Annotated in this window: 51 protein-coding genes, 1 tRNA gene, 1 other RNA gene and 1 pseudogene (1 of these 54 cut by a window edge); 22 read left to right on the top strand and 32 right to left on the bottom strand. The window is 68.1% G+C overall.

The features are described from left to right. The first annotated feature begins 49 nt into the window (after positions 1-49). From ligD to ACZK4S_RS08185, 4 genes are all read left to right on the top strand, one after another. The gene (ligD, locus tag ACZK4S_RS08200) at positions 50-991 is read left to right on the top strand and encodes a non-homologous end-joining DNA ligase (RefSeq protein WP_076058726.1); all 942 of its coding nucleotides are present in this window, start codon (positions 50-52) and stop codon (positions 989-991) included. A gap of 13 nt (positions 992-1,004) precedes the next feature. Then, positions 1,005-1,805, top strand: coding sequence for a PP2C family protein-serine/threonine phosphatase (locus tag ACZK4S_RS08195; protein WP_076058724.1), 801 nt, complete (start codon positions 1,005-1,007; stop codon positions 1,803-1,805). 36 nt (positions 1,806-1,841) lie between these two features. Further along, on the top strand, positions 1,842-2,066 hold the full coding sequence (locus tag ACZK4S_RS08190) for a DUF3107 domain-containing protein (protein ID WP_076058722.1): 225 nt from the start codon (positions 1,842-1,844) through the stop codon (positions 2,064-2,066). Between the two features lie 69 nt (positions 2,067-2,135). Continuing rightward, on the top strand, positions 2,136-3,614 hold the full coding sequence (locus ACZK4S_RS08185) for a DEAD/DEAH box helicase (RefSeq protein WP_463643945.1): 1,479 nt from the start codon (positions 2,136-2,138) through the stop codon (positions 3,612-3,614). 8 nt (positions 3,615-3,622) lie between these two features. On the opposite strand, the gene trpS is transcribed toward ACZK4S_RS08185, so the two are convergent. Both trpS and ACZK4S_RS08175 read right to left on the bottom strand, forming a co-directional pair. Beyond that, on the bottom strand, positions 3,623-4,714 hold the full coding sequence (gene trpS / locus ACZK4S_RS08180; protein ID WP_463643944.1) for a tryptophan--tRNA ligase: 1,092 nt from the start codon (positions 4,712-4,714) through the stop codon (positions 3,623-3,625). Between the two features lie 57 nt (positions 4,715-4,771). Further along, positions 4,772-5,626 (bottom strand): PHP domain-containing protein, encoded by an 855-nt coding sequence (locus ACZK4S_RS08175; RefSeq protein ID WP_076058717.1) that lies wholly within the window; start codon positions 5,624-5,626, stop codon positions 4,772-4,774. Between the two features lie 76 nt (positions 5,627-5,702). Here ACZK4S_RS08175 and ACZK4S_RS08170 point away from each other — a divergent pair, with 76 nt between their 5' ends. After that, positions 5,703-6,176 (top strand): DUF2505 domain-containing protein, encoded by a 474-nt coding sequence (locus ACZK4S_RS08170; protein WP_076058715.1) that lies wholly within the window; start codon positions 5,703-5,705, stop codon positions 6,174-6,176. Positions 6,177-6,191: 15 nt separating this feature from the next. On the opposite strand, the gene ku is transcribed toward ACZK4S_RS08170, so the two are convergent. Continuing rightward, positions 6,192-7,001: a non-homologous end joining protein Ku gene (ku, locus tag ACZK4S_RS08165; protein WP_076058713.1), complete on the bottom strand. Its 810-nt coding sequence runs from the start codon at positions 6,999-7,001 to the stop codon at positions 6,192-6,194. 1 nt (position 7,002) lies between these two features. After that, positions 7,003-7,473 (bottom strand): DUF6912 family protein, encoded by a 471-nt coding sequence (locus tag ACZK4S_RS08160; RefSeq protein ID WP_463643943.1) that lies wholly within the window; start codon positions 7,471-7,473, stop codon positions 7,003-7,005. A gap of 82 nt (positions 7,474-7,555) precedes the next feature. Between ACZK4S_RS08160 and ACZK4S_RS08155 the strand changes: the two genes are divergently transcribed. The 3 genes from ACZK4S_RS08155 to ACZK4S_RS08145 all read left to right on the top strand — a co-directional run bounded on the left by ACZK4S_RS08155 (position 7,556) and on the right by ACZK4S_RS08145 (position 9,653). Next, a complete protein-coding gene (locus ACZK4S_RS08155) occupies positions 7,556-7,888 on the top strand; it encodes a cupredoxin domain-containing protein (protein ID WP_463643942.1) in 333 nt (110 codons plus the stop codon). Then, entirely contained in the window at positions 7,885-9,147 is a 1,263-nt protein-coding gene (locus ACZK4S_RS08150) for a hypothetical protein (protein ID WP_083665321.1), read from the top strand. The genes ACZK4S_RS08155 and ACZK4S_RS08150 overlap by 4 nt, the downstream gene beginning before the upstream one ends. Before the next feature lie 134 nt (positions 9,148-9,281). Next, a complete protein-coding gene (locus ACZK4S_RS08145; protein WP_076058709.1) occupies positions 9,282-9,653 on the top strand; it encodes an Rv3235 family protein in 372 nt (123 codons plus the stop codon). A 7-nt stretch (positions 9,654-9,660) separates the two neighbouring features. Here the strand turns inward: ACZK4S_RS08145 and secA are convergent, their stop codons facing one another. From secA to prfB, 17 genes are all read right to left on the bottom strand, one after another. Next, positions 9,661-12,492: a preprotein translocase subunit SecA gene (secA, locus tag ACZK4S_RS08140; RefSeq protein ID WP_463643941.1), complete on the bottom strand. Its 2,832-nt coding sequence runs from the start codon at positions 12,490-12,492 to the stop codon at positions 9,661-9,663. A gap of 139 nt (positions 12,493-12,631) precedes the next feature. Beyond that, positions 12,632-13,234: a ribosome hibernation-promoting factor, HPF/YfiA family gene (gene hpf / locus ACZK4S_RS08135; protein ID WP_182763447.1), complete on the bottom strand. Its 603-nt coding sequence runs from the start codon at positions 13,232-13,234 to the stop codon at positions 12,632-12,634. A gap of 142 nt (positions 13,235-13,376) precedes the next feature. Next, the gene (locus ACZK4S_RS08130; RefSeq protein WP_463643940.1) at positions 13,377-14,036 is read right to left on the bottom strand and encodes a ComF family protein; all 660 of its coding nucleotides are present in this window, start codon (positions 14,034-14,036) and stop codon (positions 13,377-13,379) included. Positions 14,037-14,083: 47 nt separating this feature from the next. Further along, positions 14,084-15,778 (bottom strand): LpqB family beta-propeller domain-containing protein, encoded by a 1,695-nt coding sequence (locus ACZK4S_RS08125; protein ID WP_463643939.1) that lies wholly within the window; start codon positions 15,776-15,778, stop codon positions 14,084-14,086. Further along, positions 15,775-17,274: an MtrAB system histidine kinase MtrB gene (mtrB, locus tag ACZK4S_RS08120; protein ID WP_463644136.1), complete on the bottom strand. Its 1,500-nt coding sequence runs from the start codon at positions 17,272-17,274 to the stop codon at positions 15,775-15,777. The genes ACZK4S_RS08125 and mtrB overlap by 4 nt, the downstream gene beginning before the upstream one ends. A gap of 52 nt (positions 17,275-17,326) precedes the next feature. Continuing rightward, positions 17,327-18,028: an MtrAB system response regulator MtrA gene (mtrA, locus tag ACZK4S_RS08115; RefSeq protein ID WP_463643938.1), complete on the bottom strand. Its 702-nt coding sequence runs from the start codon at positions 18,026-18,028 to the stop codon at positions 17,327-17,329. A 47-nt stretch (positions 18,029-18,075) separates the two neighbouring features. Beyond that, positions 18,076-18,834, bottom strand: a complete 759-nt coding sequence (locus tag ACZK4S_RS08110; RefSeq protein ID WP_463643937.1) for a hypothetical protein — start codon at positions 18,832-18,834, stop codon at positions 18,076-18,078. Then, positions 18,831-20,264, bottom strand: a complete 1,434-nt coding sequence (locus ACZK4S_RS08105; protein ID WP_463643936.1) for a hypothetical protein — start codon at positions 20,262-20,264, stop codon at positions 18,831-18,833. The genes ACZK4S_RS08110 and ACZK4S_RS08105 overlap by 4 nt, the downstream gene beginning before the upstream one ends. Beyond that, positions 20,261-20,968, bottom strand: a complete 708-nt coding sequence (locus tag ACZK4S_RS08100; RefSeq protein WP_463643935.1) for a hypothetical protein — start codon at positions 20,966-20,968, stop codon at positions 20,261-20,263. The genes ACZK4S_RS08105 and ACZK4S_RS08100 overlap by 4 nt, the downstream gene beginning before the upstream one ends. Positions 20,969-21,042: 74 nt before the next feature. Further along, positions 21,043-21,603: a YqgE/AlgH family protein gene (locus ACZK4S_RS08095; protein WP_463643934.1), complete on the bottom strand. Its 561-nt coding sequence runs from the start codon at positions 21,601-21,603 to the stop codon at positions 21,043-21,045. 86 nt (positions 21,604-21,689) lie between these two features. Further along, positions 21,690-22,058: a transfer-messenger RNA gene (gene ssrA / locus ACZK4S_RS08090) on the bottom strand. A 31-nt stretch (positions 22,059-22,089) separates the two neighbouring features. Then, on the bottom strand, positions 22,090-22,659 hold the full coding sequence (locus ACZK4S_RS08085; RefSeq protein WP_463643933.1) for a DUF1707 domain-containing protein: 570 nt from the start codon (positions 22,657-22,659) through the stop codon (positions 22,090-22,092). A gap of 82 nt (positions 22,660-22,741) precedes the next feature. Further along, on the bottom strand, positions 22,742-23,224 hold the full coding sequence (gene smpB, locus ACZK4S_RS08080; protein WP_076058688.1) for an SsrA-binding protein SmpB: 483 nt from the start codon (positions 23,222-23,224) through the stop codon (positions 22,742-22,744). 19 nt (positions 23,225-23,243) lie between these two features. Beyond that, positions 23,244-24,698 carry a M23 family metallopeptidase gene (locus tag ACZK4S_RS08075; protein ID WP_463643932.1) on the bottom strand — a complete coding sequence of 485 codons (1,455 nt, stop codon included), beginning with the start codon at positions 24,696-24,698 and terminating at the stop codon, positions 23,244-23,246. An 88-nt stretch (positions 24,699-24,786) separates the two neighbouring features. Continuing rightward, on the bottom strand, positions 24,787-25,689 hold the full coding sequence (gene ftsX, locus ACZK4S_RS08070) for a permease-like cell division protein FtsX (protein WP_233120664.1): 903 nt from the start codon (positions 25,687-25,689) through the stop codon (positions 24,787-24,789). Between the two features lie 17 nt (positions 25,690-25,706). Continuing rightward, positions 25,707-26,393 (bottom strand): cell division ATP-binding protein FtsE, encoded by a 687-nt coding sequence (gene ftsE, locus ACZK4S_RS08065; RefSeq protein WP_076058684.1) that lies wholly within the window; start codon positions 26,391-26,393, stop codon positions 25,707-25,709. A 97-nt stretch (positions 26,394-26,490) separates the two neighbouring features. Then, positions 26,491-27,603 (bottom strand): peptide chain release factor 2, encoded by a 1,113-nt coding sequence (gene prfB, locus ACZK4S_RS08060; RefSeq protein WP_463643931.1) that lies wholly within the window; start codon positions 27,601-27,603, stop codon positions 26,491-26,493. 169 nt (positions 27,604-27,772) lie between these two features. Between prfB and ACZK4S_RS08055 the strand changes: the two genes are divergently transcribed. The 5 genes and pseudogenes from ACZK4S_RS08055 to lnt form a co-directional block, all read left to right on the top strand. Next, on the top strand, positions 27,773-30,136 hold the full coding sequence (locus tag ACZK4S_RS08055) for a D-glucuronyl C5-epimerase family protein (RefSeq protein WP_463643930.1): 2,364 nt from the start codon (positions 27,773-27,775) through the stop codon (positions 30,134-30,136). Beyond that, positions 30,133-30,909 carry a hypothetical protein gene (locus tag ACZK4S_RS08050; RefSeq protein WP_463643929.1) on the top strand — a complete coding sequence of 259 codons (777 nt, stop codon included), beginning with the start codon at positions 30,133-30,135 and terminating at the stop codon, positions 30,907-30,909. Before ACZK4S_RS08055 ends, ACZK4S_RS08050 begins: the two co-directional genes overlap by 4 nt. A 58-nt stretch (positions 30,910-30,967) precedes the next feature. Next, positions 30,968-31,044 (top strand) — tRNA-Val (locus ACZK4S_RS08045). 210 nt (positions 31,045-31,254) lie between these two features. Continuing rightward, entirely contained in the window at positions 31,255-32,592 is a 1,338-nt protein-coding gene (gene nhaA / locus ACZK4S_RS08040) for a Na+/H+ antiporter NhaA (protein ID WP_076058675.1), read from the top strand. Further along, a pseudogene (gene lnt / locus ACZK4S_RS08035) lies at positions 32,592-33,935 on the top strand (apolipoprotein N-acyltransferase); the annotation flags it as partial. The gene nhaA and the pseudogene lnt, both read left to right, overlap by 1 nt. 35 nt (positions 33,936-33,970) lie before the next feature. On the opposite strand, the gene pdxT reads toward lnt, so the two are convergent. The 3 genes from pdxT to ACZK4S_RS08020 form a co-directional block, all read right to left on the bottom strand. Then, a complete protein-coding gene (pdxT, locus tag ACZK4S_RS08030) occupies positions 33,971-34,651 on the bottom strand; it encodes a pyridoxal 5'-phosphate synthase glutaminase subunit PdxT (protein WP_076058672.1) in 681 nt (226 codons plus the stop codon). After that, entirely contained in the window at positions 34,648-35,544 is an 897-nt protein-coding gene (gene pdxS, locus ACZK4S_RS08025) for a pyridoxal 5'-phosphate synthase lyase subunit PdxS (RefSeq protein WP_463643928.1), read from the bottom strand. Before pdxS ends, pdxT begins: the two co-directional genes overlap by 4 nt. Positions 35,545-35,646: 102 nt before the next feature. Then, positions 35,647-36,708: a hypothetical protein gene (locus tag ACZK4S_RS08020; RefSeq protein ID WP_463643927.1), complete on the bottom strand. Its 1,062-nt coding sequence runs from the start codon at positions 36,706-36,708 to the stop codon at positions 35,647-35,649. Positions 36,709-36,985: 277 nt separating this feature from the next. Between ACZK4S_RS08020 and ACZK4S_RS08015 the strand changes: the two genes are divergently transcribed. Next, on the top strand, positions 36,986-37,972 hold the full coding sequence (locus ACZK4S_RS08015; protein WP_463643926.1) for a hypothetical protein: 987 nt from the start codon (positions 36,986-36,988) through the stop codon (positions 37,970-37,972). Here ACZK4S_RS08015 and ACZK4S_RS08010 read toward each other — a convergent pair. From ACZK4S_RS08010 to cobF, 7 genes are all read right to left on the bottom strand, one after another. Next, entirely contained in the window at positions 37,947-40,157 is a 2,211-nt protein-coding gene (locus ACZK4S_RS08010; RefSeq protein ID WP_463643925.1) for a 6-phosphofructokinase, read from the bottom strand. The genes ACZK4S_RS08015 and ACZK4S_RS08010 overlap by 26 nt on opposite strands. After that, positions 40,154-40,549 (bottom strand): DUF3052 domain-containing protein, encoded by a 396-nt coding sequence (locus ACZK4S_RS08005; protein ID WP_076058662.1) that lies wholly within the window; start codon positions 40,547-40,549, stop codon positions 40,154-40,156. Before ACZK4S_RS08005 ends, ACZK4S_RS08010 begins: the two co-directional genes overlap by 4 nt. A 151-nt stretch (positions 40,550-40,700) precedes the next feature. Continuing rightward, positions 40,701-43,460: a pyruvate dehydrogenase (acetyl-transferring), homodimeric type gene (gene aceE, locus ACZK4S_RS08000; protein ID WP_463643924.1), complete on the bottom strand. Its 2,760-nt coding sequence runs from the start codon at positions 43,458-43,460 to the stop codon at positions 40,701-40,703. Positions 43,461-43,582: 122 nt separating this feature from the next. Next, positions 43,583-44,311, bottom strand: a complete 729-nt coding sequence (locus tag ACZK4S_RS07995; protein ID WP_076058658.1) for a PHP domain-containing protein — start codon at positions 44,309-44,311, stop codon at positions 43,583-43,585. A 5-nt stretch (positions 44,312-44,316) separates the two neighbouring features. Beyond that, a complete protein-coding gene (gene cobA, locus ACZK4S_RS07990) occupies positions 44,317-45,060 on the bottom strand; it encodes a uroporphyrinogen-III C-methyltransferase (protein ID WP_076058656.1) in 744 nt (247 codons plus the stop codon). 27 nt (positions 45,061-45,087) lie between these two features. After that, complete coding sequence (locus ACZK4S_RS07985) at positions 45,088-46,497, bottom strand: alanine/glycine:cation symporter family protein (protein ID WP_076058653.1); 1,410 nt, start codon at positions 46,495-46,497, stop codon at positions 45,088-45,090. Positions 46,498-46,596: 99 nt separating this feature from the next. After that, positions 46,597-47,325 (bottom strand): precorrin-6A synthase (deacetylating), encoded by a 729-nt coding sequence (gene cobF, locus ACZK4S_RS07980; RefSeq protein ID WP_463643923.1) that lies wholly within the window; start codon positions 47,323-47,325, stop codon positions 46,597-46,599. A 128-nt stretch (positions 47,326-47,453) separates the two neighbouring features. Here cobF and ACZK4S_RS07975 point away from each other — a divergent pair, with 128 nt between their 5' ends. The 5 genes from ACZK4S_RS07975 to ACZK4S_RS07955 all read left to right on the top strand — a co-directional run bounded on the left by ACZK4S_RS07975 (position 47,454) and on the right by ACZK4S_RS07955 (position 52,302). After that, complete coding sequence (locus tag ACZK4S_RS07975; RefSeq protein WP_233120681.1) at positions 47,454-48,542, top strand: PucR family transcriptional regulator; 1,089 nt, start codon at positions 47,454-47,456, stop codon at positions 48,540-48,542. 156 nt (positions 48,543-48,698) lie between these two features. Continuing rightward, the gene (locus ACZK4S_RS07970; RefSeq protein WP_463643922.1) at positions 48,699-49,625 is read left to right on the top strand and encodes an ACP S-malonyltransferase; all 927 of its coding nucleotides are present in this window, start codon (positions 48,699-48,701) and stop codon (positions 49,623-49,625) included. Between the two features lie 4 nt (positions 49,626-49,629). Continuing rightward, a complete protein-coding gene (locus ACZK4S_RS07965) occupies positions 49,630-50,616 on the top strand; it encodes a beta-ketoacyl-ACP synthase III (protein WP_463643921.1) in 987 nt (328 codons plus the stop codon). Positions 50,617-50,662: 46 nt separating this feature from the next. Continuing rightward, positions 50,663-50,908 carry an acyl carrier protein gene (locus ACZK4S_RS07960; RefSeq protein WP_143570849.1) on the top strand — a complete coding sequence of 82 codons (246 nt, stop codon included), beginning with the start codon at positions 50,663-50,665 and terminating at the stop codon, positions 50,906-50,908. 137 nt (positions 50,909-51,045) lie between these two features. Continuing rightward, the gene (locus tag ACZK4S_RS07955) at positions 51,046-52,302 is read left to right on the top strand and encodes a beta-ketoacyl-[acyl-carrier-protein] synthase family protein (protein ID WP_463643920.1); all 1,257 of its coding nucleotides are present in this window, start codon (positions 51,046-51,048) and stop codon (positions 52,300-52,302) included. Between the two features lie 69 nt (positions 52,303-52,371). Here the strand turns inward: ACZK4S_RS07955 and ACZK4S_RS07950 are convergent, their stop codons facing one another. Beyond that, positions 52,372-52,851: a DUF3145 domain-containing protein gene (locus ACZK4S_RS07950; RefSeq protein ID WP_463643919.1), complete on the bottom strand. Its 480-nt coding sequence runs from the start codon at positions 52,849-52,851 to the stop codon at positions 52,372-52,374. 154 nt (positions 52,852-53,005) lie between these two features. On the opposite strand from ACZK4S_RS07950, the gene ACZK4S_RS07945 reads away from it, so the two are divergent. The 3 genes from ACZK4S_RS07945 to ACZK4S_RS07935 all read left to right on the top strand — a co-directional run. Further along, positions 53,006-54,844, top strand: coding sequence for an alpha/beta hydrolase family protein (locus tag ACZK4S_RS07945; protein WP_463643918.1), 1,839 nt, complete (start codon positions 53,006-53,008; stop codon positions 54,842-54,844). Between the two features lie 288 nt (positions 54,845-55,132). Continuing rightward, a complete protein-coding gene (locus tag ACZK4S_RS07940; protein ID WP_463643917.1) occupies positions 55,133-56,914 on the top strand; it encodes an AAA family ATPase in 1,782 nt (593 codons plus the stop codon). After that, positions 56,911-57,671, top strand: partial view of an HNH endonuclease family protein gene (locus ACZK4S_RS07935; RefSeq protein ID WP_143570847.1) — the 5' portion only. It continues 85 nt past the right edge of the window; the window shows 761 of its 846 coding nt (coding positions 1-761); the start codon lies at positions 56,911-56,913; its stop codon lies beyond the right edge, outside the window. Before ACZK4S_RS07940 ends, ACZK4S_RS07935 begins: the two co-directional genes overlap by 4 nt.

Genomic DNA, 57,671 nt, shown 5'->3' with positions numbered 1-57,671 from the left:
GCGACAAATTCACACCGGCCCATGTCATGCTGGGATCAGGAGGCCGGGCATGAACGAGCGGATCACCACCGAGATCGACGGGTTGACGCTGAACCTGAGCAATCTGCACAAGCCGTTGTTCCCCAGCGGGTTCACCAAGGGCGAACTGATCAACTACTACGTCGAGATCTCCGAGGTGCTCCTCCCGCACCTGCGGGACCGGGCCCTGACCCGGGTGCGCTTCCCCGACGGCACCACCGGCGATTCGTTCTACGAGAAGAACGCACCCGCCGGCACCCCGGACTTCGTCCAGACCGTCGACGTGGCCACCAGCGCCGGCACGGTCAGCTACGTGACCGCCACCCAGCGGGCGGATCTGGCCTGGTTGGCGAACATCGCGTCGATCGAGCTGCACACCCCGCAGTGGCGCACCACGGAAGCCACTGCCCACGAGGACGGCATCGTCATCGACGGCGAGGACGAGCCGCGGGCGACCTCGCTGGTGGTCGATCTCGACCCCGGCCCCGGCGTCACGCCGGACGAGATCGCCAAGGGCGCCATCATCGCCGCCACGACGCTGGCTGAGGTCGGGCTGGAGTCGCACCCCAAGAGCTCCGGGAACAAGGGACTCCAGCTGACTGTGCCCATCGCGCCCACCCCCGCCTCAGAGGTGTACCAGTTCGCCCAGTCGTTGGCCCGGCACCTCGCCCAGCGACATCCGAAGCGCTTCGTGGCGACTATGGCCAAGAACGCCCGGGCCGGGTTGGTCTTCGTCGACTTCGCCCAGAACCTCGCGGCCCGCAACACGGTGGTCGCCTACTCCGTCCGCGGCCTGGAGGTCCCCTCGGTGGCGACCCCCCTCACGTGGGAAGAGGTGGCGGCCCTGGGCCCCGACACGCCGGTCCGGACACATCCCACCGCCATGCTGGAGCGGGTGCAGAATCTAGGCGACCTCTGGCACCCCACGCTGCCGACCGCCACGAGCCCGGCGCTGCCCGGCCCCCTCGCCTGACAGGATGGTGTCCATGACGGACCAGTCGACACCGCAGCCCCGCTCCGAGCGCGCACATTACGTGCGTGAGCCCGCCCCCTGGGTGGCCGGGTGCAGCGACACCGGCCGGCGGCACCGCTCCAACCAGGACGCCATGTGCCTGGCGGTCCGGACAGAACCCCGCTCGGAGGCGGTGCTCGCCATCGCCGACGGTGTCACCACCGCCCACGGTTCCGAACTGGCCTCGTTGGTGGCCACGGAGGCGACGGTCGAGACGCTGATCACCGCCCTGAACGCCGGGACGCCGGCCAACGTGGCCTTCGTCCAGGCCTTCGCGGTCGCCAACGACGAGGTGCTCGCCGCGGCTGAAGACCCTTCGGCGTGCACGCTCATCGCCGCCGCGATCCTGCCCGGCATGATCGCCGTCGGCAACATCGGCGACTCCCGTGCCTACTGGTTCAGCGACGACGGCTCAACAGACCTCCTCTCGGTCGACGACTCCATGGCGCAGGCGCGCATCATGCTGGGCATGTCGCGCGACGACGCCGAGCAGTCCAACCAGGCGCACGCCATCACCAAGTGGCTGGGTCGCCAAGCCACCAACGTCACGCCGTCGGTCGTCACCCTCCAGCCCCAGAGCAACGGCTGGCTCATGCTCTGTACCGACGGGCTGTGGAACTACGCGAGCTCCCCGGAGGACATGTCGGCGCTGTTCAGCGCCTGCGTCAGCCGCTACCCGAACCCTCCCGCGCTGGCCGAGTCCCTCGTCGCGTGGGCCAACGATCAGGGTGGCAAGGACAACATCACCGTGGTGGTCGCACGCATCGAGCAGTGACGCCTGGCCCTTGGCGGCGCCGCTAGAGTTGGCCGCATGGAGATCAAGATCGGCATCACCGACGTCGCCCGCGAAGTCAGCATCGACACCACTTCCTCGTCCGACGAGGTCATTGCGCAGTTGCGGGAAGCGATGGAGAACTCAGGGCTCCTGGAACTGACGGACGTGAAGGGCCGCCGGGTCGTCATCCCCGCCTCACGCGTCGGCTACATCGACATCGGCAGCGCCAGCACGCGAACCGTAGGCTTCGGAGCGGTCTGAGACACCGGCTGCGGTAGAGTGGGCCCTCGCGGGCGCACTCTGCCCGTCTCCGGTCGCGGCTCCCGCGCCGTGAGCTCACTCGAAAAGGTCAGTACCCTGAGCGACAACGAGATTGCAGGCAGCGACACATTCGCTGACCTCGGCATCCACGAATCCATTACCTCGGCGTTGGCAGAGACGGGCATCGTCCATCCCTTCGCCATCCAGACGCTCGCCATCCCGCTCGCCCTGCAGGGCGCCGACGTGATCGGCCAGGCCCGCACCGGCACCGGCAAGACCCTCGCCTTCGGCGTCAGCCTGCTGCACCGCATGGTGACCCTGTCGGACGGCGAGAAACCCGCGCACGGCAAGCCCCGCGCCCTCGTCGTGTGCCCCACCCGTGAACTCGCGCTGCAGGTCGGCCGTGACATGGACATGGCGGGCAAGCATCTCAAGATGCGCGTCCTCACCATCTACGGCGGCACCAGCTACGACGAGCAACTCGGCACGCTCGCCACGGGCATCGACATCGCCGTCGGCACCCCTGGCCGCCTCCTGGACCTCGCAGACCGCGGGGCCCTCGACCTGAGCCACGTGCAGGTACTCGTCCTCGACGAGGCCGACGAGATGCTCGACCTGGGCTTCCTGCCCGACATCGAGCGGCTCCTGCGCAAGACGCCCAAGAACCGCCAGACCCTGCTGTTCTCCGCGACCATGCCGGCGCCCATCCTGGCGCTGGCCCGCGCCACGCTGAACAAGCCCATCAACATCCGCGCCGAGGGCCACGACGCAAAGATGACCGTCCCGGACATCGAGCAGTTCGTGTACCAGGCCCACGACCTCGACAAGCCGGAAATGGTCGCCCGCCTGCTCCAGGGCCGCGAGACCACGAAGGTGATGGTCTTCTGCCGCACCAAGCGTGCCGCGCAGCGACTCACCGATGAGCTTGTCGATCGCGGCTTCGCCGCCGCTTCCATCCACGGCGACCTCAACCAACAGGCCCGCGAGCGCGCGTTGAAGAAGTTCCGCTCCGGCACCATCCAGGTGCTGGTGGCCACCGACGTCGCGGCCCGCGGTATCGACATCCCGGACGTGAGCCACGTCGTGAACTACGAATGCCCCGACACGGACGCCACCTACGTGCACCGCATCGGGCGTACCGGCCGCGCGGGCAACAACGGCGTGTCCGTGACCCTCGTGGACTGGCAGGATCTGCACCGCTGGAAGATGATCGCCCAGATGCTGGACCTCGAGCTCGCGGAGCCGGCAGAGACCTACTCGTCATCACCGCACTTCTACACGGACCTCGACATCCCCGAGGGCACCAAGGGCCGCGTGCCCGGCACCATCGCGGCCAAGGAGCGGGCTGAGACCAGCCTCCGCGGCACCGGCGAACGTCGGGCCAGCCAGCGCTCCGCCGCTACCGAGGCCGGAGCCCCGCGCCGTCGTCGCCACCGGGCGACGGAGGCGGAGGGCGACCAGCCGGCGGCCCAGCCCGCGGCGGAGCGCAAGCCTCGGCGTCGTCGCCGTCGCACCCGCGCCGGGGTTGAGGTCAAGCCCGAGAGCTGAGCCTCAGCTCAGTAGGACATCTGCATCGCCGACCGGACCTCATCGAGGGTCTGGTCGGCGATTGCGTTGGCCCTCTCATTGCCAGCGGCCAGCACTGATTCCAGGTGGCCGGAGTCTGCCTCGAGCTCGGCCCGACGGGCACGGATGGGGGCGAAATACTCGTTGACCGCCTCGGTGACGAGCTTCTTGAGCCCGCCGCCACCACCGTCGCCGACCTCGGCCGCAACGTCCTCCGGCTCCCTACCGAGGCACAGCGCCGCGAGGTTCACCAGGTTGGACACCTCAGGACGGTTCGCCGGATCATAGGTGATGTGGCGGTCCGAGTCCGTGACGGCGCGCTTCAGCAGCTTGGCGGTCTCGTCGGCGCTCATCCGCAGCTCGATCGTGTTGCCCTTGGACTTCGACATCTTCGTGCCGTCCAGGCCGAGCACCGTGCCGGACTTCGAGAGCAACGCCTCCGGCTCCGGGAACACCGGCCTAGACGCGTCCGCCCGGCCGTACCGCTCGTCGAAGCGACGGGCGATCACGCGCGCCTGCTCGATGTGCGGCAGTTGGTCCTTGCCCACGGGCACCAGGTTGGCCCGGCAGAAGAGGATGTCTGCCGCCTGGTGCACCGGGTACGTGAGCATGAGCCCGGACATGGGGCGCTCGCCCGTGTCGTCGAGTTCAGACTTCACGGTGGGATTGCGACGCAGTTCGGCGTCGGTCACGACGGAGAGGAAGGGCAGCATCAGCTGGTTGAGGGCGGGCACCGACGAGTGGGTGAAGATCGTCACGTCGGCCGGGTCGAGGCCGATGGCCAGGTAGTCAGTGAGCAACGAGTAGACCCGCTCACGTAGGGGGCCCACACCGTCGCGATCCGTGATCACCTGGTAGTCGGCGATGATGACAAAGGTCTCCACGCCCTGCTGCGCCAGCCGGACGCGGTTCTGCAGCGAACCGAAGAAGTGGCCGATGTGCAGGTGCCCGGTGGGGCGGTCGCCGGTGAGGATGCGGAACTGCGACGGATCCTTGGCGAGGGCCGCTTCGATCTCCTTGCTACGCGCGGTTGAACGTGCGAGCGACGCGTCGATGTCGAGGGAGATCTCTTCGGTGGACATAGGGTTAACCTGCCTGGGGTGAGTGGGTGTGGCCCAAGCTTAGCCAACCGTGCCGGGTCAGACGATCTGGCCGCCCCTGCGCCTGATCCTGGCGAGCAGGTCGCGGAAGCCGGACTTTCGCGTCAGGTTGGCGCCGAGCGGGTTGTTCTTCTTGCCCAGGCCGTGGTAATCGCTCGACCCCGTGCGCAGCAGCCCGAGGCGGCCACCCATCTCGAACAGGAGTGAGCGGGCGTCGTCGTCGTGGTCCGGGTGGTCCACCTCGATGCCCTCCAACCCGTAGTCCCGCACGAGCTGCTCCAGGTAGGGCGCGTCGATGACCTCGCGTCCCTTGCGCGCCCACGGATGGGCGATGACGGCGACACCCTTGGCGCCGTGGATCAGTTCGATCGCCCGCTCGAGCGACGCCGCATACCGCTTGACGTAGCCGGGCCGGTCCTCGTCGAGCCACACCTTGAAGGCCTCGTCGCGGTCCGCGATGTAGCCCTTGGCCACCATCGCATCCGCCACGTGGGGACGGCCGATGGCCGGCGCGCCCATCGCCACCCGGTTGACGTCGTCGATGGTCAGTTCCAGACCTGCGGCGTTCAGCTTCTCGATCATCATGGGCAGGCGGTGGCTGCGGCCGTGCCGGATCCGCGCCAGTTCCTCGCCCAGGTCACGGTCGTAGATGTCGCAGCCGTACCCCAGCAGGTGCACCGCGCGACCCTCCACCTCCGTGGACATCTCGATCCCGCACAGGACCTTCAAGCCGATGCGCTTGCCCGCCTCCTGCGCCTCGAGAACTCCGCCGAACGTGTCGTGGTCTGTCAGCGCGATGGCGTCGAGCCCCGCCTGGAACGCCTTCATCACCAGCGTTGTCGGCGTGTCGGTGCCGTCCGAGACGCGCGAATGAGTGTGCAGGTCGATTCTCATGGCCCTCATCCTAGGGACTGGCGAACCCGCTTTTGGCTGGCCGTGGATAAGTCTCACGGGCAAGTAGTCTGGGGTCATGGATCTGGACTACACCCACACTTATGCCGCAGACCCCGAGCGCGTCGTCGGTCTCCTCCGCAATGAGGACTTCATCGCCGATGTCGCTGTGCACGCCGGTGCCACCGAGCACAGCGTGGACATCACCCCGGACGCGACGACGCTGATCATGTCGCTGCCGGTCCCCGCCTCCATCGCCAAGTTCATCGGTTCCTCCATGAAGCTCAAGCAGGTGTTCCGCTTCGGCGACGTGGCTGCAGACGGCAGCGTCCGCGGCACCGTGGACGTGGACGTCCCCGGAATGCCCGTGGACGTGACGGCCGACGCCGAGATGCTCCCCCAGGGTGACGGCACCACGCAGGGCCGCTATACGGGTGACCTGAAGGTGAAGATCCCCCTGGTGGGCAAGAAGGTCGAGGCGCAGGTCGAGCCGTACATCCGTGACGCCTTCGCCGGTCTGGAGCGCCGCGCGGCTGATTGGCTCAGCCGCTGACGTGAGACGGCGGCCTCAGCCGGCCTTGCTGGCTGCAGCCTCCTCGCGCCGCTTCTTCGCAGCCTCGACTGAGGCCTTGAGCGCAGACATCAGGTCGATGACGTCGCCCGTCGGTGCAGACCGGTCCGTCTGCTCCGGCACCTCAGCGCCCGCAAGCTTCGCCTCGACGACCTCGAGAAGCGCGGCGCGATAGGAATCTGTGTACGCCTCCGGGTCGAACTCCCCCTCCAACTGCGCGATGAGGAGCTTGGCCATCTCGATCTCCGCATCCGAGATCTTGACCTCCTGCGACGGCGCGGCGAACTCGCCGTTGCGCAGTTCATCCGGCCAGTACATGGTGTGCATCAGCAGCAGGTCGCCCTGTGCGCGGATGAGCGCCAGCGATTCCCGGCTGCGCAACGCGACCTTGACCACGGCGACCTTGTTCTCCTTGGCGAGCGCCTCGCGCAGCAGCACGTAGGGTTTCTGCCCGGCTGCCTCAGCCTCGAGGAAGTACGTGCGCTGGAAGAACGTGGGATCAACCTCGTGCTCGTCCACGAACTGCACCACGTCGACGCTCCTGAGCGTGCTCAGCGGGAGGTTCTCGAAATCCTCATCCGTCAAGATGGCGAGGCGCCCGTCTGCGGCCTCATAGCCCTTGGCGATGTCCGCGAACTGGACCACCTCGCCGCACTTCTCACAGACGCGCTGGTAGCGGATGCGGCCCCCGTCGGTGGAATGCACCTGCCGGAAGCTGACATCCTTGTCCTCCGTGGCCCCGTAGAGCTTCACAGGGATGGAGACCAGCCCGAAAGACACCGAGCCTTTCCAGATTGAGCGTGGCATGTCAGCTACCTCCCTGGTATTCGACCTTGTCATTCCAGAGTAGTTCGTGGTTCTCGAGGAGTTCCTGCACCTGCGGCTGTCCCCATGCCTGATCGATGGTGAGCCCCTTGGAGATGGCTGCGGCGTCAGCCACGTCCACCCCCGGTTCCTCGGAGAACCAGGCGATCATGGCGCGTGCCGGGCACTGGGCAAGCATGACCTGGCCGTTGGCCGGGTCCTCGCCGGGCAGCACCGCCGCCTCATCGACCTCTGCAACGACGATGGTGCGCTCGCCGTGCTGCGCCAGCCCCGCCACCGACGCGAGAACCATGGCGGCGTGTTCGGCCGCTTCGGACTCATCATCACCGTACTCCAGCTCCGCCAACAGTTCGGGCGTGACGGTGTAGGCCGTCCGGTTCTCGACGGCGGGCTCGCCCAGGAGCATGCCGAGCTCGTCCGACGCGATGGGGATGAACACCAGTTGACGCTTCACGGACCCCACCCTAGTCCCGCACTGTGACACAGAGGAGGGGTCTGCTGCGCGGGCCCCGGAATTCGGGTAGGTTCGAGGTGCCATGAAGCTCTTGTCACGCCTCGTCGTCGCGTTCCTCACCGCCGTCACGCTGGTCGCCTGCGGCGCGCCCTCCGCTCCCCCGCAGACCATCAAGCTGGAGATCACGGACCCTCCCGCCGCCACCCGACGCATCGAGGTGGCGCTCGGCGCTGAGGTCACGATGCGCATCACGACGGCCATCGCGGACCACGCCCACCTGCACGGCTATGAACTGGAGGAGTTCACGGAGCCGGGACAGACCATCGAGTGGACGTTCACCGCCGACATGGCAGGCAGCTACGAACTGGAGTCGCACACCACCGACAGCATCTGGGCAGACGTGGTGGTGTCGTGATCCCGCTGCACGGGATCGCCTCACGCTCAGACCTGCCCCTCCCGTTCGGTCTGGTCGTGGCCGGCGGGGCCGTCGTGCTGATCATCACGTTCTGGGTCGCCATCTTTGCGTGGAAGCGGCCCCGGTTCCAGGAACAGCAGGGGCGCGAACTGCCCCGACTCACCCGACTCGTCGACTCCCCCGTCGTCTCCCGCACGCTCAGGGTGGTCGTCGCCCTCGTCTGGATGCTGATGGCCGCGGCCCTGTTCTTCGGCGTCGACCGCATCGACAACCCCGTGTTGGGCTTCGTCTACGTCATGGTGTGGGTGGGGTTGGTCCCGCTGGCGCTGCTGCTCGGCCAGGTCCACCGTCGCACGAACCCGCTGCGGCTCCTCCTCCGCTTCAGGGGTGCCACGGCCCCGGCGCCCTTCCAGTCCGCGGCATCGGTTCTTCCCGCGGCCCTCGCGCTGTTGGCCTTCCTCTACCTCGAACTGGTCCAGCCCGGTGGCGCGACGGTGCCCGTGCTCCGCTGGTTCGCCGTCGGATGGCTCGTCTGGGTCACTGCAGGCGTGCTGCTGCGGGGCCAGCGCTGGATCCAGCAGGCAGAACCCTTCGAGGCCTATGCGACGACGGTCGCCCACATGTCGCCGTGGGCCCGCAACGCGCGCGGCGTCATCCTCTGGACCAATCCGGTGCGGAATCTTGCGTCCTGGCGCGCCCCCCGGCACTTGGCGCTCTTGGCCTCCGTGCTGCTGGGCGGCACCCTTTTCGACGCACTCTCCAACACCGGCCTCTGGGTCCGCGGCACCCAGGAGCTGGACGGATGGCTCTGGCCTGTCAGCACGCTGGCGCTCCTGGCCGCCGTAACGCTCATCTACGGGCTGTTCTGGCTGGGTACCCGGCCGTACCGGGGGCTCTCGATGGATGCGCTCGCTCCCGGGCTCGTCCCGCTGGTGGTGGGCTATGCGCTCTCGCACTACGGCACCATGCTCTACCTCGAGGGCCAGCGCACCCTCATCCGGTTCAGTGACCCGTTGGGCCGTGGCTGGAACCTCTTCGGCACCATCGAAGCCGCACCGGACACTGCGTTGTTCATGTACCCGACGTTCATCGCCGTGGCGCAGGTGCTGCTCATCGTCGGCGGGCACGCGCTCGGCGTGCTGGTGACGCACGACATCGCGTTGCGGAGCGCCCCGGCCCAACTGAGGATCCACCTGCCCCTGCTCACCATGATGGTGGTCTTCACGGTGGGCGGACTGCTGCTGATGTTCGGCGGCTGAGCTTCACAGGGTGTTGTCCGACGGGCCCGAGGTGTTGTCCGGATCCAGCCGGGTGTTGTCCGTTGCCAGTGCGGTGTTGTCCGTTGCACTGAAAGGCGTGACCCGGGAGAGGGCCGCCATCTAGCGTCTCCGGCATGAACTCCTCCAGCATCACGCCCCTGCGTCCGTCCCCCGCCGCCCAGCAGACACCGCCCCAGGCCGTCCGCCTGATCCACGTGCTCCTCGAAGCGATGGCAGGCCGGAGAGCCCTCCATCAGGTGCGGCCGTTGCTGTCCGCCACGTCGTTCATCCGGCTGGCTTCCTACGCCGACGCGGGGCTCTTCCGCCGGATGGCCATCGGCCCGCTCAAGACCCAGATGCCCACGCCCCGCGCGGTGGAGGCGACGGTGTCACTCCTCTGTGCCTCGCGCGTCATCAGCTGCGCGATCCGCCTGGACGTGCACCGGGACCGGTGGGTCTGCACGGAACTCGCCGTGCTGCGCCCAGCCGCCATGATGGCGGCCTGAGGATGCCTCAGACCGCTCCGGCGGGCCTGCCGTGGCAGACCTTGTACTTCTTGCCGGAACCGCAGGGGCAGGGCTGGTTGCGGCCCACCTTCGGCTCCGACTTCGTCACGGTCACCCCGGTGCGCGTGGCCTCACCGGTCTCGTCCGGCGCAGAGTAGGAGAGGTTCCTGTCGCTCTTGCGCTCAAGGCCCCTGGCCAGTGCGGCCGGGAGTTCCTGCTGGGGTTCCTCAGCCGGGACCTGGATCTTCGGGGTCTTGACCTTGTGGGCCGTCTTGGAGGGCAGGCTCTCGGTGAGGGAATCGACACCGACCGCAGACCCGTCGCCGTCGGTGACCAGCCCCACGTTCAACTGGGGCTCGGCCGCCGGCGCAGCCACCTCCAGGTTGAACAGGTACCCCACGACCTCTTCCATGAAGGCGTCCATCATGGCGTTGAACATGTCGCCACCCTCGCGCTGGTACTCGACCAGCGGGTCGCGCTGTGCCATTGCACGCAGGCCGATGCCCTCGCGGAGGTAGTCCATCTCGTAGAGGTGCTCACGCCACTTGCGGTCGAGGACCGTCAGGAGGACCTGGCGCTCCAACTCGCGCATGGTGTCCTCACCCAACTGCTCCTCGCGCTTCTTGTAGGCGGCGTCCGCGTCCTCGAGGAACATCTCGACCAGTTCGCCCTGCTCGGGCAGGTCGTCGGCGATGTCGTCCATGTCGATGGTCACCGGGTACAGCGTCTTGAGTTCGGTGAACATCGTCTCGATGTCCCAGTCCTCCGGGATGCCGACGGTGTGCTGACGCACCACGTCGCTGACGACGCGCTCGGTGGCGGCCTTCAGCTGGGCTGAGACGTCGGCGCCGTCCAGCACCTGGCGGCGGTCGCCGTAGATGGCGTGGCGCTGGCGGTTCATCACGTCGTCGTATTTGAGGACGTTCTTGCGCATTTCGAAGTTCTGACCCTCGACCTGCTTCTGCGCGCCCTCGATCGACTTCGACACCGACTTCATGTCGATCGGCACGTCGTCGGGGACCTTCATCATGAGCAGCGCGCGCTCGAGCAGTTCGGGACGGAACAGGCGCATGAGGTCGTCACTGAGCGACAGGTAGAACCGCGATTCGCCCGGGTCGCCCTGGCGACCGGAACGGCCACGCAGCTGGTTGTCGATGCGCCGGGACTCGTGACGCTCTGAGCCGACGACGTACAGACCGCCGAGCTCAACGACCTCTTCGTGCTCCACCTTCACCTGGTCCTCGAGCGCCTTGAGCGTCTCGTTCCATCGGGCTTCGTACTCCTCGGGCGTCTCCTGGGGGTCCAGGCCCTCCTTGCGCAGCTGGAGGTCCGCGAGGAACTCGGGGTTGCCGCCCAGCATGATGTCGGTGCCTCGGCCGGCCATGTTCGTCGAGACCGTGACCGCACCCTTGCGGCCGGCCTCCGCGACGATGGCGGCTTCGCTCTCATGGTGCTTGGCGTTGAGGACCTTGTGCGGGACGTTGGCCTTCTTCAGCAGCGCCGAGAGCACCTCGGACTTCTCGACGGAGGCCGTACCGATGAGAACAGGCTGGCCCTTGGCGTGCCGCTCCGCGATGTCGCGGACGATGGCCTCGTACTTGGCCTCCTGCGTACGGTAGATCAGATCCGCCTGGTCGACGCGTACCATGGGCCGGTTGGTCGGGATGGGGATGACGCCCAGACCGTAGATCTTCTGGAACTCGCCCTCTTCCGTCTTCGCGGTACCGGTCATGCCGGCCAGCTTCTCGTACATGCGGAAGTAGTTCTGCAGCGTGATGGTGGCCAGCGTCTGGTACTCGTCCTTGATCTTGACGCCCTCCTTCGCCTCCAGCGCCTGGTGCAGACCCTCGTTGTAGCGACGGCCGGCCAGCGTGCGGCCGGTGTGCTCGTCGACGATGAGGACCTCGTCGCCCGCGAGGACGTAGTCCTTGTCGCGCTTGAACAGTTCCTTGGCCTTGATGGAGTTGTTCAGGTAGGAGATCAGCGGGGTGTTGGCCGACTCGTAGAGGTTCTCGATACCGAGACGGTCCTCGACCTTCTCGATGCCCGGGGCCAGCACGGCGATGGTGCGCTTCTTCTCGTCCACCTCGTAGTCCACGTCGCGGCGCAGCGTCAGGGCCATCTTGGCGAAGACCGGGTACCACTCGTGGTTGTCCTCCGCGGGGCCGGAGATGATCAGCGGCGTGCGGGCCTCGTCGATCAGGATGGAGTCGACCTCATCCACGACCGCGTAGTGGTGGCCGCGCTGAACCATGTCGGCCTTGCGCAGGGCCATGTTGTCGCGGAGGTAGTCGAAGCCGAACTCGTTGTTCGTGCCGTAGGTGATGTCGCAGTTGTAGGCGGCACGGCGCTGTTCGGGGGTCATCGACGTCAGGATGGCGCCCACCTCCATGCCGAGGAAGTGGTGGAGGCGGCCCATCTGCTCAGACTGGTACTTGGCGAGGTAGTCGTTCGTGGTGACGACGTGCACACCCTTGCCGCTGAGTGCATTCAGATAGGACGGGAGGGTGCCGACGAGGGTCTTGCCCTCACCGGTCTTCATCTCGGCGATGTTTCCCCAGTGGAGGGCCGCGCCGCCCATGAGCTGCACGTCGAAGTGACGCTTGTCGAACACGCGGACCGACGCCTCGCGGACGGCGGCGAAGGCTTCCGGCATGATGCGGTCCAGGGACTCCCCGTCCGCGATCCGCTCACGGAACTTCTGCGTCTCTTCGCGAAGCTCTGCGTCTGACATCGCCTGGAACTCTTCTTCGATGGAATTGACCTGGTCGGCCACCTTCCGCAGCTTTCGGAGCTGTGCTCCCGAGCCGAGGCCGCTCAGAAAGTCCATGATTCCCACGGGGCGCATCCTTCGTGTCGCGTTGCGTGCCGGGCCGGTGCCGACTACCGCCAGCCATCCTAACCCCACTCGCCAAGGGGCGCAGAACAGCGCTCGCCCCGACTTTTCGGTCGGGGCGAGCGCTGTGGGGCCGTGGGGCTCAGCTCACATCGAGCTGGATCACGCCGTAGTTGTAGGCCTTGCGGCGGTAGACCACAGAGGGACGGCCGGATTCCGCATCCTGGTACAGGAAGAAGTCGTGGCCGACCAGTTCCATCTCATCCAGCGCCTGCGCCAACGTCAGGGGCGCAGTTTCGAAGACCTTCTCGCGCACGACGAGCGGGCCGTCGCCGGTCACCACGAGCCCGGCGACGTTCGTGACGGGCACGCCCTGCTCCTCCTCCTCGGTCGGCTCCGGTGCGGGAGCGAACTCGGGAACGGCGCCGGCGCGCAGGCCACGGTGGGTCTTGCGCCGGTCTGCCGCCCGACGAAGCTGGGACTTCAGTCGGTCGAGGGCGATCTCAAATGCAGCGGTCTTGTCTTCGGCATTGGCTTCGGCACGGATCACGGGTCCCCTGCTCCGCAGAGTCAACTGGACCGTGGTCGCGTCGGACGGATTCTTCGTCCCCTCGGATGCCTGGAATTCGACTTCAACCCGAATGACCCGGTCACGCAACCGTTCAATGGTGGCCAAGCGCTCGCTGACGAGCTCCTTGACTTCGGGGCTGATCGTGCATTGACGACCTGTGACGACGATGTCCATTTTATCCTCCGTCTATCAGGGCTTATGCCCACTGACGACTTGCTACACGACAGGGAGGGATCCCGGTCGGTATGCACAACGCCGCAGGTCGCCCAGCGAGCTGGGCCTGCGGCGTGTCCATGGACCAACGCTACCCTCACCCTCAAGGGTGCGTCACGCGTTTGGGGGTGTGTCCCGGAAGTTTCTCCGCCTGGGCGATCACGGCGCCTCCCCACACCGGTACGCCCGCCGCCCGCAGCGCGCGGACCGATTCCCGGAGCGAGGCACCCGAGGTGGCGACGTCGTCGACCACGACGGCCGGCGCCCCGTCTGCCAGCGCCACCATGGAGTGCGCCAGGTTGCTGCTGCGCTGGAGCTTCCCCAACCCTGACTGGTCCTCCCCCGAGCGTGACCGCGACAGCAGCGGCCTCCATGGCAGCCCACAGCGCCCGGCGGCCCGGGCTGCGAGCCGCCGTGCATGGTCGAATCCCCGTTCCCGCACGGCCGAGGGTCGCGACGGCACGGGCACCAGAACAGCGTGGGACGGGGGATCGAGCCCCGCCACGGCCCGGGCCAGGAGGTCCCCCAGCGCCGCGCCCAGGTGCAGGGCGCCATCATCCTTGTACCGGGGAATCACGTGTTCGAGCACAGGGCGGTACTGACATGCCGCCACCAGCGGCACGTCGAGCCCGCGTTCGATCAGTTCCGGCGGGTCCGCGAGCAGTCCGCGGCAACCGGAACACAACCCCCAACCCGGGGCCTGGCAGCCGGGGCACGATGCTCCGAGGAGCAGGTCAGCGGCGGCGTGGAAGAAGGTCAGCACACCCCCACTGTGGCCAACGCGGGGGCCGCTCCACCCTTGTCCACAGATCAGCCCGGATAGGCCACCGCCGTCACCTCGTCCGCCAGGCGGGTCCACCGGGTGCGTGCCTCGTAGCGCCAGGTCACGTCCAGGTCGGTCGTGACCGCGATGGGTCCGCCCCCCAGCCGCACGTTCGACGCGATGTCGACGATTCCGCCGGTGATCGCGCCCAGGTCCTGCACCACTGAGCCGTCCAGCTGCGCGGTGAAGATCGAGCGCACCCCCGCGCTGGTGGCGGCCACCGCCAGGGAGGTCTCCGCCTGCCACGTGGGCGCCACCGGGTCCGTCAGTGCATCACCGGCCGGCGCGACGATCTCCAACGGCCGCCACTGGGTGGCGGTGACCGGGTTGGCCCCCAGGAGGGAGGCCACGCCGAGCGTCGGCACCCCTCCGACGTCTGCCACGATCAGGACCCGTGCGCGGGAGGGCGACACGGAGAAGTCTCTGATCCGGCCCACTCCCACCTCCGCGCTGACCAGTTGCGCCTGGCCCGCACGGTCGATGGTGGCCATGCGGGGGGTCCCGCTCATGTCGTCGCCCAGGAGCCACAACGTGCCCAGCACGAACTGAGGAGAGCGCAGGTTGCTCAGCGGGAGGTCCACCTGCGAGACGGGGCCGCCCAGCCCACCTGTGGACAATTCGGTGCGGTCCTCGTTGATGACGGCCATGCTGCCCCCGTCGACGGAGACAGCCACGTCCGCCACCCGGAAGCCGATCTCCGGCATGATCTCGAATTCGTCCTGGCCGGTGATGCGACCCACTCGTGAGCGACGCACGCCAAACAGGTCCGTGGCCGCCGCGCGGGACAGCACCTGGTACCCCTGTTGCGTGGCCAGTTCGAGCACGCCATTGGCCGAAGCGCCCGGGATGGGTACCGTCCGGCCGCCCTCCCTCGTGACGATCATGCCCGTGACGCGCGGGATGGACGTGAGCGTCCACAGCAACTGGGCGCCCAGCCGGCGCAGGTCGTCGTCGCCCAGGACCACGGGCAGCCGGGCGAGGTCCACGGTCACCACGCCGCTCTGGTCGATGGTGGCGCCGCCATCCCCGAGCCTGACCCCCCGCGGCAGCGCGTCGATGACCGAGCGGTTGATCTCCTCGGCCGGCCCCTGGAACAGGGCCTGCAGCACGTTGCTGGGGGTGAGGAGCGATTCGGGCAGGTGAATGGGGTCTGGCACCACGTGCGCTCCGACGCGGCTCATGAAGTAGAGCGTCACGCGCGAGTAGTAGCGCTCGAAGTTGTAGCGGGTCAGCAGGAGCCCGTCGGGCGGTGCGCTGATCCGCCACTGGCCCTCCTGCTCGACTAGCCCGAAATCATGCTCGAACGGTTCGGTGTGCGCGGTGTAGCGATGGGTCGCGTCCAGGTGTCCGATGACCGTGCCGGTGGCCGCCGCGGCATCCATCCCGCCGGTGACTTCGCCATCGAACACGACCGCGTCGACGGGGGCCCAGCCCGAGGCCGCCTCGCTCGTGAGGTACTGCCGGGCGATGGCGTACTCGCCGTCGGGGTCTGCCATGGCCTGAAGGAAGCCCTCGACGAGACGCACCGGCGTCATATCCTCGCTCGGCGGCTCCGGGGCGATGTCGATGCCCCGCGGCTGCGCGGCCAGAGGCACCTGCTCGACGGGCCCGGACGTCGCAATGGTGGTGCAACCGGTCAGCGACAGCAGGAGTGCCGTGAGGGCGGCCACAGCGCGTCTCATGCGCTCACCTCCTTGTCATCAGCCGGTACGACGGCCAGCGGCGAGCTCGTCAGCTCGTGCCCTGACTCCCGCGGCAGCGTCAACCGGAATTGGGCACCGCGCCCCGGCCGGCCCCAGGCCGTCAACCACCCGCGGTGCAACCGGGCGTCCTCCATCGCGATCGCAAGCCCCAATCCCGTGCCACCCACCAGCCGGGTGCGACTGGGATCTGCGCGCCAGAACCGGTCGAAGACGCGGGCCGCGTCCTCCGCCTTGAAGCCGACGCCGTAGTCGCGCACGGTCACCGCCACCGCGTCGTGGTCCGAAGCCACCCTGATCACCACCGGCCTGCCCTCGCTGTGCTCGATGGCATTGGTGATCAGGTTGCGCAGGATCCGCCTGACCCGACGGGTGTCGACCTCGGCGGTGGTGTCCTCGTCCACCTGTTCGAACCGAAGCTCGACGCCCAGGGCCCCGGCCATCGACCGGCTCCCTGCCACCTCTGCGGCGGCCAGCGACGCGACGTCGGTCTCGTCGAGGGCCAGGACTGCCGCACCCGCGTCGAACCGCGAGATCTCCAGGAGATCCGCCAGCATGAGGTCGAACCGGTCGATCTCGAGGCTCATCAGTTCCGCCGAACGCGCAGTGATGGGGTCGAAGTTGCTACGCGCATCGTGCAACACATCCGCGGCCATCTTGATGGTGGTCATCGGGGTGCGCAGCTCGTGGGACACATCGCTGACGAAGCGTTGCTGCAGCGTGGACAGCGTCTCCAGCTCACGGATCCGCTGCTGGAGCTCAGCGGCCATCCGGTTCATGGAGGTGGCCAGCAGCGCCAGGTCGTCGGTACCACGCACCAGCATGCGCTCCCCCAGTTGGCCGGACGCCAGCTGCAGCGCGGTGGTGCTGGCCTTCCGCACCGGCCTCACCACCTGCACCGTGACGAGATAGGAGATCAACCCGAGTGCTGCCACCAGCGCCACGCCGGCCGCGATGACGGCTCCCTGCAGGGCGCTCAGGGTCTGCAGCTCGGTGGTCATGGGAAAGATGTAGAACACCGGGAAGCGCTCCCCGGTCTCGCCGATCAGTGCGGCGCCGATGGCCCAGCCGGGCTCCGGCTGCATCGTGGGGTCGGTGAAGACCACCCGCGTCGGGGTGATGAACATGCCCTGGTCCTGCTCCACCCGGTCACGCAACCCGACCGGTACCGACTCCGCGCGGATGCCGGTGGAGGTGAGGCTGGAGACCGGCCCCTGGATCACCACCCGGTACTGCGCCGCTTGGGCGTCGGCGAGGTCCGCCAGCCGGCTGAGCGATTCATGGATGGCGGCGCCCCGCGCCTCTGGCGTGCGCAACTGCTCCTGCATGAACGCGTAGACGCCCGACGCCTCGTTCAGCGCCGCCTGTCGCTTCGTCTCGACGACGCCCGCCGTGGCCTGACGCATCAGGACGACCCCGGCCAGCGTCATCAAGACCATTGACAGGCCGAGCGTCGAGATCAGCACCCGCAGCGGCAGGGAACCCCACCAAAGTGCCTTGAGCCCTCGCGCGGGACGTGCCCGGGTGCTGTCAGTTCTGCGTTTCACCGGCGCGGTATCCAATGCCGCGGACCGTGATCACGATTTCGGGGTGTTCCGGGTCCTTCTCGATCTTGGCCCGCAGCCGCTGTACATGCACGTTGACCAGGCGGGTGTCTGCCGAGTTGCGATAGCCCCACACCTCGTCGAGGAGGGCCTCGCGGGTGAAGACGTGGGCCGGGCGGCGTGCCAGGGCCAGCAACAGTTCGAACTCCAGTGGGGTGAGGGGCAGGTGTTCCTCGCCCCGCTTCACGAGGTGGGACGAGACCGAGATCGCCAGGTCTCCGATGGTCAGGATGTCCGAGCCCACTTCCCCGCTGGTGCGGCGCAAGCGGGTACGGATCCGGGCGATGAGTTCCTTCGCCTTGAACGGTTTGGCCACGTAGTCGTCGGCCCCCGCCTCGAGACCGGCCACCACGTCCGAGGTGTCGGACTTGGCGGTCAACATGACGATCGGTACGCCGGATTCGGCGCGGATGTCGCGGCAGACGGAGACTCCGTCGCGCCCCGGCAGCATGAGGTCGAGAAGCACGAGGTCAGGACGGGACTGGCGGAACTCCTGCAACGCCTCGTTGCCCGTCCCGCACCGGACGGTCTCGAACCCCTCCTGGTGCAGGACGATCTGCAGCATCTCTGAGAGCGCCGCGTCATCGTCCACCACCAGTATCCGGGCTTTGCCCTTGGCCTCGGTCACCCCAGCCTCCTTGCTCTGCCGTCAATGGTAGCGAGAGGCCGTAGCCGTCACACTGCGGTCATCCGCAGCGGGCCTCCCGGCATGGTGTGCAGCATCCGCAACGTCTCGGCGTTCTCGTCGAAAATGGTCGCGATCCTCAGCGAAGCGTCTTTCCACCCATCACCGCGGTGCAACGCAGCGTAGCGGGTTTCCAGCTGGCCCAGAATGGCCTCGACCTTACGCATCCGCCAGTTGCGGGCACGCGGCGACGTGGCCGAGGGCCCTGTCCTGGCGACGGCGCACTGCAACTCGGTGGTGGCGCACATGGTCACCGCGCGCTCCAGCAGCATGTTGGTCACCATCCTGGCCTGCTTGCAACCCGTGACGATGCGTTCGACGCTCTCCGCGAAGGCCAGTTCCTTGCGCTCCTTACGCGTCACATCCGCCACGTGGCTGTCCTGCCCGTCGCCGGTCCATTCGCTGTTCCGGATCCGGCCCTTGTTCGCGCGGACGGTTGCCACGATCTGTTCCTGCTGCTGCACGACGGTGCCCCACTGGCCCGCCGCCTCCCCGAGGAGATCAGGGGAACGCCTGCTGGCCCCCAGCCAGGCGTGGTGGGCGCTGATGGCCGTCAACCGGGAGTTGATGCTGATCCAGAGTCCCACCGCCTCCGCTGCGATCCAGGGTGCCCGGATGGTCTGGCCCAGGTTCTCGAGGCGGCTGAGGACGAGGAAGTTCTCCACCACGTCGTTGCGCATCGCCGTCCAGGCGAGGCTGCGCGCGGAGGACAACGAGTTGCTGATCGCGTCATAGCGTGGGCTGCTCACGAGTTCATCCCTCCGAGGCTGTCAGTGGCCTGCGTTTCGTTCTGGTCGTAGTTGTTGGAGGCGGCGTCCAGCGCCATCGCTTGAGCTTCGGCCTCGAGCCCAGCGTCTGAGGCGGCCTGCACGCTGCTCTCCACCGCGGTGCGGTAGGGCGGCACCGCCTCAGTCATCACGCCGAACATGGCTCCGGGCTCCGGCGTGGACATGATCGTGTCCTGCATGGGCTTCGACCGGTCCGCGAGGTCGCTCCAGTTGGTGGATTCCCTGCGCAGTTGATCTGTGTTCACCGAGTAGTCGGAACCACCGGTGGAACTGTACGTGGAGGTGGGCTGCCCGAAGGAGGTGCTGCCCGATGGGCGGGTGCCCGTCTGGCTGCCCGTGCTGGTGTACGTGGGGCTCGTCGAGGTGTACGTGGTGCCGTCCTGGGGACGCACGCCCGTCTGGTGGCCCCCGTCGTACTCGAAACCACCGCCAGACTGCGAGCCCGGCGAGTTGGTGCTGGGATCGGTCTCCGAACCGCTGGCATCCCCGGCGGCCACCGGACCGCCCGGGTAGTAGCCGGTCGACGGGGCCTGGGTGCCACCCGGCCCGCTGCTGCCGGGCAACGTCGTGCCTGGAACGGTGGTGCCGGGTGCCGTGGTGCCGGGTGCCGTGGTGCCGGGCGCCATGGCGCCCGGGGCGTAGGAGCCGCTGCCGGGTCCCTGCTGGTAGACCGACTGCAGGCCGGTGGCCTGGACCCCTGCGGTGGGAGCGGTGTTCTTGCCATCCCGCTGGCGGACCTTGCTCAGTGGGGTGTCCGGGACGCCGTCTCCGTCCGTGTCGACGAGCGGGTCCTCGATGATGCGACCGTCACTGTCCACTGCGACCAGCTGATCGAGACCGCTGCGACGGAGGGCCTCCCGGAGCTGCTCCGCGTCTAGAGAGTCCTCCGTGCCGGCTGCCATCAGGCCCCCACCGGGCGCCGTGAAACCGCCAGGGCCGAACATTGCCCCGGACGCACCGGAACCCGAAGGTCCGAACAGCGACGGGCCGGCGAGCCTGCCGGCCTGCGCCCCCTGCAGCATGGTGGGGATGCCACCACCCGCGGCGCCGGGGCCGGCCGACATCATGGGCTGCATGGCGCCCGCCCCACCCGGGGCGGCGCCCACGCCACCCACGGTGGCGTTGGGAGGCATCATCGCGGGGGGCATCGCTCCTGCCCCGCCGCCCTTCCTCCCACGGGTGCCGGAACCGCGCAGTGCCATCGCGGCGGCCTTCCTCCGTCGACGGTCCTCGCGGTTCTTGTCCGTCTCGGCGCCCGTGACTTCGCCGGGAACGGCGTATTCGTCCTCGTCCAGCGCTCCCCAGGGATCCGCCGCCAGGGGTCCGTCGATCCGGGCATGCAGTTGGGGTGAATCGAAGCGTACTTCGTCGCCCTTGTTGTGGTCCGTCATCGGGTTCCCTTCGCCATGATGGTGAGCAGGTCTCGCTGCGCCTGGAAGAACTCGCCGGCCAGTTCCTCGTGTTCGCCGGGCACGAAATGGGGCGGGTGGTAGTTGCCATACGCGCTGCGTGCTGTCTGCACCACAGCGGCTGAGATGTGGTCGGGGGTGGCGGTGCGCAACCAGTTCCGGTCGAACCGTACGGCCTCGGCCAGGCCCGACCAGGTGAGCGACACGGAGACGGGACCACGCTGGGCCACCGTCTTCTCACCGTCGATGTCCGCCCACCTGATCTCGTGGTCCGGCCTGTCCCTGAGTGCCGCCTGTCGCTCGCCCAGGGCCACGATGCGCTCCTGCACGGCGTCGAAGTCATCCCACGTGAGGGGCGACTCGGGATCCGGAGTTGGCTCCGGTAGAACGGCGAAGTCCAGCGGATCAGAAGCACCGGCGGATCGAATCGAAGCGGCGAAGAAGGCCTCTTCGAAGGCGTCCTCCAGCGTGCGGTTGGGTCCGAGGATCTCACGCCAGCGCGGTGAGACGTGCACCTTCGTGAGTTGCCGGACATCCTCGTCAATCCAGATCCGTACCGCCAGCCGGGCATCGGCGAAACCGTGCGAGGGGTGCCATTCGTCCGAGTCGTCGGCGACGGCGGCTGCCTCAGCGACAACGTCTGCGGGAGGAGCCAGGATCTCGTCGTCGAAGTTGTCGTCGGTCACGAACGGCCCTCCTCGGTAGCGGCATACCCCCGAAGTCTTACATGCGCAGGGGTCACCTCGGTGACCCGCGATGGTCAGTTCAAAGCGGGTTCTTCCGTCCAGGTGGACCATCTTCCGGGGAGGCCGCCCATGCGTCGCAGCACGCGGCGCCACAGGCCGTCCGGATTGCCGAACACGTCGTCGGCGCGCACCTCCGTGCGGAACCAGGAGCCGCGGATCAGTTCGCCCTCGAGTTGGCCGGGCGACCACGAGGAGAGACCGACGAAGAGCCGCAGACCGACGAAGGAGGATTCGAGCAGTTCACTCGGGAAACGGAGGTCCACCAGCCCCACCTCGCCGGCCAGTCGTTCCCAGCCGGGCGGTTCCACATCCTCTGCGGCCGGCTTGCCCAGGGCCAGCACCACGTCGCTGTTGACCGGGCCTCCTTCGAAGAGGATGCCAGGTGGGCTGAGAAGCGGTGCGAAGTGAGCCGCGGCGGCCTCCGGCGGCATGTCCGAGACCACGTTGAGACAGACGCCGACGGTGCCCTCGAGGTGGTGCTCGACGATCAGGACGACCGAGCGGTCGAAGTAGCCGCCGCGCCCAGGTTGGGTGGCGACGAGCAACTGACCCACGGCGATCGCACCGGTATGCATGCCCACCACCCTAACGGTCGCCCGTCACGAGGGCAGCAAAAAACCTCGTGCCCACCCGCTGGTCAGCGGATGGGCACGAGGCACAGGGGTGGAGGTGGCGGGAATTGAACCCGCGTCCTCAAGAGATGTTCCAGGACTTCTCCGGGCGCAGCCGACATTGTCGTTTTCTCGGTCCCTGCACTCTTCGTCGGCAAGTCGCAGACAGACCCAGCATCAGTTAAGTCCCGAGTAGCCCCTGATACGCAAGCTACTCAGCAAGCCTTCTAAATGAGGCCAGGTACCGGACCGAAGGCTCGTCCGGGCTGACCCTTCGGTCGCTGATCAGGCAGCGAGAGCGAAGTCAGTGCTGTTGTTGTTGGCACTTATTGGTTTCCACGCAGCGTTTACGAGATAAACGTGGATCCTCGGCCCGCTTCTCCTGGGACTACCGTCCCGAGTCGAAACCAGTCACCCCCTGTTGAGTTGTTCACACCATTCTAGCGCATGTCAGCGAATCGCCTGCTTCGGCCGCTGCGTCCTGACGAGCAGGAACGGCTCGAGCCGGCCGGTGCCGGACTGTCCGTTGAACGCACGGACGGACGCCCAGATCGTGCCGCCGAACCAGGCCAGCCACGCCAGGAACATGAAGCCCTCCGCCCCGAACACGATCCCCAACAGGAACGCTGCGGCTGCCACGGCAGCCGCCGTCAGTTGCAGACTGAGGGCCCGGCTCGCCTCCCACCAGACGCGGCTGCCCGGCGTGGCCACCGCCTTCACGACGACAGGCCCGAGGAACCAGGTGAAGAGGCCCGACAACTGGGTCAGGCCCGCCCCGAGGTTCTCGGCAGGAGCCGGTTGACCCGGCCTCGGACGGGTGAGCACAGCAGGGGCGATGCGGGCCAGCCCCACCAGGGACCGGTTCAACTCCACGCGGTCGCGGGCGTTCAACGCGAGGTCGAGGCGTCGATCCAACTCAGCCTCGTCGATGGAGCGGTCCGCGTAACAGGCCTGCAGGTGGTCCACTGCACGGTCTCGCTGCTGGTCGGTCACTCCGGGGAACTGCTGGTACTCGCTCATGTATCCATTGTCGTCGGAGGGTCGCCTCGGCAGTACCGGGAAGCACCCTGAAAACGACCCTGGACGGGCCCGGGTGAGGGTCTCAGCGGTTGTTGTACTTGTTGCGGTGCGCCAGGGCCCGCTGCATCTCGCGCTGGGCATCGCGCTCGGCGATGGCGTGGCGCTTGTCCCAGTCCTTCTTACCGGTGGCGACGGCGATCTCGACCTTCGCGTAGCCGTCCTTGAAGTACAGGGACAACGGGATGAGCGTGCGGCCGGAGTCGTCGGTGGCGCGGGAGAGTTTCTCGATCTCCTTGCGGTGCAACAGCAGTTTCCGGGTACGCCGGGCCGAATGGTTGCGCCAGGTACCGAACTCGTACTCCGGGATGTTGGCGTTGATCAGCCAGGCCTCGCCCTGCTCATCGACGGTGGCGTACGCCTCCGCGATGGTGGCGCGGCCGGCGCGCAGCGTCTTGACCTCGGTACCCGTCAGAACAAGGCCGGCCTCGAACACGTCACCGATGTGGTAATCGTGCCTGGCCTTCCTGTTCTGTGCGACGAGCTTCTTTCCGGTCTCCCTGGGCATCCGGTAATTAAACCACGCCTCAGTTGAACCAGCCGGACAGCGGGTCCACGACCCGGCCGTTCTGCCACACCATGAGGTGCAGGTGGCAACCGGTGGAGTAGCCCGTGGAACCGACGTAGCCGATGACCTGGCCCTGCTTCACCCGGGTGCCCACGCCCACGATGTAGTTGGTGGCGTGGTTGAAGCCGGTCGTGACATAGGACCCGCGGACATAGCCGTGGTCGATCATCAGGCGGTTCCCGTAACCACGGTTGAAGTAGCGCTCCGTCACGACGCCGTCCGCGGGCGCACGGAGGGGGGCGCCGCACGCCGCGCCGAAGTCGGTGCCATCGTGCAGCTTGCGGTAGCCCAGCACGGGATGCAGGCGCATGCCGTACCTGGAGGTCAGGCGACCCTCGACGGGGCGGATGAAGACGGAATTGTTGCGAGAGGAACTGGATGACTTCTTCGGCGCTGAAACGGCTGCCGCGGCCTGCGGTTTGGGGGCCGGCTTCTTGGCGGCCGCCGCCTTGGCTGCGGCTGTCTGTGCGGCAGCGTCACGGGCCGCCTTGTCGCGGGCAGCCTTCTCGCGAGCAGCCTTCTCTGCAGCTGCCTTCTCTGCAGCTGCCTTCTTCTGAGCTTCGATCCGCTGCTGGATGCGCTTCTCGACGTCGGCGTTCTCGGCCACGAGTTCACGCTGACGCGTCTCCTCGGCAACGACCTGCTGACGGGCGCTCTCTTCGGCCTTGTCCCTTGCGACCACCAGGTCGGCGACCTGGGCCCGCAGCGCCTCGGCCTGCTCCTGCACCGACTGCTTCTCATCGAGCTGACGAGCGGCGGCCTGCCGGGCCTCGTCGGCGACATCGCGGGCGGCGTCGGCGACCTGGCGGGCCTCGTCGGCAGCCTGCTGGGCAGCATCGGCGCGCGATTCCGCGTCCTCGAGGGAAAGGCGGCGCATCTCCAGCTCGTCGAGTTGCACCGCCGAGGAGGTCATGAGGTTCTGGGCCAGCTGCGCACGCTGGTTGAGGTTCGACGCGTTGACGTCGGTGAAGATCAGTGCGAGGTTGACCAGGCCGGTGCTGTGCTGGGTGGTGACCAGGATCTCTTCGTTGAGCCGGCGGTTGACCGAGTCGAGGGCAGCCTGGGCCGCTGCGACGTCGGCCTTGGCCTGGTCGAGTTCATGGTTGGCCACTTCGAGCTTCTCGGTGGCGACGTCCAGTTCCTGTTCGGCGGTGGCGAGCTCGTCGGCGCGCTGCTCGTCGAGATCCTCCGCGGCGCGGAGTTCTGCCTCGGCCTTGGCCAACTTGGCGCCTGCGTCGGCCAGCTGTGCGCGGGCCACCCGCGCGTCCTCGACGGCGGAGTCCCGCGCGGCCTCAGCGTCGTCGATGACGGATGCCTGGCGCGCGATCTCGCGTTGGAGGTCGGCCTTGCGGTCGGTCAGATCATCAGCCTGGGCTGGTGACCAACTCGCGAATCCCAGGAGGACTGCCAGCACGCCGGCGACGATGCCACGGGACAGACCTGGGATCCATGTGCGAACTGCGGGCTGGGGGGGAAGGTCCCGGTTCACGCTCGTCTCCTTATCAGATACGCAGATATCTTCTGGTTGCGAGCAGCGTCGGGATGATGGCGAGGCCAACACCTACCGCTGCAATGGACACAATGGCAGCCGCCAGCTCTCCCCAGCCAATCCAGGGTAAAGCGGCGATTGAGGTTCGGGCGTTCTGGTCGATGATGAACCAGTACCCCAGCGTGAGGGTTGCCGCGGCGATGACGACACCGATGAGGGCGGCGACCAGCGCCTCCAGGAGGAACGGCAGGAGGATATAGATGTTCGACGCGCCGACCAGGCGCATGATGCCCATCTCGCGCCGCCGCGAGAACGCGGCCATGCGGATGGTGTTGACGATCTGCAACGCAGCCGCCAGCAGGAGCAGCAGACTCATGGTGATCGTGGCCCACTGCAGGGCCCCGAACCACTTGAAGATGGGCTCCAGGATGGAGTTCTGGTCCTGCACCGCCTGCACGCCCTGGAGCCCGCGGGCCTCGCTGGACACGCCGGCGTAGTTCTCCGGGTTGCTGAGCTTCACGCGGAAGGAGTCCTGCATGTCCTCCACGGTGCGGGAGTTGACGGCCGGCGAGTCCCTGAAGACGCGCTGGAACTCAGCCAGCGCCACTTCCTTGGACTCGTAGACCACCTCGGAAACCTCCGGGTTGGCCTCCAGCGTCTGCTGGATGGAGTCGCGCTGCGCGTCGGTGGCGCCCTTGCCGGGCTCGCAGCGGCCGCCCTGGGTGTCAGGGGTGCAGAGGAACACCTGGACGGTGATCTTGTCGTAGAGGGTGCGCTTGGTGAGGTCGACTTCCATCGACGTCAGGAGGCCCGCCCCGAGGAGTGCCAGTGAGACGGACATGGTGACGACAACCGCGATCGTCATGGCGATGTTGCGCTTGAGACCGGACCAGGTTTCGCGAAGTGAATGCCGCATGATGTGTGAACTCTCCCCTACGCCGAGCCGTAGATGCCCTTGGCCTGGTCGCGGACGAGTTCCCCGTCGCGCAGTTCCAGGACCCGGCGACGCATCTGGTCGACGATGGACGAATCGTGGGTGGCCATGATGACGGTGGTGTCGACCCGGTTGATCCGATCGAGCAGTTTCATGATGCCCACCGAGGTTTCGGGATCGAGGTTGCCCGTGGGTTCGTCGGCGATGAGGATCTTCGGGCGGTTCACAAAGGCGCGGGCGATGGCGACGCGCTGCTGCTCGCCACCGGAGAGTTCCTCGCAGGGCCGGTCCTCCTTGCCGGCGAGGCCGACCATCTCGAGGGTGTCCGGGACGACGCGGCGGATCTCCCGGCCGGGGCGCCCGATGACCTGCAGCGCGAACGCCACGTTCTCATAGACGGTCTTGCCGGGGAGCAGCCTGAAGTCCTGGAAGACCGTGCCGATCTGGCGACGGAGCCCGGGGACCTTCCACTGTGCGAGCGTGCTGAGGTTCTTCCCCGCGACGTACAGGGTGCCCTTCGTCGGGCGGTACTCGCGGAGGATGAGTCGCAGGAAGGTCGACTTGCCCGAACCCGACTGCCCGACGAGGAAGACGAACTCTCCCCGGGCGATCTCGAGGTTGACGTTCCTCAGGGCAGCACGTTGCTGTCCTGGATAGAACTTCGTGACGTCCTCGAACGTGATCACAGGGGCACTCCGGCGGTTGGGGAAGAAGCTGAGAAACTCTCAGCGCGAACGAGTCTAGGTGAGCTGGGCTCCCCACTGCCCAGCGACACGCCGTGGGTCAGGCGCCCATCTCGGCCTGCTTGCGCCAGCGGATGCCGGCGTCGATGAAGCCGTCGATGTCGCCGTCGAAGACTGCCTCCGGGTTGCCCACTTCGTGCTCAGTACGCAGGTCCTTGACCATCTGGTACGGGTTCATGACGTAGGAACGCATCTGCGCACCCCAGGAGTTGCCGCCGTCGCCCTTGAGCGCGTTCATCTCCTTCTCGCGCTCCTGACGCACCCGCTCCAGGAGGCGAGACTGGAGGACCCGCAACGCGGCGGCCTTGTTCTGCAGCTGCGACTTCTCGTTCTGGCAGCTCACGACGATCCCCGTGGGGAGGTGCGTGATGCGGACGGCGGAGTCCGTGGTGTTGACCGACTGCCCACCGGGGCCCGACGAGCGGAAGACGTCGATGCGCAGATCCGCCTCGGGAATGTCGATCGAGTCGGTCTCCTCCGTGACGGGGAGCACCTCCACGCCGGCGAAGGAGGTCTGACGGCGGCCCTGGTTGTCGAAGGGTGAGATGCGCACGAGCCGATGGGTGCCCTGTTCGACCGACAGCGTGCCGTAGGCGAAGGGCGCCTTGATGGCGAAGGTGGCCGACTTGAGCCCCGCCTCCTCGGCGTAGGACGTGTCGTAGATCTCGGTGGGGTACCCGTGGCGATCCGCCCAGCGCAGGTACATCCGCATGAGCATCTCGGCGAAGTCTGCGGCGTCGACGCCACCGGCCTCGGCACGGATGGTGATCAGGGCGTCACGCGGGTCGTAGTCTCCAGAGAGCAGGGTGCGGACCTCGAGGGCCTCGATGTCCTTGCCGAGCTTGTCCAGTTCGCGGAGGACCTCTGCGGTGGTGTCGGCGTCGCCCTCCGCCTCGGCCAACTCGAGCATCAGTTCCGCGTCGTCGAGACGCGAGCGGAGACCGACGAGCCGGTCCACCTCGCCCTGCTTCGCGGAGAGCTGGCTGGTCACCCGCTGTGCGTTCTCCTGATTGTCCCAGAGGTCTGGGGCCGCCACCTGCTCCTCGAGTTCGGCGATCTCGGCGCGGACCTTGTCAAGGTCCGCGACGGCCTCGATGGAATCGAGGGAATGGCCGAGGTCGGCAAGGCGGGAGGAGAGATCATCATTAGCCACAATCGATCATTCTACCCCGCGGCGCTGGTTTCGCGCTGTCCAGCGTGTTTGCCGGGAGCCGGCCCAAGCTCAGGTAAGACTGGAGGCAATGTTTGGGCACGCCCCTGACCAGCGGTTATTGTCGCAGCCGACGGCCTGACAGTGACAACACGATGAAGGACGAGACTTGATGAAACGGATCGGCGCAGGACTTGCGGCGTTGCTGACGGCGACGTTGGGCATCGTGGCACTGCCACAGACCGAAGCGGCCGCAGAGGTGGATGTCTACACCACGCCCGGCATCCACCTCCTCAACGGACGCGAATGGCGCACCAGCTGCGAGCCCTACTCCTCGACGGTTGACCGCTGCCGAGCCGAGATCAAGGCGACGGTGGTGAAGGTCGAGGCCGGCCAGTTCGTGGAGGTCACCGACTGGGCGTTCAACAACCTCACGTACAAGCCCAGCCCCCGCTCCAATTGGAAGGGCAACCCCCTCGGGGAAGCCGGCGACTACGTCATCGACGGGCGGCAGTGGCGCACGGAGTGCGACACCGCACAGACCGGCAACAACGCGTGCCGCAGCTACATCCTGACCACCGTCTACGGGGTCAAGACCATGACCCCGCGCACCTACGAGCAGTCCAACCAATGGGTGTTCAACAACATCGTGCGCTTCAGCGTCGCGCCCCCGCCGACCGTGCCGCCCAAGCCCACCTTCTGCAACGCCGCCCCGCTGCCGGCCGGTTTCGCGCTTACGGACACGGGTCGCCCCTACGTCATCAAGGCGCCCTACACCCCCGTCGACATGTACAACCCGACCTCGATCAGCAACTTCATCAGGAACACCTCCAGGGCCAGCAACGACGCGACGACGGCCAAGGCGCGCGAGGACCAGAAGTGCCTGGCGCTGCTCGCTGCGGGTCACCTCATGAACGGATCGGAAACCACCAGGAACGCCGCCGGTGAGATCGTGCGCTGGTTCCCGTACATGTTCCGCTTCAGCGCCAACCCCACCACGGACGACCTGACGGCGCCGTGGCATTCCGGCCTCGCGCAGGGTGGCGTCCTCACCACGTTCACCCTGCTGACCGACCTGACCGGTGACCGCTCGTGGCTCACCCGCGGCGCGGAGACGTTCCGCAGCTTCGAGGTGCCGGTGTCGGAACCCGGCGGCATCCTCAACCGCGACACCGAGCACGGTTTCCTCTGGTTCGAGGAATACCCCACCACCAAGAACGGCCAGCCGCTGCCCACCACCGTGCTCAACGGCCATTTGGAGGCCCTCATCGGGCTCAACCTGTGGCACCGGCGCATGGTCGCCGAGCAGTCCGCCGGCCGCACCCCCGTCAGCCAGCCGGCTGAGATCAAGGCCCTCGTCGACGAGGCCCTCAGCACGTTGGAGCCCATGCTCAACGTGCACGAGGTGGACATCGACGGCGGCACGCTGACCAGTTACGACGCCGTGCGGGGCTATCCCGCCGCACCGCTGCGGGTCAATGGCCCGTCGACGTTGAAGGTGACCTCCGCCGCCCTGAATAACAAGGCGGTCACGCTCCCCCGCACCTCGGACACCTGGGACCGCGACGCCTACCTCGTCAACGGCACCTTCGCCACGGTGAAGGACGGCATGCCCGAGGGCTGGACAAGGCTCGGAAGTTCCACCTACTCAGGGCCCACGGGCGGCTACTACCGCATCCGCTCGGGCGGCAACGCCTGGCAGGGCCTGGAGTTCGGTTGGGCCGAGAACCCGGACAAGGGCATTCCCTCGAGCTGGCTGCAGGACGTCGCCGGCAAGCACATGACGCTGACCATGCGCGCCTCCATCTCCTACCCCAGCGGCAAGGCGGGGGCCTCAGGTCGCATCGCGCTGTACGAGCAGTGCGGCGCGGACGTGAAGCTCCACTACGAGAACGTGCTGCGCGGCAGCGGGCAGTGGGCCGACTACACCTTCGGCTTCAACGCCCCCAAGGCCGGCTGCAATCTGCGGGTGCAGTTCATGGTGAGCCCCTACAACCGCGACGACACCGTCTTCCTCCTCGACGACGTGCAGCTCAGCTCGCAGCAGACCATCGGCTCGTCCCTGAAGCCCGCCTACGACCTGAAGGTCTACCGCACGCCGGAGAACATCCTGTCGCTGACTGGTTCGGGCAGGGCCACGGTCCAGGCCCACTACAACGGTCGCTGGCAGGATTTCGCCACGGTCGACCTGACTGCGGAGCGCGTCGACATCGTGATCCCGGAGCGGTTCACCGGCCGCAACATCCACCTCGGCTACCACGAGACCCACGTCGGTGAACTGATGGCGCTCTACCGCGCCTTCCCGCAGCACGGGTACCTGCTCGAGTACGCCCAGCGCTGGGCGCCCATGGCGCCCTCCGTGCACCACACGGTGCCCAAGCCCACTACCACCACCACTTCCAGGGTGGGCACGAGCACCATGAGCATCGAGAGCGTCATCGACGAGGCCTACGAGTACCCGCTCGTCGACCAGTTCACCGGTCTGCCCTACGAGGAACTCGAGATGCTCGACGAACTCGCGAAGCCGGCGAAGTGATGCGGCGCCTCGGCACCATCCTGGTGGCCGCCGTCGTCGCGTTGCTGGGCGTCGTGGTTCCCACTCCCGCTGCGGCCGACGTCGACGTGTACACGACGGAGGGGACGCACAACGTCAACGGCCGACTGTGGCGCACGGACTGCTCCATGTACTCCACCACCGTCGAGCGGTGCCGCACGGAGATCCAGGCCACGACCGTGACGTTCAGCGGGAGCCGCTACGTCGAGCAGCGGGGATGGGTGTTCAACAACCTCACCTACAAATCCAGCCCGCGGGCCTCGTGGTCCTTCATGAACCCACTGGTCACCCCCGGCGACCACACGGTCAACGGTCGACGGTGGCGCACCGAGTGCGACACCGCCTGGACGGGTTCCGGGGGCTGCCGCTCCCAGCTCATGGCCACCGTGATCGAGAAGGGCTCCACCGGGCAGTACCAGACGGTCAACAAGTATGTGTTCAACAACATCGTGCACGTCACCCCGGTGCCGTGCGTGGTGTCCCAGGCCCAGCTGCGGGCCGATGTGAAGATCCCCACCACCGTGCTGCAGGGCTGCACGAAGTCTGCACAGAACGCCACCTGGGCGGCCGTGGACTTCCCCGTGGTGTTGCCCGACGGCTACCGCTTCATGTCCACCGCGTTCTACCGGCTCTCCGGCAGCACCTGGCGGCTGGCCGTGCGCAGCAGCGCGAACTGGCAGATCTGCCAGTGGGCCCGTGACAACGGCGCCCCGCAGGACCTGGTCACCAAGCACCTCGCGTTCTGCGCGCGGTGAACCCGGTGTGCGCCGAACGCGATCGCCTGTCACAATAGGGGTCGCCGTTCGGCGTTTCGGGCGCATAGCTCAGTTGGTTAGAGCACCTGCCTTACAAGCAGGGAGTCGGGGGTTCGAGTCCCTCTGCGCCCACCATCCCCGACACCGAGACGAGGTTGAGCGATGAATGCCACAGACTTCTCCATCACCCGGTGGACGATGCGGCATTCCGGCACGAACGGCTATGTCTCGTCCTGGGGACCCATGCTCTCCGGCGTGACTCCGGTGGCCGCCCCCTAGTCCCGATCGCCCCTTGCGGGCCGGTCGGGCGATGCTTTCCTGGCGATCCGACCGAGAGACACCCCCATGGACAACACCCGACGCTTCTTCCCCCGTTACGGCTCCTTCACCGAGGCGCTGCGCATCGGCGCGGTCCTCCGCAAGGAGACCGTCGGCGGCATCCTGCTCGTTGCAGGCGCCGCCCTTGCCATCATCTGGGCCAACTCGCCCGCCGCGGAGTATTACTTCGCGCTGCGTGACTTGGAGATCGGCTACGAACCCTGGCACCTGCGCCTCAGCATCGGCGCGTGGGCCGCCGACGGGCTGCTGGCCATCTTCTTCTTCCTGGTCGGGCTCGAGTTGAAACGCGAGTTCGTGGCCGGCGACCTGCGCAGCGTCCGTACGGCCATGGTGCCGATCGCGGCGGCTGTCGGCGGCGTGGTTGTGCCGGCACTCATCTACGCGGCGATCGTGCGTCCTTATCCGGGGCTCCACCACGGTTGGGCCATCCCCACGGCAACGGACATCGCGTTCGCTGTGGCGGTGCTGGCGATCATCGGATCGCACCTGCCCTCTGCCCTGCGGATCTTCCTCCTGACGCTCGCAGTGGTCGACGACCTCCTGGCCATCAGCATCATCGCGATCTTCTACACCGACAGCGTCCACTTCGTGCCGCTGCTGCTCGCGCTGCTCGCCATCGCTGTCTACGGGTTGGTCGCGCAGCGCTACCGGGGGTTCTTCGGGCTGCGACCAGCCGCTGCCTGGTTCGTCCTGCTGCCCATCGGAGCCGTCGCCTGGGCACTGATGCATGCCTCCGGCATCCACGCGACCATCGCCGGCGTCCTGCTCGGCTTCACCATCCCGGTGCTGCACCGCAGCAGCGCACCGCCCGAGGTGCAATCGCGCGCCGGCCTCGCCGAGGAGTTCGAACACCGCTTCCGCCCCCTGTCCGCAGGCTTCGCGGTGCCCGTGTTCGCGTTCTTCTCGGCAGGGGTGGCGCTCGGCGGCTGGGACGGCATCAGGGAGGCCGCCATGCACCCGCTGACGCTCGGAGTTGCGGCCGCCCTGGTGTTGGGCAAGCCCATCGGCATCGTGACGACGACCTGGCTCATCACGCGGGCCACGCGGACCAACCTGGACCCGGCGCTCCGATGGACCGACCTGATCGGGGTGGGGTTGCTGGCCGGCATCGGTTTCACCGTGTCCCTGTTGGTCGCGGAGCTGAGTTTCGAGGCGGGCACCGTCGAACACGACACCGCCAAGGTGGCCGTCCTCGGCGCCTCCGTCATCGCCGCGATTCTGGCCTCTATCCTTCTCAGCGTGCGCAACGGCCGGTACAAGAGGATCCAGGCCCGCGACCAGAGGGACGCGGACCGCGACGGCGTGCCCGACGTCTACCAAACGGGACCAGAAGACATCACCTGATGACGCGGAGATTCCCAGGCCGGGCCGCCCTCCTCGCCGCCATCGCGGGGGTGGCGGGAGTCACCACCGGAGCAGGCTTTGAGCCGCTCGGGTGGTGGCCGCTGTCCATCCTGGGAGTGTTCGTGCTCGGTGTCACGGTGCGTCGGGCCCGCACCTTCCCGCAGGCCATGGTGGTGGGATCCGCTTTCGGGTTCGGCCTGGCCGGACCGGCCCTCGCCTGGATGTCCGTCATCAGCGACGCGGCCGCCGTCGGGCTCGTCCTGCTCACGGCCTCCTGGTACAGCGGCCTCGGCGCCCTGCTCCACGTCGCCAACCGCAGCCGGTGGTGGCCGCTGCTCGCCTCGGGCGCTTGGCTCGCCGTGGAGTATGGGGCCGCCCACTTCCCGTTCGGCGGCTTCGGCTGGCTGCGGCTGGGCTACGCGATGATCGACTCGCCACTGGCGGGTCTGCTCCCCGTCGTCGGCGTCGCGGGAACGAGCCTTGCCGCCGCTCTGCTCGCCAACCTCGCCGCCTGGCTCGTGGTCGGACGATCCTGGCGCCGCCTCGTCCCCGTCGTGGTGGGAGTCGCGCTCGTCGCGACTGCGGCGGCACTGGGCGGCGCGGTGCCACCGGCACCCGCCGATCGCATTGCCGAGGTCGGTTGGGTGCAGGGCGGCGCCCCTGGGGGTGGCGTGTACGGGTTGGGTCCGCTGAGGAGCACCACGAGCAACCATGTCGAGGCCACGACGGACCTCGCCGCCGCGATCGCGGCAGGCAGCGAGAGCCGGCCGGATTTCATCGTGTGGCCCGAGAACTCCACCGACCTCGATCCGGGCACTGACCCCGAGACCGGCAGGCTGGTCGAGACCGCGCTCGCCACCGTCGGGAAGCCCATCCTCGTGGGCGCGATCCTCGACGGGCCGGGCGCCGACCAGCGGCGCACCGCGAGCCTCTGGACGACCCCCGACGGGGAGGTCGGCCCCACCTACGTCAAGCGGTCCATCGTCCCGTTCGGTGAATGGATCCCCTTCCGCGACGTGCTCCTCCCCCTCATCCCCGACCTCCGCTACGTCGGTAGGCAGTCCGTGGCGGGGGCGGAACCAGGGCTGCTGGACGTCCGCCTTGCGGACGGCACGACGGTGACCCTGGGGGTGCTCGTGTGCTTCGACGTCGCGTTCGACGACGTGGCCCACGACCTGGCCGGCGCAGATCTCCTCGTGGTGCAGAGCAGCAACGCGATGTACCAGGGCACGGCCCAGATCGAGCAGCAGTTCGCGATCACGCGGGCCCGGGCGGCTGAGTTGAGGCGCGAGGTGCTGGTGGTCACCACCAGTGGCGTCTCAGGGGTGATCGACCCCTATGGCCGGGTGACATCACGGGAGACCGGCCCGGGCGCCGCCTACGGGGTGGAGAGCCTCCCCGTGCGCAGGGGGACCACCCCGGCCTCGTGGCTGGCCGGTCCGCTCGACCTCGTGGTGACCTCATTGGCCGTCCTGTGGCTGCTCGGGGTGGCCATCGCGCCGAGGAGCAGGGCGTGGAGGAAGGTGTCCCCCGCCAGTTCCGGGTGATAGGTCGCGGCGATGATGGTGCCTTGACGCACCGCGACCGGCTCGCCGTCCCTGGCGGCGACCACCTCAACGTCGGGCCCGGTCTCCTCGATGCGCGGCGCGCGGATGAACACCCCGCGCGCCGTGGCACCGCCCCGGAGATCCAGGTCCGCCACGCCTGAGGCAAGTTGGGCACCGTAGGCGTTGCGTCGGACCGTCACGTCCAGGCCACCCACCGTCGGCAACCCTGCCAGGGCTTCGGGATCTGCCACCCGGTCCGCCAGGAGGATCAGTCCGGCGCACGTTCCGAGGACGGGCAGGCCGTCGTCGACGCGTCGCCTGATGGCGCTGAGCAGCCCCGAGGGACGGGCCAGCCGCGCCATGGCTGTCGACTCCCCCCCGGGCAGGACCAGCGCCCCGACGGTGTCCAGATCCGACAGCGTGCGCACGCGCACGGCGGAGGCGCCGAGCCGTTCGATCAGCTCGACGTGCTCCCGCACTGCGCCTTGAAGGGCGACGACACCGACGATCACCAGCCGCGCTCCGCGAGGCGGTGCGGCGCGGCGAGGTCGGAAACGTTGATGCCGACCATGGCCTCACCCAGCCCCCGGGAGGCTTCCGCGATGGCCGCGGGATCGTCGAAGTTCGCCGTGGCGGCGACGATGGCCTGGGCCCGCTTCTCAGGGTTGCCGGACTTGAAGATGCCGGAGCCGACGAACACACCGTCGGCGCCCAGCTGCATCATCATGGCGGCGTCCGCCGGAGTGGCCACCCCACCGGCGACGAACAGCACGACGGGCAGCTTGCCGGCGCGCGCCACGCTGCGGACCAGCTCGAACGGTGCTGCCAGTTCCTTGGCGGCGACGAACAGCTCATCCTCGGACTTGGCGCCGAGCTCCCGGATCTGGCCCTTGATGGTGCGCAGGTGCTTCATGGCCTCAGAGACGTCGCCGGTGCCGGCCTCGCCCTTGCTACGGATCATCGAGGCACCCTCGGTGATCCGACGCAGCGCCTCCCCCAGGTTGGTGGCGCCACAGACGAACGGCACGGCGAAGCGCGACTTGTCGATGTGGTGCACGTAGTCAGCCGGCGAGAGCACCTCTGACTCGTCGATGTAGTCGACACCGAGGCTCTGCAGCACCTGGGCCTCCACGAAGTGCCCGATGCGGGCCTTGGCCATCACGGGGATGGACACGGCGTTGATGATGCCGGAGATGAGGTCCGGGTCGCTCATACGGGCCACGCCCCCCTGCGCGCGGATGTCGGCGGGTACGCGCTCCAGCGCCATGACGGCGACGGCGCCGGCGTCTTCCGCGATGCGCGCCTGCTCCGGGGTGACGACATCCATGATGACGCCGCCCTTCAGCATTTCGGCGAGGCCCTTGTTGACGACGGCGCGGTCTTCGGTGGTCAGGTTTTCGGTCATGGTGGCAATCGTCGCGCTCCGGAGCTGGCCCAGTCCAGATCCAGTTCTCACCAGTTGGAATGGGCCAGTTGGGTCGACATTGCATTAGGCAGGCGCGAAAGTTCACCCCTCACAGAGGTTGCTGTAACTCTTCGAGCACCGAATCTCATGCTGCTTGATGGTGTCCCGGGTCCCGTCGGCATATTCCACTGTCGCACCCTGGACGAGGAGGTGTTCGATATCTCCACAGCCGTACTCCAACGTGTACCCATAGTCACTCTCGGAGTACCTTTGCCCCGGTGCGATAGGCCCCACGATGCGCAACTCGTGTCTTGTTTCACCTGCGACGTCCGATTCGACATCCTCTAGCTGGTTGTAGAAAGACACTGAGAACCACACATAGTTCATCGTCTTCGAGGAGATGTTCGTAAAAGCTGGCGTCACGAACAATTCGCATCCGCTGCTGCTCCCGTCCTGCTCCTCCCACCAACCGCCTTCCAGACGAATAGCGTTCTCCCTGCGTTCTTCATCGGCACGCGCCTGTTCCGCTGCTGCTTGAGCGGATTCGACCCTCTGCATTGCGGCCGCCCGGTCTTGATCGCACTTGTCCGCCAGAAGAGCCAACTCATCGACACGCTGAATCAGCGCTCTTCGGGTAACGACGAGACCCTCGATTTCGGTTAGCGCAACCTTGAGTGTGTAACAATTCTCGGCGCTGAGCGCCCGGTCGACCATCTCTTGCACGCCTGAAACCGCCTCCAACTCGGCGTCGCTGCGCTCCCGTTCCAACTGCGCCACGCGCAGCTGCACCACTGCCTGCTCGAGTACGTCGAGGTTTTTGATCTTCCTTTGCAGTTCAGGCTCCAACTTGTCGAACGCTTCCTGGGCCCGTGCAATCTTCCGCTCCGATCGGTGGGTCACCAAGCCGATGTTGTCGATCCGCTCTTCGGCGGCAGCTATCGCTTGATGATCGGCGGCGACCTGCTGCGCGTACCAGAACCCACCACCGGCAATGCCTGCGAGCACAGTCACCAAACAAACGACCGCGACTTTGAAGGCAAGGGAACGGTGGCGCCGCGGTCCGGGGGGAGGCGTTTCCGACGCTGGCGGAGTCCAGAACTGAGCCTGCTGCGGAACTTCCACCTGCGGTGGTAGGAAGTCAAGACGCGGTGGTTCGTTGCCCATGGGACCCTGTGATTCTTCTCCAATGGCGCCTGACATGACGCGCCTCCCCCTCTAGCGGACAGTCTGCGACCGCACCGACTCGCGCAGGCGCTGTTCGGTGCCCGCTTTCAACGCTTCATCATCTCGCTGAACTCCAGCACCGGAGTGAAAATGGGCCTAAGACCTGGCCGTGATCATCTTTTCTGATCAATGCAGAACTTGCCGCGTCGCAACGACAGATGGAGTCCAGCGCGTAAGAGAAGTACATTGGAGCCCGCGCTGGACTTGAGGAGGTGGCATGGCCAACCCGTATGGACGTCGTGGCCTTCCTCCCGAAGAGGCGGTCCCCGCACCACAACGGCAACCGTCGCCGCCCCCGCGGCCGTCCCCCAGGCCGGGCACCCCCCGCCGGGGGATCGTGCCCCAGGATGACGGCCGCGACGGCGACACGCGCCGGGCGTGGTTCACCGTCGCGATCCTCCCGCTGGTGATCGCCGCGGTCGTCGGCGTGTTGTGGCTCGTCTTCGGCGAGCGTGGCGACGGCGGCACGACCGCCCTGCCAGCCCCGGTCAGTTCGAACTCCGAGCAGCGCACACCCAGCGCCACGCAGTCCGAGGAACCTTCGGTGGCGCCGAACGAAGCACCGCAGACGCCCGCTGACGGCGATCCCAGCCCCACACCGGCCGCTGACACGACCACCGCCGCCCCCGCGGCGGCGGAGAGCCCCCAGCTCCCGACGGGACCGGAGGAGGAGCCCAGCCCGGTGTCGTCGACCCCTGGGGGCGTCCGGCTCGAACTCAACGGCACCGTCCTCGACATGCCCCCCGGTTGGCAGCTCTACGCAGACGAAGTGGTGCAGGACGAGAGGCGCCTCGTCCGCATCCGTGAACTGACCACGGACGTGCGGATCCAGGCTGTCAGCCTCACCAATGTCACCGGATCGCTCGACGAGGCCTGTCTGGAGCTCATCAGCGACCACCGGCAGCTGTTCACTGGCGTCGCCGAGGGGCTACCGGTCACCGTCCCTCTGACCGGCCAGGGCCAGGGCGTCTCCTGCAACTTCACCGGCACCCGCGCCAGCGACGGGGTGTCCAACCGGGTGGAGTTCACCATGTTGCAACTCGACGACGGCACCACGCTCGTGTTCCGCGACACCATCCCCTCCACCGTCCCGGAGGATTCGCCCGCGCTCTCGCAGCTGGTCACCATGGAGTGTGCGGCCGCTGAGAGCTTCGGGATCTCGGTGAATCAGTGCGCGCTCACTCCTGGCCAGGCCGACGGCTGAGCTGGTCGAAGACGGGCCGCAACGCCATCCACCACTGCTCCCGCGGGCGCTGAGCGTCCCAGTCCATCCCATCGGTCACGGTGCGCAGCGGGGCCAACAGCCCCGGGGCCGAGCTCGACGCCGCGACATAGTTCGCCTGGCCGGCCCTGAGTTGCTCGTCGACGTTGGACACCGCTGTATAGGCCAGCCGCGTGGCGTTGATCCTGTCGAACGGCGTCGGGCTACCGCCCTGCTGCACGTGCCCGATGACCGCCTGCCGCACGGAGTAGAGCCCCTTGCCTTCGGCCTCGAAGAGCCGAGCCACGACATCTGAGGTGTAGTGCTCGCTGGCTTCCTCGCCCATCACGGCGAGGTAGAACGAGCGTCCGGACTCGAACGCGTCGACGAGCGCCTCCACGTCGGTGGCCAACTGCTCCAGCGTCAGGCCCGTTTCGGGCAGGTACGCCTTCTCAGCGCCCCCGGCGATGCCGCCCACGAGGGGCAGGAAGCCACAACCCCGGCCCATCGTCTCGACGACGAACGCGCGCTTGCTGGCGGATGCCGACATGCGCACCATGTCGATGGAGTCGACGACAGTGTTGAGCGCGGTGTCGGCGCCCACCGCCATGGGCCAAGAGGGCAGGTTGTTGTCGATGCTGGCCGGCAACAGCGCAATGGGGATGTTGAAGGCGGGATAGCGCTTGCGTTCGCGTTCCATCATGTCGACGGTGGCGTAGGCGTGGAAACCGCCCATGACCAGCAGGGCGTCGACGCGGTGCTCCTCGAGCGAACGGGCCATGGCGTAGAGGTCTGTCTCGGTGGGCACGTAGCGGCGCGTTCCGAAGGCGGCGCCACCGGTGTTGGCCATGCCCTCCACGTCGTGCCAGTACACCTCGTGCAGGTCGCCGCCGACCAGGCCCGGGACCCCACCCTGGACGGCGAGCATGTGGTAGCCACGGTCCAGGCCGGAGCGGACCGCCACCCTGGCCAGCTGGTTCATTCCCGGCGCGAGCGCGCCGGCGTGCATGATCGCGATGCGCTTGGCGTCAGGCGCCATCTCGACGGTGGGCCGGGCCTCCGTCAGCACCCGGTAGATCTCGATCATCGTGGTGAACCCGACGCCGCGGGAACGGACCGCGGAGTCGTACTCCCCGGCCTCGATGAACTCACCGATTCGGTGGGTGTCCTCCACCGCCTTGAGCAGCGGGACGGCGATCACCTTGTCTCGGTGCACGCCGACGAGCACCGGCTCCGTGTCCTCCTCGGCCAGCAGGACCTGGCGGACCGCCTCGACGCCACACGCGGTGGCCATCCAGCGGTCGTACGCTGACGGCGTGCCGCCCCGCTGGACGTGGCCCAGGATGGTGATGCGGGCCTCCTCGCCGGTGCGCTCGCGCAGCACTTCCTGGACGCGTTCCGCGGTGATCCGTACACCGTCGCGGTCTGCGGCGCCCTCGGCGACGACGATGATCGAGTCGCGCCGCCCGGCTTCGCGGCCCCGGGCCAATACCTCCGTCATCCGGTCCTCCCACCCGGCACGCGGCGGGGATTCGGGGAGGAACGTGTAATCGGCGCCGCCGGCGATGGCGGTCATGAGCGCCAGGTAGCCGCAGTGCCTGCCCATCACTTCCACGACGAAGGTGCGACGGTGCGACTCCGCGGTGGAGCTGATGGCGTCGATCGCCTCCGTGATGCGGTGCATCGCGGAATCGGTACCGATCGTCATGTCGGTGCCCACCATGTCGTTGTCGATCGAGCCGACGAGGCCGGCGATCCGCAACCGTGGGTGGGACATCGCCTGCTCGGCGCTGATGCGCCCGGCCGCCCGCAACTCCTCGACGTACTGCGGCCAGGCCAGGCACAGCGCCCGGCTGCCGGTCAGCGACCCGTCGCCGCCGATGACGATGAGCCTGTCGATGCCCCGCTCGATCAGGTTCTCGACGGCCTTCAACTGGCCGTCGCGGGTCCGGAATTCCACGGAGCGGGCGGTGCCGATGACGGTGCCGCCCTTCGGGAGGATGCCGGAGACGTCGCTCCAACTCATCTGGGTGATGTGGGCGCCACCTGCGATGGCGCCCTGCCAGCCCTCCTTGATCGCGAAGACCTCAGCTTCTTCGTGGATGCCCGCCCGCACAATGGCGCGGACTGCGGCATTCATGCCCTGCGCATCGCCGCCAGATGTCATGACGCCGATGCGGGCCGTCATCGACGTCCGCCCTTGGGGCGCACGACCTTGGTGGCCTGCCAATCAGATGCGACGTTCGCTGTACGGGTGAGGGAGAGCCCGGCGATGGTGACTCCTTCGGCCACAGAGGCCGCGTCGATGAAGCCGGAGCGTCCGACCTTGGGGGTGAGCAACCAGATGTAGCCCTCGTCGCCGAGGTCTGTCATGGCGTCGACGAGGCCGTCAGCCACGTCTCCGTCCTCGTCGCGCCACCACAGGATGGCGACGTCCACTGCCTCGAGGGGGTCTTCGACCATCTCTGCATCAATGGTGTCCATGATGTCGTCACGCAGGTCGGCGTCGACGTCCTCGTCCCAGCCGAGTTCCTGAACGACCATCCCGGGTTCGAGCCCGAGTAGGTCTGCTCCAGCCATCCCTTCGTGCGTGGGGTCCTTGTCTTGTGCGATATCCACGCCCCAAGCCTGCCAGATGCGGCGCGGGATTTCACTTGGGGCTCAGTTGCGATGCAAAGGCGGGACCGGTCTGATCGACCGGCCCCGCCTTTCTGCGGCTACTCAGGCAACCTCAGGAGTCGCCACCCGCGTTGCCGGAGGTGCCCGCGGTGACGTCGTCCAGGCGGTACTTGTCGTACGCCTCACTCGCCCATTCCTGCGGGATGTCGCCCTGGTGGGCGAGCTGCTGCAGGACGGCCACGGCGACCGACGGGCCGTCGATGTGGAAGAAACGACGGGCGGCCGCGCGCGTGTCGGAGAACCCGAACCCGTCGGCTCCGAGCGTGGTGTAGCTGCCCGGTACCCACTGGCGGATCTGATCCGGCACGGCGCGCATGTAGTCGCTGACCGCCACGACGGGGCCGGGGCGGCCTTCGAGCTTCTGCTCGACCCAGATCTTCTCGTGCTCGGCGAACGGCTCCGTGAACTTCTTCGCCTCGGACTCGAGGCCCTCGCGACGCAGCTCACCCCAGGAGGTGACCGACCAGACGTCGGCGACGATCCCGTAGTCCTTCTTGAGGAGTTCCTGGGCCTCGAGGGCCCACGGCACGCCGACGCCCGAGGCGAGGATCTGAGCGCGACGTGCGTCTTCGCCCACGCCGTCGAAGTCGCCGGGCTTGAGGAGGTACATACCGCGGAGGATGCCCTCCACCTCGACCCCCTCAGGCTCGGCGGGCTGCACGAGGGGCTCGTTGTACACCGTGAGGTAGTACATGACGTCTTCCGGCTGCTCGCCGTACATGCGACGCAAGCCGTCCTTGACGATGTGGGCGATCTCGTAGCCGTAGGCCGGGTCGTAGCTGACCACCGAGGTGTTGGTGGAGGCCAGGACCGGGGAGTGACCGTCCATGTGCTGGGTGCCCTCGCCGGTCAGCGTGGTGCGCCCGGCGGTGGCGCCGATCATGAAGCCGCGCGCCAGCTGGTCAGCGGCTGCCCAGATGGCGTCGCCGGTGCGCTGGAAACCGAACATCGAGTAGAAGACGTAGATCGGGACCATGGGCTCGCCGTGGGTCGAGTAGGACGACCCTGCGGCGGTGAAGGCGGCGACCGAGCCGGCCTCGTTGATGCCCGTGTGCAGGATCTGGCCGTTCTTGGCCTCGCGGTAGCTCAGGAACAGCTCGTTGTCGACGGGCGTGTAGTTCTGGCCGTGCGGGTTGTAGATCTTGATGGTCGGGAAGAACGCGTCCATGCCGAAGGTGCGCGCCTCGTCAGGGATGATCGGGACGACGCGGGGAGCGAACTCCTTGTCGCGCATGAGGTCCTTCAACAGACGGACGAACGCCATGGTGGTGGCCACCTGCTGGTTGCCGGAACCCTTGCGGGACGATTCGTAGCTCTTGTCCGGCGGCAGCGAGATGAACTTGCGGTCCCCACGACGCTCGGGCAGGTACCCGCCCAGTTCCCGACGGCGGGCCTGGAGGTACTGGATGCGCGGGTCGTCCTGACCGGGGTGCAGGTACGGAGGACGGTACGGGTCCTCCTCGAGCTGCGCGTCGGTGATGGGGGCGTCGACGCGGTCGCGGAAGCCCTTGAGGTCGTCGAGCGCGAGCTTCTTCATCTGGTGCGTCGCGTTGCGGCCGGCGAAGTGCTTGCCGAGGAAGTAGCCCTTGATGGTGTGGGCGAGGATGACCGTCGGTGCCCCGGTGAACTCGGTGGCTGCCTTGTAGGCGGAATACACCTTGGTGTAATCGTGGCCACCGCGCGAGAGGCGCCAGATCTCGTCGTCGCTCCAGTCCTTGACCATGGCCGCGGTGCGCGGGTCACGCTCGAAGAAGTGCTTGCGGACGTAGGCTCCGTCGTTGGCCTTGAAGGTCTGGAAGTCACCGTCGGTGGTGGCGTTCATCAGGTTGACGAGCGCACCCTCGGAGTCGTTGGCCAGCAGCGGGTCCCAGCCGCGGCCCCACACGAGCTTGATGACGTTCCAGCCGGCGCCGCGGAAGAAGGCCTCGAGTTCCTGGACGATCTTGCCGTTGCCGCGCACCGGGCCGTCGAGTCGCTGCAGGTTGCAGTTGACCACGAACGTGAGGTTGTCGAGCTCCTCGTTGGCAGCGATCTGGAGGGCGCCACGCGATTCGGGCTCGTCCATCTCGCCGTCGCCGAGGAACGCCCAGACCCGCTGGTCCGAGGTGTCCTTGATGCCGCGGTTGTGCAGGTAGCGGTTGAACTGCGCCTGGTAGATGGCGTTGATGGGCCCGATGCCCATCGACACCGTCGGGAACTCCCAGAAGTCCGGCAGCTGGTGCGGGTGCGGGTAGCTGGGGAGGGCGCGCAGGTCGCCGTCGACGAAGTGGCTCTTCTCCTGGCGGAAGCCGTCGAGGTCGTCCTCGTCGAGACGGCCCTCGAGGAACGCGCGGGCGTACATGCCCGGCGATGCGTGACCCTGGAAGAAGATCTGGTCGCCGCCGCCGGGGTGGTCCTTGCCGCGGAAGAAGTGGTTGAAGCCCACTTCGTAGAGGGTGGCGGACGAGGCGTAGGAGGCGATGTGGCCGCCGACGCCCACGCCCGGGCGCTGGGCGCGGTGCACCATGATGGCTGCGTTCCAGCGGAGCAGACGACGGATGCCGCGCTCGAGCTTCTCGTCGCCGGGGAAGGCGGGCTCGCGGCTGGCGGGGATGGTGTTGACGTAATCCGTACCGGTCAACGACGGCACGCCGATGTGGCGCTCACGCGCGCGTTCCAACAGCTTCAGCATCACGTAGCGGGCGCGGTTGCGGCCGCCCGCGTCGATCACACCGTCGAGGGACTCCAGCCATTCGGCGGTCTCCGCGGGGTCGATATCGGGCAGATTGGTGGGCAGCCCATTGAGAATGGGTCCGGCCTCGTTCTGACTCACGAAGTATTCCTCTCGATGTCGGCAGGTCAAGCGCCAGAGGCGCGATGGCTCAACATTACCGCGCAGCGGCGGTTGTGATATTCACCCTATCCACCGGTTGACCCTGCCGCTGCCGACCGACGTCAACGGTGCCGGTTGGAGTGCCTCAGGAGTTCCTCCGCAGGCCAGGTCGTGATGATGCGGTCCGGGTGGATGCCGGCTTCGGTTGCCCGGGTGGCCCCCAGGGGCAGGTAGCCCAACTGGTCCGGGGCGTGCGCGTCGGTACTGATGGCGAACAGGCAGCCGATGTCGTTGGCGAGCTCCAGTAGTTCGAGCCGGGGATCGGCCCGGTCCGGCCGCGAGTTGATCTCGATGGCGACGCCGAACATTTCGCAGGCGGCGAACACCAGGTCGGCGTCGAAGCGTGACTCGCCCCGCCAGGAACCGTCGGAGCGGCGTTTCCTGCCGGTGCAGTGGCCCAGCACGGTGGTGTGCGGGTTGGCGACGGCGGCGATCATGCGCCTGGTCATCGTGGCTTCGTCGTCGTCGAGCCTGGAGTGGACGGAGGCGACGACCACGTCCAGCCGGGCGAGGAGGTCCGGCCCCTGGTCCAGGGCGCCGTCAGAGAGCACGTCGACCTCGATGCCCTTGAGGATCCGGATCTCGCGCTGCTCCTGGATCTCGTCGATCTCGTCCCACTGGGCCAGCAGGCGCTCGCGGCTCAGCCCACGGGCCACCTTGAGGCGCGGCGAATGGTCCGTGATGGCCAGATACTCATGGCCCAGCGCCTCCGCGACTGCGGTCATCTCCGCGAGGCCGGCCCCGCCGTCGGACCAGGTGGTGTGGGTGTGGAGGTCGCCGCGCAGTTCCATCCCGCTCACACCCCGATGCCGAGGCCCGCGACGCTACCGAGCACGGTGACGGCCGGGGGCCGGATGCCCGCCTCCGCGGCGAGCGCCGCAATGCCGGTCGCATCGCCGCGCACCACCTGCATGGTGGGCAGGCCCGCATCGGCCACCACGGCGGCGGGCGTGTCCGCGGGCAGGCCGGCCGCGATGAGGGTGGCGGTGATCTCCGGCAGGTTCTTCACCCCCATGAGGATGACGATGGTGTTGCCCGCCGTGGCGAGCTTGTCCCACGCCACGTCGTTGCGTTCGTCATTCGGGCCGACGTGGCCCGCCACGACGGTGAAGCCGGTTGCGACGCCGCGGTGGGTCACGGGGATGCCGGCCAGTTCCGCGGCGGCGATGGACGAGGAGATGCCGGGGATGATCGAGACGGTGATACCGGCCTCCTGGAGCGCCAGCCACTCCTCTCCCCCGCGGCCGAACACGAAGGAGTCGCCTCCCTTGAACCGCACCACGTCGCGCCCCGCGGAGGCCTGTTCGATCAGGATCTCGTTGATCCGCTCCTGCGGCGTGAACGGCCCGCGCGGCACCTTTCCCACCTCGATGAGTTCGGCGCCGGCCTTGGCCTCATCGAGCAGTTGTAGCGGGACGAGGCGGTCGTAGACGATCACATCGGCCCGTTGGAGGGCTTTCAACCCGGCGACGGTGATGAGGTCAGGATCGCCAGGGCCACCGCCGAGCAGTGTGACGTGGCCGGTGCTCGTTTCGTTCATGGGCGCACAGCCTAGTGCGGCGACGCCTCAGGCTTTGACCTGGTCTCCCATGAAGGCGTCCACGTCGGCCTTCGTGGCCCGCAACTTGGGGTCGTGCTTCAGATAGTGGGCCGTCTCCCGGGCGATCAGGCCCGAGAGGACGAGGAGGCCGATGAGGTTCGGCAGCGCCATGAGGCCGTTCATGATGTCGGAGAACGACCAGACGATGCCCAGCGGGACGGTGGCGCCGATGTAGACCACGACGGTGAACGCGATGCGGTAGACGATCGTCATCCTCGCCCCGAAGAGGCGCTCCACGCAGCGGTCGCCGTAGTAGGACCAGCCGATGATGGTGGAGAACGCGAACAGGATCACGCCGATGGCCACGACGTAGCCGCCCCACTGGCCGGGTAGCCCGTGGCTGAAGGCCATGGAGGTGAGGACGGCGGGGCTCGCGTCGGCGTCCCACACACCGGTGGTGACCAGGACCAGGCCGGTGCAGGACACGACGATGAGCGTGTCGATGAAGGTCTGGGTCATCGAGACGAGGCCCTGGCGCACCGGGTGCGTGGTCTTGGCCGCGGCCGCGGCGATGGCCGCCGATCCCATGCCGGACTCGTTGGAGAAGATGCCGCGGGCCACACCCATCTGGACCGCCAGCATCAACGAGCCGAACGTTCCGCCGGCGATACCGCTGCCGGTGAACGCCTGCCCGAAGATGAGGCCGAGCGCGGTGGGGAGCTCCGCGAAGTTCACCACCAGGATGTAGAGCGCCCCGAGCACGTAGAACACGATCATGACCGGGACCAGCGCCGCTGTGACGGTGCCGATGACACGGATGCCGCCGAGGATCACGAGTCCCACGAGGACCGCCATCACGATGGCGGAGATGGTGACGGGCACGCCGAACGCGTCGTGCAGGTTGGCGGCGACCGCGTTGCCCTGGGTCATGTTGCCGATGCCGAAGCTGGCCAGCACCGCGAAGACGGCGAAGACGATGCTGAGCGCCACACCCCAGCCACCGGGCAGCGCCTTCTTGAGGTAGTACTGCGGGCCGCCGGACGACTCGCCCTTCGCGTCGACCGTGCGGAAGCGCACCGCGAGGAACGCTTCGGAGTACTTCGACGCCATCCCGACCAGGCCGGTGACCCACATCCAGAACAGGGCGCCGGGGCCGCCGATCGCGATGGCCGTGGCGACGCCCACGATGTTGCCGACGCCGACCGTGGCGGCCAGCGCCGTGGTGAGCGCCTGGTATTGCGAGATGTCGCCGTCCTCGGCGTCCTTGTCGTGCCGCTCCAGTAGCGCGAGCCGCAGGGCGGAGCCCAGGGTGCGGAACTGGATGCCGCGCAGCTTGATCGTCAGCCAGAGGCCGGTGAGCAGCAGCAACGGGATGAGGAGCCAGGGTCCCCATACGAACCCCGCGACAGCGTCCAGAATCTCCTGCAGCCGATCCATGGTGGGTCCCTCCGTGTGCGTTTTCACCGTTGACGGAGACAAGCTAGCAACCTGCGGGCCCGCCCGGGGGCGAATTCACCGTCGTGTCGCGCAGCGTTTTCAGGCAGGCAGGCGGAGGAGGTAGGTGTCGTGCACCCACCCGTGATGCTGCTGGAGTTGGGCGCGCAGCGCCGAGATCTCGTCGATGACCTTCGCCAATGGCCCGTTGGCGAGCACTTCGTCATCCGAACCGAGGTAGGCCCCCCAGTAGATCTCCAGGTCCGGGAACTCCGCGACGAGGCCACGGCAGGCCAGCGCCGGGTCCTCGAACACCACGACGTCACCCAGGTCCGGGCGGTATTCGGCCAGCAGGCGCTGACCGGTGGTGAGGTGCACGGGCGCACCGTGCAGCGCCAGTTGGTGGGCCGCGGCGAGCACCTGGAGGGCGCTCACCCCCGGGATGACCTTCACCTGCAGCGACATGGAGGCGCGCAGCGCGTCGATCACGCGCAGGATCGAGTCGTACAGCGCCGGGTCCCCCCAGGCGAGGAAGCCGACGACCGTGCCGTCCGGCAGGCCGCTGAGGATCTGCACGTAGGTGGCCAGCCGTGCGGCGTCGAGGTCGTCGTCGGGGTACTGGTGGGCGGGGTCGAGCACCGTGATGATGCGGTGCGCGTGCCGCACGTGCCGGCGGATCAGTTCGCTGCGGCGCCAGACCAGATCCGAGCGGTCCTCCCGGTGATCCGCCACCACGAAGGCATCGACGCGGTTCATCGCCTCGACCGCGTCCAGCGTCAGCTGGCCGAAACCGCCGGGACCCATGCCGATGACCAATACCTCGTGACTCACGGGGACCACCCTAGCGACACCACTAGGCTGGCCGGATGGATCCCCGTCCCGGCACCGCCCCTGCGCTCATCTCGTCTGCACGTGCACGCTCAGGGTTGCTGAAACGGCTCGCCGGCGCCACGTCCGAGATGAACACGGCGACACTGACCGCCCTGGTGGCACGCCACGAGTGGTTCGGACAGCTGGACGCGGAGTCGCGCTCCTGGATCGGCGTCCTCGCCCGCTCCGGCATCGACGGGTTCGTGACCTGGTTCTCGGGCGAACCCTTCGTGCCCGAATCCGTCTTCGACGCCGCCCCCCGCGCCATGGCCCGCCGCATCTCGCTGCAGCAGACGGTGGACCTCGTCCGCACGACGACGGAGGTGGTGGAGGAGCAGATCCAGCACCTCCTCCCCCGCGGTGACCGCCAGCCGCTCCAGTTCGGCATCGTGCACTACTCGCGGGAGATCGCCTTCGCGGCCGCCGCCATCTACGCGCGCGCCGCCGAGGCCCGCGGCGCCTGGGATTCCCGCATCGAGGCCACCATCGTCGACGCCGTCGTGCGGGCCGAGACCGACGAATCCGTCATGTCGCGCGCCTCGACGCTGGGCTGGGACACGGATTCGAAGGTCGCCGTCGCCATCGGTGGCGCGCCGGAGACCGACGTGCTCGACGGTCTGCGCCGCGCCGCGGCGAAGCTCTCGTTGGAAGTGCTGGCCGCGCCGCAGGGCGACCGCCTCGTGTGCATCTTCGGCGGCGACCGGGTCAGCGACCCGGTGGAGGCCTGCGAGCGGATCAGCCAGTTGCAGGAGCATTTCGCGCCTGGCCCCGTCGTCGTCGGCCCCACCGTCGACAACCTCGCCGGTGCGCCCAAGTCGGCCCGCGCAGCAGCCTCCGGGTACCGCGCCGCCAAGGCCTGGCCGGAGGGCCCCACCACTCTGCTGTCCGAGGACCTGCTCCCCGAGCGTGCGCTGGCCGGCGACGGCCACGCCCGCCGCATCCTGTCCGGCGAGATCTACCCGTCGCTGGCGGCCAGCAAGGAACTCCTCGAGACGTGCGTCGGGTTCCTCGACTGCGGCTCATCGATGGAAGCCACGGCCCGTGCGCTCTTCGTGCACCCCAACACCGTGCGGTACCGCCTCAAGCGCATCCAGGACGTGACCGGCTACAACCCTGCGGATCCGCGCGAGGCCTACGTGCTGCGGCTGGCCATCACCCTCGGCCGCCTCCACGGCTGAAATCACCGCCGCGCAATTCACCGCTACCGACAACGCTTCCCCTCGCCACCGCGCGTGCGGGCCGACATGGTGTTGTCGGGAAGTGACAACGGCGGCAGGGGGATTTTCGTGACATTCGATCCCGCTTCCCGGACGGCGAGCAGGCAGGGTTGTCATGTGCTTGTCATCGTCGCGCCCGGACAGGGTGCCCAGACCCCCGGATTCCTCGCCCCCTGGATTGCCGACCCCGCGCTCGCTGAGCAGTTGGCGCGGCTGTCCGAGGTGAGCGGCATCGACCTCGCCCACTACGGGACAGAGGCCGACGCCGACACCATCCGCGACACCGCCATCGCCCAGCCCCTCCTGGTCGCCTCGGCGCTGCTGAGCGGCCGGGCGCTGCTCGGCGACGACGCGGCCACGGTGGGTTTGTTCGCCGGGCACTCCGTCGGCGAACTGGCCGCCATGGCGCTGGCCGGTGCCATCACCGACGAGGACGCGCTCGTGCTGGTGCGCGAGCGGGGCCGGGCCATGGCGGAGGCCTCCGCCGCGCGGCCCACCTCCATGACCGCCGTCATCGGCGGCGACCGCGACGAGGTGCTGGCCGCCATCGAGGCCGCGGGCCTCACCCCCGCGAACAACAACGGTTCCGGCCAGATCGTGGCCGCGGGCACCGTCGAACAACTCGAGGAACTCGCCGCCAACGCCCCGAAGCGGGCCCGGTTGTTCCCCCTGAGCGTGGCGGGCGCCTTCCACACCGTGCACATGGAGCCCGCCGTCGCCCACCTCACCTCAGTGGCCGCGGGCGTGACGCCCGGCGAGCCCGTGACAGCCCTGCTGTCGAACCGGGACGGGGCCGTCGTCGGCTCGGGCGCCGACGCGCTGCAGCGGATGGTCAACCAGGTGGCCAACCCCGTGCGCTGGGACCTCTGCATGGAGGCCATGGCCGGGCGCGGCGTCACCGGGCTGCTCGAACTCACCCCTGCCGGCACCCTCACAGGCATCGCCAAGCGCAACCTCAAGGGCGTCGAACTGTTCAACCTCAATACCCCAGACCAACTCGACGAGGCCCGCAGCTTCGTCCAGAACCACACCGAATCGGAGTGACCCAGTGGCACTGAAGACCGCAACCGGCGCGCAGTACGCGCGAATCCTGGCAGTGGGCGGCGCACGTGGCAGCCGCGTCGTGACCAACGAAGAAATGTGCACGATGATCGACTCCACCCCGGAGTGGATCCAGCAGCGCACCGGCATGACCGAGCGTCGCTGGGCCGCCGACGGTGAGGACGCCGAGACGCTGGGCGTGGAGGCCGCAGCCAAGGCCATCGAGCGCGCCGGGCTCCAGCCCGCCGACATCGACGCCATCATCGTCTCGACGGTGTCCCATTTCATGCAGACCCCCTCGCTGGCTGCGATTCTGGCCGCGAAGCTGGGCATGACCGCCCCCGCAGCCTTCGACATCTCCGCTGCGTGCGCCGGCTTCTGCTACGGCGTCGGTGTCGCCGAGGGCCTTGTCCGGGCAGGCACTGCCCAGCATGTGCTCGTGCTGGGCGTCGAGGTCCTCTCGCGCTACACCGACATCGACGACCGCTCCACCGCGTTCCTGTTCTCCGACGGAGCCGGCGCGGTTGTCATCGGCCCCTCGGACGAACCGGCCATCGGCCCCACCGTCTGGGGCTCCAAGCCCGAAGCGCACGACGTCATCGAGATCGACGACTGGCGCACCCTCGAGGCCGGCACCACGCCCCACATCCACATGGATGGCCGTGAGGTCTTCAAGTGGGCCACCGGCTCCATCGTCGAGAAGGCCGTGGAAACCCTCGAAGCCTCGGGCCTGACGCCCGAAGAGCTCGACTGCTTCATCCCCCACCAGGCCAACAACCGGATCACGGATTCGATGTTGCGTCACCTCAAGCTGCCCGAGGACGTCGTGGTCGGCCGCGACATCATCCGCATGGGCAATTCGTCTGCGGCTTCGGTTCCGCTGGCGATGGAGGCCCTGCTCAAGTCCGGGCAGGCCAAGAGTGGGGACAGCGCTCTGATCATCGGTTTCGGCGCGGGCCTCGTGTTCGCAGGCCAGACCGTCATCCTGCCCTGACCCCTACACTCAACCCATTCCCACCACCAGAAAGTAAGGAGCCATCATGGCCAGCACTGAAGAGATCCGCGCCGGTATCGCCGAGGTCGTCAACGACATCAACGGCAACGCGGTCGAGGACGTGACCCAGGACAAGTCGTTCGTCGACGACCTCGGTGTCGATTCCCTCTCGATGCTCGAGATCATCAACGACCTCCAGGACAAGTTCGACATGGAGATCCCCGACGAGGACGCCAAGAACCTCAAGACCGTGGGCGACGCTGTCGCCTACATCGAGCGCGGCGCCAACTGACGAAGTAGAACCCCGTGAGAGACCGGTTCCCGGTTTCTCACGGGGTGCACCAACCGGGTGCTGGGTGTCCCGTGAGACGCCGGCTCTGACCCCGCTCCCCTCTCACCCCAACTCATCCCACGCCTCTGAGGAGAAACATGTCCGACGCGATTGTGATCACCGGCATCGGTGCCACCACGCCGCTGGGCGGCGACGTCACCAGCACCTGGGAAGGCCTCCTGGCAGGCCGGTCGGGCGTCACCGCCCTCGATGAGGAATGGGCGCAGGACCTCCCCTCCCGCATCGCCGCCAAGGTCGCCGTCGACCCGAGCGAGGTCATCGAGCGGGTCGAGGCCCGCAAACTCGACCGCTCCACGCAGCTAGTGCTCGTCGCCGGCCTCGCGGCCTGGGCCGACGCCGGCTTCGGTCTGGGCGAGGACAACCCTGTGGACCGCGACCGGTTGGGCGTCGTCTGCGCCACCGGCATCGGCGGTCTCCAGTCGCTGCTCGGCAACTGGGACGGCATGCGCGACAAGGGTCTGCGCGGCGTGTCCCCCTTCACCATCCCCATGCTGATGGCCAACGCCCCGGCCGCCAACCTCGGCCTGAAGCTCGGCGCCCGCGCCGGCATCCACACCCCCGTGTCCGCCTGCGCGTCATCCAACGAGGCGATCGCCTGGGGCATGGACATGCTCCGGCTGGGCCGGGCCGACATCGTCGTGGTGGGCGGCGGCGAGGCCGTGATCCATCCGCTGCCGCTGGGAGCGTTCGCCAAGATGCAGGCGCTCTCGCGCCGCAACGACGAGCCCACGCGCGCGTCGCGACCGTGGGACGTGGACCGCGACGGCTTCGTGCTCGCCGAAGGTGCCGCCATCATGGTGCTGGAGCGCCTCGATGCGGCCAAAGCCCGCGGGGCGAAGATCTACGGCACCGTGCGCGGTGCGGGCATATCCGCGGACGGCCACGACCTGGTGCAGCCGGACCCGGACGGCTACGGCCAGTCCCTCGCGATGACCCGTGGCCTCCAGGAAGCCGGCCTGACGCCGGCCGAGATCGTGCACATCAACGCCCACGGCACCTCGACCCCTCAGGGCGACGTGACGGAAGCGGGCTCGATCCGCAAGGCGCTGGGCAGCCACGTCGACCATGTCGTGGTGAACTCCACCAAGTCGATGACCGGCCACCTCCTCGGTGGCGCGGGCGCGCTCGAGACCCTGGCCACGGTGCTGTCGCTGAAGAACCGCATCGTGCCGGGCACCATCAACGTCGACAACATCGAGCCCGATCTGGGGATCGACGTGGCCACGGAGAACCGCACGCTGCCCGAGGGTGACCTCGCCGCCGTGAACAACTCGTTCGGCTTCGGCGGCCACAACGTGGCCGTCGTGGTGAGCAACGAGAACATCACTGACTGACCTCCTGCTGAACCAGTTCGGGCCTGTGCGGCGAATGCTGCACAGGCCCGAACTGTTCGCTGTCCAGGGTCAGACGACCTGGTGCAGCCAGCGCACGGGGGAATCTTCGGCGGCGTAGCGGAACACGTCGAGTTCCTCGTCCCACGGCACGCCCAGCAGCTTGTCGAGCGCGTGGTGGATCGGTTCGCCACCCAGGGCGTCGTTCGCTATGGCGTGGCGCAGGCGGTCCTCGGGCACGAGGATGTCGCCGTGCACACCCACCTGGGCCGTGAAGGCTCCGAGCGAGGGGGTGAAGCAGTACCGCTGGCCGTCCGCGCCCGCCGTCGGTTCCTCGGTCACCTCGAAGCGTAGGTGTCCGATCTGCGCCAGGGTCGACGACAGCACGGCGCCGGAGCCGACGTTGCCCGCCCAGGAGTATTCGGAGCGACGCGCGCCCGCCTCTGCAGGCTGCTGCGTCCAGGAGAGTTCAATGCGGCGGCCGAGCGCCGACCCGAGGGCCCATTCGATGTGCGGGCACAGCGCGGCAGACGCGGAATGAATGAGGATCATCCCCTGCGCCTGGCTACCCGTGTGACGAGCGTTCATCTCGGTTGTACCTCCTGGTTGGGCTGGATTGCCTTCCCCTGCGATCGAGCCCAGCCAGGCGGTGTGCCCCCATTGTGCCCAGGTTTCCAAGCGACACGCAATGCGATAGACAAGACCCATGCGTGCGAGCCTCGAATCCGTACTGAACTACCCGGACGCCATCTCCCAGGTGCAGGCCACCAGGAACGGTGTGCTGTGGCTCGCCACGATCGCCGCTGAGGACGGCCGCGTCACCGTGCGGCAGCGCAGCCACGACGGCGCGGTCAGCGATCTGACCCCGGAGGCCAACGTCCGCTCCCGCACCATGGAGTACGGCGGCGGTGCCTACTCGGCCAACCGCGAACTCCTCGTCTACTGCGACGACCGCACCCGCCGCGTCTGGCTGCTCGACGCCGACGGCACGCGGCGGCCCCTCACGCCGGCGGATTCCCGGTACGTCTACGGGGGCCTGCACCTCAGCGTGGCCAACGGTTTCGTCCTCGCCGTGCGCGAGGACCACTCTGCTGAACCCGAGCCCCGCACCGAGATCGTCACCCTCAGCCTGGACGACGACGAGCCGGACGCCGGGCGGGTCATCGCCACGGGTGCCGACTTCTACGCGGGGCCGACGGTGGCCGGGCACTTCGTCGCCTGGTACCAGTGGAACCACCCGGCGATGAGCTGGGACACCGCGGAGGTGTGGCGGGCGCCCATCGGCGACTGGTGGGACGCGGACCTGCTCTACGGCCGCGACGGCGTGTCCGCCCAGTACCCCGTCGGGCTCCCCGAAATGGAGGCGTGCGCCTACGTCACCGACGAGTCCGGATTCTGGAACTGGCGCGTGCACCACGGCAACGAGTGGCGGGTGGACCGCGACTGCGCCGGCCCCACCTGGGTGCTCAACCGGCCCGTCGCGGCCGTCACGCGCGACAACACGCTGGCAACGGTCCAGTACATCGACGGCAAGGGCACTCTCGCCCTCTGGAACGTCGAGACCGGCGAGGTGACCGAGCCGCTGGTGGGCACCACCGACATCGAATCCATCGCCGCGTACGGCGACTGCCTCTATGTCGTGGCCGAATGGGCTGACCGGCCTGCCACGCTCGTCGAGTTGCGCTCCGGTGGCGGCAACCTCGCGCTCGCGGGGCCTTCGGGCATCGCGGAGGAGTTCGTGGCCGCCCCCTCCGCCATCTGGGCGGAGGGACCGGCCGGTCCGGTGCACTCCTGGCTGTACCGCCCCGAGCTCACCAACCCGCCCATGATCGTGCTCACACATGGCGGCCCGACGTCGATGGCCACCGCCTCCTACAACGCCGCCACCCAGTTCTGGGTGTCGCGCGGGTTCGCGGTGCTGGATGTGAACTACTCCGGCTCCACGGGGTTCGGCCGGGAGTACCGCAACCGCCTGCGCGGGCGCTGGGGCGACCTCGACGTCGACGACGTGGCCGCCGCCGTCTGCGAGGTCACCGGCCAGGGGCTGGCAGACCCCGCCCGCGTCGCGATCACCGGCGGCAGCGCCGGCGGCTTCACGACGCTGCGCTCGCTCACCACCACCGACGTCTACGCCGCGGGCGTCAGCCGGTACGGCATCGGGTACCTGCCCACGCTGGCCACCGACACCCACAAGGCGGAGTCGCGCTACCTCGACGGCCTGATCGCCCCGTGGCCGGAGGGCCGCGACCGCTACGAGGAACGCTCCCCCATCAACCACCTCGACAACCTGAGCACCCCCATGCTGGTGCTCCAGGGCCGCGACGACAAGGTGGTGCCGCCCGCCCAGGCGGAGCAGCTCGCCGACGCCGTGCGGGCCAAGGGCCTTCCGCTGGCGCTCGTGATGTTCGACGGCGAGGGCCACGGCTTCCGGGGCATGGCCGCGCGGCGTGCGGCTCTCGAAGCTCAGGTCTCCTTCCTGGAGCAGGTCTTCGGCATGCGCCACAGCAGCGACGTGCCGGTGCTGGAGATCGAGAACCTCGACTGACCCTGTCCTTGTCGGCTCGGCAATGCCTTCCCTTCTCCCCCGTGGGGCGTGGATAATCCCCACAAGGGGCAGGGGGGAACATGCTGCAACGTCCGGAGGAACCACGCGTCCTGGCGGCAGTCAGGCAGGAGCTCGCCGGCACGCACGACGCCGTCGTCGCGCAGCAGGCGGGCGGCGCGCCCCCACTGCACGAGGTGCTGCGGGACCCTGAGGTCTTGGCCACGCTCCTGGAGATGACCCGGGGAACCTGCGCCTACTGCGAACGGCCCGTGGAGGCGCACGGCAGCGATGCGGCGACCACCACGCAGCACCGCCCGGCATGGGGCGCCGTCGGTGTGGGACGGTTCGGCCGACCTCGCTGCCTACGGATGGCTCGCCTACAGCTGGGAGAACCCCTTCCCCGCCTGCCCGGACTGCATCCGCATGCGCGGCACCCGCTTCCCGGTGGTGGGGACCCGTGCCACGACGCCCGAAGAACTGGTCGACGAGGAAGCCCTCCTGCTGGATCCGCTCCTCGACGATCCGGTCCTGCATCTGCGGCACGCACCGGACGGCACCGTGCAGCCCCTCACGGAGCGGGGCCGGGTCACCATCGACCTCCTGGCGCTCAACCGAGAGGCGCTCGTCCGCGCCAGGCACGCGGTGGGTGAAGGAGAGTGGGACGCCGACGACGAGTCGTTCCGCACGCTGCGTCGACAGACGGGCCGGAGCACGATGCGGTTCGCGATGGCGGAAGCGCCGCCCGTCGGCCCCGAGTTGCCACCGACGCCGAGCCAGGGATACGACCTGAGCTCCGCCGTCGCGGGTCAGGAGCAGTACTTCGGAACGGCGCAGTGGATCGAGCGCGTGGTCATCAGGAACTTCCGGCCCATCCGCGACCTGGACCTCGACTTCTCCAGGTCCACCAGCGGCCGGGGGCCCTGGACGGTGCTGCTCGGCGAGAACGGTTCCGGGAAGAGTTCGGTGCTCCACGCCCTCGCTCTCACGCTGATGGGCGGCGACCAGCGGCGCGCCCTGAGCATCGACGCCCGAGCGTACCTGCGGCACGGGGCGCGCAAGGGCTTGGTGCAGGTCTACCTCTCCGGCCGCACCGAACCGCTCGAACTCGCCTGGGCGAAAGGTGACACGGAGTTCACCGGCCCCGAACCCGTCCCCGCCCTGCTGTTGGGGTACGGCGCCACGAGGCTCCGGACGCGGGGAGCGCCACCGGGCCCGGACGACCGGGTGGTGCGGGTCGACAACCTCTTCGACCCACTGCTCCCCCTCACGGACCCCACAGCCTGGCTCCTGACCCTCGACGACGCGACGTTCGGTGATGTCTCCCGTGGCATCCACGGGATGCTCGCGCTGGACCCGTCATCCGGCCTGGAGCGTCGGCATGGGCGGATCATCCTGCGGCAGGGTAGCTCGATCTCCGACCTCGCCTCCCTCAGCGACGGCTACCAGTCCATGGTGGTGATGGCCTGCGACATCCTCCGCAGCGTCCTGCGGCTGTGGAGCCACGCCTCGCTGGCAGAGGGCATCGTCCTGCTCGACGAGATCGGCGCGCACCTGCACCCCCGCTGGCGACTGCGCATCGTCGGCGCTCTCCGTGACCTGCTGCCCCGCGTGCAGTTCGTCGTGACCACGCACGACCCCCTCTGCCTCCGTGGCATCGTCGACGGGGAGGTGGTCGTGGTGCGGCGCAACAACGACGGCGACGTCATCACACTGACCGACCTCCCGCCGGTGACCGGCATGAGCATCGAACAGTTGCTCACCTCTGAACATTTCGGCCTTGGCAGCACCGATGACCCCGAGGTCGCGGAACTGTGGGAGCAGTACTACAGGCTGAAGGCCCTGACGAAGCCCACCGACGAGGAGGCGGTGCGGCTCGAGCACGTCCGCTCCCGGCTCGACGCCCTGGAGCAGTTGGGCACCACCGAACGTGAGCGGCTGCTCCTGGCCTCGGCGGACGACTACATCGCCTCCCGCCGCCAGAGCGGCGACGCGGAGGCACCCACCACGGCTGAGGTCACCGCCCGCCTGACGGCGCTCTGGGATGAACACCTCCCCCGGAGTTGGCGATGAGGCGGGTCAAACGTCCGAAGCCGCCCAAGAGTTCGTCGAGCGTGGAGACGCTCCGGGAGCGCGAGAAGATTCTGAGCTATTACCAGCGGTGGGACGGCAGGACGCCCTACGCGACCACCGGGTTCCGCGCCTACAAGGCCGATGACATCAGGCCCACGCTGACCGAGGCGTTCTTCGGGAAGTGCGCCTATTGCGAGACCTACTACGCCTCCAGCCAGCAGATGGCCATCGAGCACTACCGGCCCAAGGGTGCCGTCACCATCAACGGCACCCTGGTGCCGCCCGGCTACTACTGGCTCGCCAGCGAATGGACCAACCTGCTGCCGTCGTGCACCGACTGCAACAGCGGCCGCAGGCAGGAACTCCCCGGTGCCGAAACGCGCACCGTGGGGAAGGCCAACGCGTTCCCGCTCGCGTCGGAGACCACCCGTGCCACCGCCCCCGGCGAGGAGCGCCGCGAGAAGCGGCTGGTACTGCACCCCTACCTCGACTTTCCGGAGAGGCACCTGACGTTCACCTGGGGCACCGGCACCGTCGAGGACGGCTGGGTCGGGCCACGGCGGGGAAGCAGGAAGGGCGCCGCGACCATCGAGGTCTGCGCCCTGCAGCGTCGCGGCCTCCGTCGTGCCCGGCGCGAACGGCTGGACCTGCTCCAGGCGCATCTGCGCAGCGCACTGGACGCCCAGCGAAACGTCCAACGCCACCCGGACGACGAGGCCCTCGTGGAACAGTTGCGCCGACGGATCAGCGACATCAG

The sequence above is a fragment of the Tessaracoccus zhenghani genome (assembly GCF_055326325.1).
Note: the sequence above shows the minus strand (reverse complement) of the source record. Positions and strands in the feature narration are given on the sequence as shown.

Excerpts from the sequence above, each read along its gene's own strand:
- ACZK4S_RS08170 (WP_076058715.1), top strand. The coding sequence starts at position 5,703 with ATGGATCTGGACTACACCCACACTTATGCCGCAGACCCCGAGCGCGTC.
- ACZK4S_RS07960 (WP_143570849.1), top strand. The coding sequence starts at position 50,663 with ATGGCCAGCACTGAAGAGATCCGCGCCGGTATCGCCGAGGTCGTCAAC.
- nhaA (WP_076058675.1), top strand. The coding sequence starts at position 31,255 with ATGGACAACACCCGACGCTTCTTCCCCCGTTACGGCTCCTTCACCGAG.
- ACZK4S_RS08055 (WP_463643930.1), top strand. The coding sequence starts at position 27,773 with ATGAAACGGATCGGCGCAGGACTTGCGGCGTTGCTGACGGCGACGTTG.
- ACZK4S_RS07950 (WP_463643919.1), bottom strand. The coding sequence starts at position 52,851 with ATGATCCTCATTCATTCCGCGTCTGCCGCGCTGTGCCCGCACATCGAA.
- ACZK4S_RS08105 (WP_463643936.1), bottom strand. The coding sequence starts at position 20,264 with ATGACGGACCACAACAAGGGCGACGAAGTACGCTTCGATTCACCCCAA.
- pdxS (WP_463643928.1), bottom strand. The coding sequence starts at position 35,544 with ATGACCGAAAACCTGACCACCGAAGACCGCGCCGTCGTCAACAAGGGC.
- ACZK4S_RS07940 (WP_463643917.1), top strand. The coding sequence starts at position 55,133 with ATGCGGCGACCACCACGCAGCACCGCCCGGCATGGGGCGCCGTCGGTG.
- ACZK4S_RS08095 (WP_463643934.1), bottom strand. The coding sequence starts at position 21,603 with ATGCATACCGGTGCGATCGCCGTGGGTCAGTTGCTCGTCGCCACCCAA.
- ACZK4S_RS08155 (WP_463643942.1), top strand. The coding sequence starts at position 7,556 with ATGAAGCTCTTGTCACGCCTCGTCGTCGCGTTCCTCACCGCCGTCACG.
- ACZK4S_RS08005 (WP_076058662.1), bottom strand. The coding sequence starts at position 40,549 with ATGGCTGGAGCAGACCTACTCGGGCTCGAACCCGGGATGGTCGTTCAG.
- ACZK4S_RS07975 (WP_233120681.1), top strand. The coding sequence starts at position 47,454 with ATGAACACGGCGACACTGACCGCCCTGGTGGCACGCCACGAGTGGTTC.
- cobA (WP_076058656.1), bottom strand. The coding sequence starts at position 45,060 with ATGAACGAAACGAGCACCGGCCACGTCACACTGCTCGGCGGTGGCCCT.
- ACZK4S_RS07945 (WP_463643918.1), top strand. The coding sequence starts at position 53,006 with ATGCGTGCGAGCCTCGAATCCGTACTGAACTACCCGGACGCCATCTCC.
- ACZK4S_RS08145 (WP_076058709.1), top strand. The coding sequence starts at position 9,282 with ATGAACTCCTCCAGCATCACGCCCCTGCGTCCGTCCCCCGCCGCCCAG.
- ACZK4S_RS08190 (WP_076058722.1), top strand. The coding sequence starts at position 1,842 with ATGGAGATCAAGATCGGCATCACCGACGTCGCCCGCGAAGTCAGCATC.
- ACZK4S_RS08175 (WP_076058717.1), bottom strand. The coding sequence starts at position 5,626 with ATGAGAATCGACCTGCACACTCATTCGCGCGTCTCGGACGGCACCGAC.
- ku (WP_076058713.1), bottom strand. The coding sequence starts at position 7,001 with ATGCCACGCTCAATCTGGAAAGGCTCGGTGTCTTTCGGGCTGGTCTCC.
- ACZK4S_RS08015 (WP_463643926.1), top strand. The coding sequence starts at position 36,986 with ATGGCCAACCCGTATGGACGTCGTGGCCTTCCTCCCGAAGAGGCGGTC.
- smpB (WP_076058688.1), bottom strand. The coding sequence starts at position 23,224 with ATGCCCAGGGAGACCGGAAAGAAGCTCGTCGCACAGAACAGGAAGGCC.
- ACZK4S_RS07955 (WP_463643920.1), top strand. The coding sequence starts at position 51,046 with ATGTCCGACGCGATTGTGATCACCGGCATCGGTGCCACCACGCCGCTG.
- ACZK4S_RS08195 (WP_076058724.1), top strand. The coding sequence starts at position 1,005 with ATGACGGACCAGTCGACACCGCAGCCCCGCTCCGAGCGCGCACATTAC.
- ACZK4S_RS07995 (WP_076058658.1), bottom strand. The coding sequence starts at position 44,311 with ATGGAACTGCGCGGCGACCTCCACACCCACACCACCTGGTCCGACGGC.
- ligD (WP_076058726.1), top strand. The coding sequence starts at position 50 with ATGAACGAGCGGATCACCACCGAGATCGACGGGTTGACGCTGAACCTG.
- ACZK4S_RS08125 (WP_463643939.1), bottom strand. The coding sequence starts at position 15,778 with ATGAGACGCGCTGTGGCCGCCCTCACGGCACTCCTGCTGTCGCTGACC.
- ACZK4S_RS08010 (WP_463643925.1), bottom strand. The coding sequence starts at position 40,157 with ATGACGGCCCGCATCGGCGTCATGACATCTGGCGGCGATGCGCAGGGC.
- hpf (WP_182763447.1), bottom strand. The coding sequence starts at position 13,234 with ATGGACATCGTCGTCACAGGTCGTCAATGCACGATCAGCCCCGAAGTC.
- ACZK4S_RS08020 (WP_463643927.1), bottom strand. The coding sequence starts at position 36,708 with ATGGGCAACGAACCACCGCGTCTTGACTTCCTACCACCGCAGGTGGAA.
- ACZK4S_RS08085 (WP_463643933.1), bottom strand. The coding sequence starts at position 22,659 with ATGAGCGAGTACCAGCAGTTCCCCGGAGTGACCGACCAGCAGCGAGAC.
- trpS (WP_463643944.1), bottom strand. The coding sequence starts at position 4,714 with ATGTCCACCGAAGAGATCTCCCTCGACATCGACGCGTCGCTCGCACGT.
- ftsX (WP_233120664.1), bottom strand. The coding sequence starts at position 25,689 with ATGCGGCATTCACTTCGCGAAACCTGGTCCGGTCTCAAGCGCAACATC.
- ACZK4S_RS07985 (WP_076058653.1), bottom strand. The coding sequence starts at position 46,497 with ATGGATCGGCTGCAGGAGATTCTGGACGCTGTCGCGGGGTTCGTATGG.